The sequence below is a fragment of the Saccharopolyspora indica genome (genome assembly GCF_027853965.1).
Taxonomy (GTDB): domain Bacteria; phylum Actinomycetota; class Actinomycetes; order Mycobacteriales; family Pseudonocardiaceae; genus Saccharopolyspora; species Saccharopolyspora indica.
This window is the reverse complement of the sequence record NZ_JAQGLB010000018.1, coordinates 1-57,671: the sequence shown is the minus strand read 5'-3', so window position 1 is coordinate 57,671 and position 57,671 is coordinate 1. Positions and strand designations below refer to the sequence as shown.

The window sequence follows — 57,671 nt, the reverse complement described above, 5'->3', positions numbered from 1 at the left end:
CCCGGCGACGAACACCGATGCCGGGGTGTCGTAGACCTCCGACGGCGTCCCGGCCTGCTCCAGGCGCCCCTTGTCGAGCACCGCGATCCGGGTGGCCATCGTCATCGCCTCCACCTGGTCGTGCGTGACGTAGAGGAAGGTCGACCCGAGCTGCCGGTGCAGCGCGGTGAGCTCGGTGCGGGTGGCGGTGCGCAGCTTCGCGTCCAGGTTGGACAGCGGCTCGTCCATCAGGAAGGCGCCCGGATCGCGCACCAGGGCGCGGCCCAGCGCCACCCGCTGCCGCTGGCCGCCGGAGAGCTCCTTGGGGCGGCGCTTGAGCAGCTCTTCGAGCCCGAGCACCGAGGCGACCTCGGTGACCTTGCGGTCGATGGCCGCGCGGGACCAGCCCCGGGTGCGCAGCGGGAAGCCCAGGTTCCGCGCGACGGGCAGGTGCGGGTAGAGCGCGTAGCTCTGGAACACCATCGCCAGGTCGCGGTCCTTCGGCGGGACGTGCGTGATGTCGCGGTCGTCCAGCAGGAGGCGCCCGGCGCTCGGCGGGAGGAGCCCGGCGATCATCCGCAGCAGCGTCGACTTCCCGCACCCGCTCGGTCCCAGCAGCACCACGAACTCGCCGTGGCTGATGTCGAGCGAGACCGAGTCCACCGCGGCGGTGCTGCCGCGCCGGGCATTTCCGAACCTCTTGGTCAGTCCCTCAAGTCGGATTCGGCTCACTGGTGGTCCTATTCCTCCGGTGGTGGATCGGGGTGCGGCACATCGCCGTGCCGTTTTGGGAAGCCCCGGTGGTGTCGCGAATGTCGCCGTCCCGCGCGGTTCGCCGCCGACGGGAAGGGCGACGGGGCAATTGGAGCATGGCCGGGTGGCTTTCCGGTGAACGCCCGGAAAGCCGTGAATTTCCCCGGGCTTCCCGGTGGCCGGTGTCGTTGTCGCTGGCCAGGGGCGATTGGCGGGAGTGCACGACCGATTCGGAACTGCCGCGGTGGTGCGGGATCGGCGTGGGCGAGCATGCGATTGGCGATTCCAATCGCCTGAGACGAGAATCGTTCTTGACACCTCTCCTGGTGGAGTCGGCTATCGGCCGATAGTGGAAATCAATTCGGTAAACCGGGGGAGGTGCTTGTCGCTCCTGGGGGTTTGCGGAAAAATCCGCTAAATCGCCGTTGCGCGGCAACGGGCCGGGATTCTCAGGAGGAAAACAGGATGTGGCTCACCGTGCTGGGTTGCCGGGCGGGAATGCCTGCCGATGGTCAGGCGAGTTCGGGTTATCTGCTGGAGACCGGGACCAGCCGCCTGCTGCTGGACTGCGGGCCTGGCATCGCCACCGCGCTCAGCTCGGTCGTCCGGCCCGCGGGCCTGGACGCCATCGTGATCAGCCACTTCCACTCCGATCACTGCTACGACCTGCTGCCCATCGGCAAGGCGCTGCTCAGCGACTTCGCGCACGAGCCGGGCGCCTGCGTCGAGCGGCTGGCGGAATCCGGTTTCGCCCCCGTCCAGCTGTTCGTGCCGCGCGGATCGGGTGATCTCCTCGCGCGCTGGGCCGGGCTGTTCCCGGTGCGGACCTTCCCGATGCTGGACAAGGCCTTCGAGCTCGCCTTCGACGTGCACGAGTACGCGCCGGGCGAGGTGCACTCCGTCGGGGACGCCGAGCTGACGATGCACGAGATGCGGCACGCGATTCCGACCTGCGGCGTCCGCGTCGAATCCCCGACGGGGACCTTCGCCTACACCGGGGACACCGGGATGACCCCCGCGCTCTACGACCTGGCCGCCGACGTGGACGTGCTGCTCGCCGAGGCGACGCTGGCGGAGCCGGAGACCGGCGACCACGGGCACCTGTCCGGCGCGGACACCGGTGTGGTGGCGGCGAAGGCCGGGGTCGGGCGGCTGGTGCTGACCCACTTCGCCTCGGCCGACGAGGACGACCTGGAGGGCCTGCGCTCCGGCGCGGCGGAGTCCTTCGACGGACCGATCCAGCTCGCCGAGCCCGGCGCGCGCATCGGCGTCGGCGGGTAGGGCGCGCGGGTCGGCGCCGAGGGGCGCGGGCTTCTCGGCGTCAGGCCTGGCCGGGCGCACCTTGAGGGCTGTGTGTCGAACGTCACAGCATCTTGCACGCTGCGGTTTCGGCTTCCCGGAGCGGCCATGATCGACCACTGGCGGCCAGCGGTTCACCAGGTGTTCCCCGGAGCTGGATACCGTCCCGCGGTGCAGGAAGCTGTCCGACACCGCGGCCCCGGGGGGCAACGTGGAATTCAGGCACCTCGAATCCTTTCTAGCGATCGCCGAAGAACTTCACTTCGGGCGGGCGGCGGCCAGGCTGCACCTCGCCCAGCCCTCGCTGAGCCAGCAACTGCAACGACTGGAGCGCAGCGTGGGCACCGAACTGGTCGCCCGCACGTCGCACGAAGTGCGGCTGACCCCGGCGGGCAAGGTCTTCCGGGAGCAGGCCCGCGCGATCGTGGCGCAGGCGCACAAGGCCGCGCAGACGGCGCGTGAAGCGGCGGCCGGGCGCTCCGGGACCATCAACGTCGGCTACAACTTCGCCGCCGGGCAGCACGTCCTGCCCGCCGTGCTGTCGAAGATGTACGCCGAGCACCCGAACGTGGGCGTCATGCTGCACGAGATGCGCACCGGCCCCCAGCTGCAGGCGCTGCGGGCGGGTGAGGTGGACGTCGCCATGGTCTACGGGCGCGCGGTCGGCGCCGAGTTCGAGTGCCGTCCGCTGTCGCGGTTCCCGCTCGTCGCGGTGGTCGGGCCGAACCACAAGTGGGCCGACCGGCCGGGCGCGTCGTTCAGCGAGCTCGCGCACGAGCCCTGCATCCTCTTCCGGCGGGACCAGTGCCCGGCGATGTACGACGCGATCCACGGTGCGGCCTCCAGCAGCGACATCACGCTGAACGTCGAGTACGAGATCGACGACCCGGGCGCGGTGGCGATCGTGGCATCGGTCAAGCCGGTCATCGGCTTCGCCTCCGCGGTGCGCGGCAGGCAGATCGGTGGGAGCGTGCGGACGGTGCCGGTGCGGCTCTACGACCCGGTGCCGACGATCGACCTCTACGTGGTGTGGAAGCGCGGGCGGGCGAATCCGCTGATCGAGCTGTTCCTGGACTGCGTCGAATCGCGGGCCGCGGTGCCCGGTGAGGAGCCGGTGCAGGTGTAGCTGCCGCGGCCGCAGCGGTGGCATCCGGCAATAGGCCGGAACAATCGCCCGATGCCGGTCCGCGGACGCTGTTGACGATTTCCGGTGCACCGCAGAAGTATTCGCCCTGACGACGTTCGGATATTCACGCGCACCCGGAGGACGGCACACGTGGGGCAGCAGTTGAAACAGGACGTGTTCGAGGGATTCGCGCCCTACGCGGGCTCGCCGGACGGCACCGGCCCGGACTACCGGAAGATGTGCGAGCACGCGAACACGATGGTGCCGTTCAGCAATCACGTGGGCACCCGCATGGTCGAGATCGGCCCGGAGCGGGGCGTGGTCGAGATCCCGGCGGACGAGCGGATGAACAACCACATGGGCAGCGTGCACGCGGGCGCGCAGTTCCTCGCGGCCGAACTGGCCGGGGCGATGGCCTTCGGCGGGGCCTTCGCCCCGGTGATCACGCGGGTGAAGCTGTTCATCCTGCGCGACAGCACCTCGAAGTTCCTCAAGCCCGGGTTCGGCCGCCTCCGCGCGATCGCGACCCTGGATCCGAGAACCGTCGCGGACGTGCTGGCGGGCCGCGTCTCCGGGAAGTTCGACCTGGACGGCAAGGCGTGGCTGCACGACGACGATGACGTCGCCGTGGCGAAGTTCTCCCTCGACTACGTCGTCGACATCCCGGCGGCCTGAGCACCGGGCGAAACGTTCACCACACCGTAGGGATGGTTGTCATGGCACAGGAATCGGCAAGCCTGTTCGGGCCGCTGGCGCAGTACGGCACCGGCACTCCGGACTACGAGAAGCTGCGCGAGATCACCGACCGGATGGTGCCCTTCAGCGTGCACGTCGGCGTCGGCATCACCGAGCTCGGGCCGGAGCGCGCCGTCGTCGAGATCCCCGCCCGGGAGGAGATGAACAACCACATGGGCAGCGTGCACGCGGGCGCGCTGTTCCTGGCCGCCGACATCGCCAGCGCCTCGGCGTTCGTGGGCAGGATGGCGCCGCGGCTGGCCGGTGTGACCCGGTTCGTCGTCCGCGATTCCCGCAGCACCTTCCTCAAGCCGGCGATCGGCCGCATCCGCGCCGTCGCCACCGTGGACGAGCGCGTGGCCGCCGGCGTGCTCAGCCGCAACGACACCGAGAAGTTCGACATCGACACCAAGGCGCTGTGCTACGACGACAACGACGTCCTCGTCGCGAGGTTCTCCTTCGACTGCGTCTGCAACATCACCGCGGACTGACGTTTCCGGCACCGCACCAAGGAGTTCTCATGTCCGACCCCGCACGGCAGGCGCCTTCCACGGGCTTCCAGGCGCTCGAAGCCATCGAGGTGGCGCCCGAGGACGGCGTCCGGTTCGTGGTCCGCGTCCGGGCGCAGGAGGATCCCGGCGCCCCGGTCGTCCTGGTCCTGCCCGCCATGGCGATGAAGGCGAAGTTCTACTACCCGCTGGTGAAGGCGCTGCACGCGCAGGGCCTGTCGGTGGCCACGACCGATCTGCGCGCGCAGGGGGAGAGCACGCCGCCGCTGGAGGAGAGCCCGAACTTCGGGTACCGCGAGATCGTGGAGACCGATCTGCCCGCGATCGTCGGGGCCGTCGCCGAGCGCTTCCCCGGGGCGCCGCTGTACCTCTTCGGCCACAGCCTGGGCGGGCAGACCGCGCTGCTGTACGCCGCTGCGAACCCCGAGCACGTCACCGGCTTGTGCCTGTTCGCCGCGGGAAGCGTCTACTGGCGGGCGTTCCCGGCCGAGCGGCGGCTGGGCGTCCTGCTCAACGGGCGCGTCATCGGGCTGGTGTCCAAGCTGCGCGGTCGCTGGCCGGGCGGCATGTTCGTGCCCGCCCCGGTGGCCGGGCGCGTGATGACGGACTGGTGCCACCAGAACCTGACCGGCCGGTACCGGCTGGGCGGTTCGAAGCGGGACTACGCCCCGCTGCTCCGGCAGCTCTCCGCTCCGGTGCTGGCGATCTCCCTGGAGCACGACGAGCTCGGCCCGCGGTCGAACGTCGACTTCCTGCGCACCCGGATCCCCGGCGCGAAGGTGACCCGGTGGCACTGGGACGAGACCTCCGGCGTGGTCGACAACCTGGACCACTTCGCCTGGATCAAGGACAGCGGCGCGGTGGCGGACAACATCGGCCGGTGGATCAGGAGCGAGGCCGCCCGCCGCTAGCACCGGAGCCGATCGAGGCGCACCGCGCGAACCGTCGCGCGGTGCGCCTCGTGCTTTCCGGCCGGACCGCAATAGGACATGCCAACCGCGCGTTAGGGAGAGCGTGATTGCCCTGGCACCGCAGGGAAACGACAATAGGATCACGATCGGCACGATGGTGTGTCCCAGCAGGGAAGAGTCGCCGCGTGACGACGGCCTGAGCTCCGTGCGCGTCCGCACGTCCACCGCGCACCCGCACGTCGAGCGGCGATCCCGGCAGCCGGAAGGGCTGCAGCACAACGGCTTTATCACGCGCACGTGCGGTGTCCGACGAAGACGGTGAAGGTGATCAGTGGTGCGGGAAAGCAGCGGTGCCCGGGGCCTGGAACTGCCCGGTGATCAAGGGCTCTCCTACGTCGTGGCGGAAGGCGCCCGGCTGCGGCCGGACCTGCCTCTGCTCAGCAGGCAGGTGGACGGGCAGTGGCAGGACATCACCTGCCGCGAGTTCGCCGAGGACGTGCGGCGCGTGGGCCGCGGCCTGATCGGTGCTGGAGTGCGGCGCGGGGACCGGGTCGCGGTGCTGGGGAGCACCCGGTACGAGTGGGTCCTGGCGGACCTGGCCACGTTGAGCGTGGGTGCGATCACGGTGCCGATCTACCCCACGGCTTCCGCCGAGCAGGTCCGGCACATCGTCACCGACTCCGGTGCCGCGTGGTGCTTCGCCGAAACCGAGCAGCAGCAACGGGAACTGGCCGGCATCGGCGGAGGAGACCTGCGGGTGTGGGGCTTCGCCGAGCTCGACCGCTGGCGCGAAGAAGCGGTGACCACCGCTGACGGCGCGCTCTTCGAGGAACGGCGCGCGCAGGTGCGGGCGGACCACCTGGCGACCATCGTCTACACCAGCGGCACGACCGGCATGCCCAAGGGGTGCATGCTCACCCACCGCAACATGTTCGCCGCCTCCGCCGCCAGCGTGGAGCACCTCGGCCAGACGTGGCGGACCAGCGGCGGCGAGCAGGCCGCGACGCTGCTCGTGCTGCCGCTGTCGCACATCTTCGGCCGGACCATCCTGGTCGCCTGCCTCTACGCGGGAACGCGAACCGGTCTGCTGTCGGGGTTCCCGGAGCTGCTCGGCGCGTTCGGCACGTTCCGCCCCAGCCTGATGGGGCTCGTGCCCTACGCGCTGGAGAAGATCCGCAAGGCGGCCCGCGGGATGGGGCTGGATCCCACCGCGGAGCAGGTCGCGATCGCGGCCGGGCGGGCGCGCTTCGCCGGTGCGGAGATCCCCGCGGAGATCAGCGACGAGTTCGCCGAACTGGACGCCACGCTGTTCGCCGAGCTGCGCGAATCTCTCGGCGGGCGGTGGCGGCACGTGATCTCCGGAGGCGCTTCGCTGGACGAGACGACGGCGATGTTCTTCCGGGGGATCGGCGTGCACGTCCTGGGGGCGTACGGGCTGACCGAGGCGGCGACCGCGGTGACCATCAACCCGCTGGAGGACAACCGGCTCAACAGCGGTGGATTCCCGGTTCCCGGTGTTTCCGTCGCGCTGTCCGAAGAGGACGAAGTCCTGGTGCGCGGGCTGAACGTGACGCCCGGCTACTGGCCCGGTGCCGCTGAGGGCGACCCCACGGCGACCTACGCCCAGACCTCGGACTGGCTGCCCACCGGTGACCTCGGCCGCCTCGACGAGGACGGGTACCTCTACATCACCGGGCGCCGCAAGGAAATCCTGGTCACCAGCACGGGCAAGAACATCGCGCCCGCCCAGCTGGAGGACCGGGTCCGGCTGCACCCGCTGGTGAGCAACTGCATGGTCGTCGGTGACGACCGGCCGTTCGCCACCGCGCTGATCACCGTGGACCCGGTCGCGATCGCGGCGTGGGCCGGTGCGCGCGGGGTGGACCTGGAAACCCCGGGATGGGGCCGCGACGCGGGCCTGGTGGCGGAGCTGCGGTCGGCCGTGGAGGAGGCGAACGGGCTCGTCTCGCGGCCGGAGTCGATCCGCGAGTTCCGCGTGCTGGAGACCGATTTCGCGCTCGCCGCCGGTCAGCTGACCCCGTCGATGAAGCTGCGCCGCAAGGTGATCGAACGGGATCACGCCGAAGTGATCGACTCGATGTACGCGAAGTGATTCCGGATAGCCGTAAATTGGCCTGGTGGCACGAAGATGTGCGCACTCAGGTGAACGCGATGACAATTCCGCGGTAAATCGTCCGGGCGGGCAGGCCTTGATATCGGTCGCGCCGATTGCCCCGGGCTATCGCGCGATGCGCGCGGACCGCAGCTGTTGACCGGATTTGTGCCGAGGCAAGAGGATTCGAGTGCGGCTGCCGGAATGGGCCGCCGAGTTCCCCGCCCGGTTGATGACGGGAGTTCCCACATGTACGACGTTATCGTTGTTGGTGCGCGCTGCGCGGGATCCCCGCTGGCGATGCTGCTCGCCAGGAAGGGCCACCGGGTCCTGGTCGTGGACCGGGCCACCTTTCCCAGCGACACGATTTCGACCCACTACATCCAGCAGTCCGGGTTGTCCCTGCTGAAGAGCTGGGGCCTGCTCGACCGCCTGGTGGCCACCGGGGTGCCGCCGATCCGCCGGCTCAACTTCTCCTACGCCGGTATCGAGCTGGGCGGTTTCGCCGATCCCGTCGACGGGATCACCGAGGTCTACGCCCCGCGGCGCACGGTGCTGGACAAGATCCTCGTCGACGCCGCGCGCGAGGCCGGTGCCGAGGTGATCGAGGACTTCACCGTCGAGGAACTGGTCTTCGACGAGCACGGCCGCGCCACCGGAATCCGCGGCCGGTCCGGTGACGATTCGGGGCTGACGGAATTCCGCGGTTCGTTCGTGGTCGGTGCCGACGGCCGCAACTCCAAGGTCGCCGAACTCGTGAACGCGGACTTCTACGACGTCGTGCCCGCCGCCTGCTTCATCTACTACAGCTACTTCAGCGGCGTCGAGTGGGGCTTCTACCACCAGACCGACACCCAGCACCAGCAGATCGGCACCTGGCCCACCAACGACGGCATGGTGATGTGCGCGGTCATGCAGCGGCGGGACCGCTTCCGCGAGTTCCGCACCAACGCCGAGGAGAACTTCCACGCGGTCTACGACGCCATCGTCCCCGAACTCGGCCAGCGGCTCCGGGACAGCGGCAAGCGCGAGGAGCAGCTGCGCCCGATGCTGTACCCGGACAACTACCGGCGGCGTTCCAGCGGCCCCGGCTGGGCGCTGGTCGGTGACGCCGGTTACCACCGGGACCCGTTCACCGGCCTGGGCATCACCGACGCGATGAAGTACGGGCAGCTGCTCGCCGAGCGGCTGCACGAGGGCCTGTCCGGGCAGCGCCCGATCGACGAGGCGGTGGCCGAGTACGTCAAGCTCCGCGACGAGGACAGCCAGGGCTCCTACGCGATGACCTGCAGCATCTCCACGCTGGAGCTCACGCCGTACTTCGACGCGGTGTTCCGCGCGACCAGCATGAGCGAGGGCTTCAAGCGCCGGTTCTTCAACATGCTCGCCGGTGGCATCCACGGCGACGAGTTCTTCGCGGTGGACCAGCTGCAGAAGCTCTACGACGAGGTGGACTTCCCGGTGGAGAAGCGAATCCTGTCGCCCCGCTGAGGACTCGTGGCGAAGAGAGCGAAGGAGCACACATGCCGGCATTCCGAATGGCAGCGCTGGGGGACAGCTTCGTCGAGGGCCGCGGTGACCCCGACCTCGACGGCCCGTTCCACGGCTGGGTGCCCCGGCTGGCCGACCGGCTCGGCATCGCGCACCGGGGCGTGCTCAACCTCGGCAAGCACCAGGCCACCACCCAGGACGTCGTCGACGGGCAGCTGCCCGCCGTGCTGGCGAGCAAACCCCCGATGATCGGCGTGATCGTCGGGGTCAACGACCTCGTCAGCGACTACGACCCGGAGCGGTTCCGGCGCAACCTGGGCACCATCTACGCCAGCCTCCGCGGCGTGGACACCACGGTGTTCACCGCGGCCTACCCCGACATCCCGAAGAACCTGGCGGTTCCCGAGGTCTTCCGGAACCTGCTGCGGGAGCGGTTCACCGAGGCCAACTCCGTCCTGCGGGAGATCACCGCCGCGACCGGCACGCTCTGCCTGGACGTGACCGCGATCCCGGAGTGGTCCGAGGCGCGGATGTGGGCGCCGGACGGGCTGCACCCGAGCGTCGCAGGGCACCAGCTCTTCGCCGACCAGCTGACGGAGTTCGTCGCCGGCGCGACCGGTCTGGTGCCGCCCGCGCTGCTGGTGGGTGGCTGACCGATCCGCACTCCCGCGACCGAGCCGACGACGTCGTCGGTGGCCCGCACCCAGATCCCGCCCGGCGGCGGTGGCCGCCCACCGCACGGCACGACCTTGGAGAGGAAGAACGTGAGCGAGGGTACGAAACCGATGGATGGGGACCGGACCGGCCGCCGGCTGGCGGACAACCCCATCGCGATCGTCGGCATGGCGGGCCTGTTCCCGATGGCGCGCAACTACCGCGAGTTCTGGCAGAACGTCGTCGACGGCGCGGACTGCACCGAGGAGGTGCCGGAATCCCGCTGGCGCCTGGAGGACTACTACGACGCCGACCCGTCGGCACCGGACAAGACCTACTCGAACCGCGGCGGCTTCGTCCCGGACGTGGACTTCAGCCCGCTGGAGTGGGGCCTGCCGCCCAAGCAGCTCGACCTCACCAGCACGATGCAGCTGCTGAGCCTCGGCGTGGCCCGCGACGTCCTGCGGGACAGCGGCGCGGTGGGCGCGCAGTGGTACGACGCGGCCACCACCGGCTGCGTCCTGGGCACGACCGGCCCGGTGCCGCTGACGCACCCGCTGGCCGCCCGGCTGTCCACCCCCGTGCTCAAGGAGGTCGTGCGCAGCTGCGGGCTGACCACCGAGGACGCCGAGCAGATCGCGGCGAAGTACGCCGAGGCGTTCACGCCGTGGGAGGAGAGCACCTTCCCCGGGCTGCTCGCCAACGTCGTCGCCGGGCGCGTCGCGAACCGCCTCGGCCTGGGCGGCATGAACTCCACTGTGGACGCCGCGTGCGCCGCGTCGCTGTCGGCGATCCGGGTGGCCATCGCCGAGCTGGTCGACGGCCGCGCGGACATGATGATCACCGGCGGGGTGGACACCGAGAACTCGATCTTCGGGTTCATGTGCTTCAGCAAGACCCAGGCCCTCTCGCGCAGCAGCCGGATCAGCCCGTTCTCCGACGCCGCGGACGGGACGCTGCTCGGTGAGGGCGTGGGCATGCTCGCGCTGCGGCGGCTCTCCGACGCCGAGCGGGACGGGAACCGGGTCTACGCGGTGATCCGCGGCCTCGGCTCCTCCAGCGACGGCCGGTCGAACAGCATCTACGCCCCGCTGGCGAAGGGACAGCGGCTGGCGCTGGACCGCGCTTACGCCGACGCCGACTGCGCGCCGGACTCGGTCGAGCTCTTCGAGGCGCATGCCACCGGCACCCCGGTCGGCGACCGGACCGAGCTGACCGCGCTGGGCGGGCTGCTGCGCGAGTCCTCGGACGAGCCGCACTTCGCCGCGCTGGGCAGCGTCAAGTCCCAGATCGGCCACACCAAGGGCGCGGCGGGCACCGCGAGCCTGATGAAGCTCGCGATGAGCCTCTACACCAAGACCCTGCCGCCCACGATCAACGTCGAGCGCACCAACCCGGCGGTCGACTTCTCGGACGCCCCGTTCTACGTCAACGTCAAGACCCGCCCGTGGATCCGCGATCCGCACCGCCCGGTGCGCCGCGCGGCGGCCTCGGCGATGGGCTTCGGCGGCACCAACTTCCACTTCGTGCTGGAGGAGCACGAGCAGGACCGCGCTGGGATCGAGACCCTGCACCGCGCCGCGCGCGCCCACCTCTGGCACGCCGGGACCCCGCAGGAGCTGCTGGAGCTGCTCCGCTCGGACGTCGCTTCGCAGGACGGCGAGGACGTCCCGGCGGCTCACGCCCGGATCGGGTTCGTCGCCTCCGACGAGGCGACCGCGCAGGAGCTGCGGAAACTGGCCGCCGAACAGCTCGCGGGCGCGCTGGAGGCCGAGCACTGGACGCATCCGCGCGGCGTCTTCTACCGCCAGCGGGCGCTGCCGGACCTCAAGATCGGTGCCCTGTTCGCGGGCCAGGGCAGCCAGTACCTCGACATGGGCCTGGAAGCCGCGCTGAGCAACCCGGCGGTGGGCGCGGCCTTCGACGCCGCGAACGCCTCCTTCGACGGGGCGAGCACGCGGCTGGCACAAGTCGTCTACCCGCCCACGCTGCTGGACCCCGAGCTGCGGCAGGAGCAGGAAGCCGCGCTGCGCAAGACCGAGTACGCCCAGCCGGCGATCGGTGCGCTCTCGGTCGGCCAGTTCCGCCACCTGTCCTCGCTGGGCCTGGAGTGCGCCGGGTTCCTGGGGCACAGCTTCGGCGAGCTGACCGCGCTGTGGGCGTCGGGCGCGATCGCCGACGCCGACTTCTTCCGGCTCGCCAGGGCGCGCGGCGAGTCGATGGCCCCGCCCGCCGCCGACGCCGACTCCGGCGCGATGGCCGCGGTGCAGGCCGGCCGGGCGCAGGTCGGCGAACTGCTGGCGGACTTCCCGGGCGTCGTGGTGTGCAACATCAACGCGCCGGACCAGGTGGTCGTGGGCGGCCCCACTGCGCAGGTGGAGGCGTTCGTCGTCGCTTCCGCCAAGCAGGGGATGCCGTCCCGGCTGCTGTCGGTGGCCGCGGCCTTCCACACCTCGCACGTCGCGCACGCCGTCGAGAAGTTCCGGCCGGCCGTCGAATCCGTCCGGATCGGTGAGCCCGCCGCCCCGGTCTACGCCAACAGCCCGGGCGCGAAGTACGGCGCCGATGCCGACAGCAACGCCGCGACGCTGGTGCGGCAGCTGCTCGAACCCGTCGAGTTCGCCGAAGCCGTGCAGGCGATGCACGCCGACGGCTGCACGGTGTTCGTCGAGTTCGGGCCGAAGCAGGTGCTGACCCAGCTGGTGCAGCGCACGCTCGCCGACCAGCAGGTCATCGCGATCCCGACCGACGGCGGGCCGTTGGGCGACAGCGACGTCGCGCTGACGCAGGCAGCCGTGCGGCTGGCAGTGCTGGGCGCGCCGCTGAAGGGCATCAACGACCGGCTCGCCGCGGACTTCGACGAGGTCGAGCCGACCGGGATGACCGTGCCGATCTCCGCCGCCGAACACGTGCCCGCCGAGCGCCGCGCCGCCTACCAGGCCGGGTTGACCGATGGTTTCCGGGTTTCCGCGCTCGACCACGCCACCACCGACGACCAGCACGAAGTCCACGAGAGGGAGCAGATGAACGAGCAGGCGGCCTTCGCCCAGCCCCACCACGTCCCCGCCCGGCCGAGCCTCCCGGACGGTGACGGCGCGGTGCACCAGCACGTCGCGCTGCACACCCAGTACCTGGACGGGCAGCTCCAGATCGCCGAGGCCCTGACCGGCCTGCTGCGCGACCACCAGCAGTGGGACCGGCACGACTCGCGGCTGCCGGAGGTCGTGGAGAGCGTGAAGAACCAGAGCGTCGCGATCTCGCAGGCGCACGCCCGGGCCAACGAGGTGCTGGCCGAGCTCACCGTCCTCGAACTCGGCGGGCAGCGCCCGGAGAACCGGACGACGGTGTTCGCCGAGGCCACCACGGTGGAGGCCCCCGAGCAGCGGGCGCTGACCGCGCCGGAGCAGCTCCCGACTACGCCCGCACCGCAGCCGGTCGCCCCGGCTCCCGCGCCCGAACCCGTTGCGGTGCAGGAGGAACCGGTTGCGGAGAGCCCGGCTTCGGGCGGCGCCGACGCGGCGTCGGTGCGCACGGCACTGCTCGAAGTGGTGTCGGAGAAGACGGGCTACCCGGTGGAGATGGTGGACCCGGCGATGGACCTGGAGTCGGACCTGGGCGTGGACTCGATCAAGCGGGTGCAGATCCTCGGGGTCCTGCAGGAGCGGTTCCCCGAGCTGCCCGCGGTGGGCCCGGAGCAGCTGGGCGAGCTGCGCACGCTGGACCAGATCTCCGGCTTCCTGGTGGCCGACGCGGGTGATGCGGACCCAAAAGCGCAGGTCGGCTGAGTGACGGGGCCGCAGGCGACGGCCCGACTCCTCGGCACCAGGTCGAACTGGTCGCGCTGCCCGGCCGCGATCGTCTCGGCGATGCCTACGCCGCCGATCCGGTGGCCGTGGTGGCCGACCGCGGCGGTGCCGACGCCGATGCGGTCGTCGGCGGGCTCCGGGAGCACGGCTGGACGGTGCGCCGCGTGGACCTCAGCGGTTCCCCGGCCGTGTTCGACGGCGACACCGCGGACTTGGAAGAGCGTTTGGCGCAACACTTTCACGGCCGCGTGGACCTGTGCGTGAACCTGCTGGACGGCGGCACGTGGGACGCCGGCGTCCGGCAGGTCGCGGAGACCGTCCTGGTCGCCAAGCACGCGCACGCCGCGCTCACCGGCACCGCTGCCGCGGGGTCGCGGGCCGCCTTCGTCACGGTGACCCGGCTCGACGGCGGACTGGGCCTCCGCGGCGGCCGACCCGCCGAGGAAGCGCTGGCCGGTGGCGTCGGTGGCGTGGTCAAAACGCTGGCCTGCGAGGCACCCGGCGTGTTCTGCCGGGCGCTGGACATCGCCCCGGAGGTGGAACGCGACGAGTTCGTGGCCGAGCTGCTCGGGGAGATCGCCGACGCCGCGACCGACGCGGTCGAAGTCGGCATCGACGGGGCGGGAGCCCGGTGGACCGTCGTGCCCGGTGGATTCCGGTACGCCGTCGCGCAGCGCGACGAGATCGGCGGCGAGGTCACCGACCTCGGCGTCGGCACCGGTGACACCCTGGTCGTCACCGGAGGAGCCAGGGGAGTCACGGCGCTGTGCGTCCGAGCGCTGGCGCAGCGCACGGGGGCGTCGTTCGTCCTGCTGGGCCGCACGGAACTCGCCGACGAACCGGCCTGGGCCCGCGGCGTCGCCGACGACGGGCTCAAGGCCGCGGCGATCGAGGCCATCAAGGCCGCCGGTGAGCGCCCGACACCTCGCGAGGTCGAGCGGGGCTACCGGGACCAGATCGCTCAACGGGAGATCCGCGCGACGATCGAAGCCGTGGGCCAGGCAGGTGCGCAGGTGCGCTACCTCGCGGTCGACGTCACCGATCCCGAGGCCGTCCGCGCCGCGCTGGCTCCGCTGCGGAGCCAGATCACCGGCGTGGTGCACGGTGCCGGAGTGCTCGCCGACGCGCACCTGGCGGACAAGACCGGCGAGGAGATCCACCGCGTGTTCTCCACCAAGCTGACCGGTCTGCGCGCGGTCCTCGACGCGCTCGACGCCGATTCGCTGCACCACCTGGTGCTGTTCACCTCCGTCGCCGGGTTGCTCGGCAACGCGGGTCAGGCGGACTACGCGGCGGCGAACGAAGCGCTGTGCCGGTTCGCGGCGAGCTGGAAGCGGCAGCGGCCCGACTGCCACGTCACCGCGATCGACTGGGGTGCGTGGGACGGCGGGATGGTCACGCCGGAACTCCGCGACCTCTTCCACGCCCGCGGTGTGCGGTTGCTGCCGCCCGAGGCCGGAGCCCGGGCGTTCGTCGAGCAGTTCGGCGAGGAGCACGCCGACGACGTGTGCGTGCTGGTGGGCGAGCACAAGTCGCTCACGGCGGGCGAACCGGTCGCGGCGAGCTCGTTCACCGCGCACCGCGACATCGCCGCGCTGGCCGGTGATCCGGTGCTCGAAGCGCACGTCGTCGGTGCGCACGCGGTGCTGCCCGCCACGTTCGGCCTCGGCTGGATGGTCCACGTCGTGGAACGGGCCAACCCGGGGAGGCGGGTCGTCGAGGTCCGCGATTTCCAGGTGTACAAGGGAATCGTGTTCGACGGCACCCTGCCGGAAGGTCAGCAGGTCGTCGTGGAAGCGGTCGGCGGCGAGCTGGTGAAGGTGTCGGTGCGCACCGGCGCGGTGCTGCACTACGCCGCGACGCTCGTGCTGTCGGAGTCCCTTGTGGACGCTCCATCGACCGCCTCCTGGACGCTGGGCGGCGGACCGGAGGACGGGCTCGGCATCTACCGCGACGCGATCCTGTTCCACGGCCCGCAACTGCAGGGACTGCGGCGGGTTCTCGACCACTCCGACGAGCGCCTGGTGCTGGAGTGCCGGTTGCCCGCTACCGCGGTCGGTTCCGGCGCCTACCGGGGCGAGCTGCACGATCCGGTGCTCGCCGACCTGCTGCTGCAGGCCGCGTCGGTGCACGGCAACCGGCTGCTCGGGCAGGCGAGCCTGCCGCTGGGCGTCGGGCGGGCCGAGTGCTTCGTGCCGCTTCCCGGCGACGAACCGTTCGTGCTGGTCGTCGATGACGTGCGGCGGGCCGCGGCGGCCATCGCGGTCACCGTCACGGCGTGCGACCCGCGGGGACGTGTGCTGCAGCGGTGGCACGACGTCCAGCTGGTGGCGACGCCGGGAATGGCGGAGAAGTTCCGCGAGGGCACCCGGCGGTGGCTGGCACACCCGGAGGAGAAGCGATGAACGACGAACTGGGCTTCGAAGGCGAGCCGTTCGACCCCCTCGCCGAGGACGAGCCGCAGCGGACACCGGAACCGGCGACCGTCCGGCCCGCGGGAACCGGCACCGCTGTCGTGGCGCGGGAAGTGCGCAGCGCGGTCGCCACGGCGCACCGCAACGCGCTGAACGCGCAGGTGCTGTTGCAGGCCCGGACGCTGCGCCGGGCGGGCGTGGCCCTCGCGGCATCGCGGTTCGTCGACGCCGTCGACGGGCGAATCCGCCCGATCAGCGCCCTGTCGCCCGCCCCTGCCGTGCCGTTCGTGACCACCGAAGGCCGCTTCAAGCCGCTGGCCCGCACCGACAAGGCGGAACTCGGCCGCGACGACCTCCGTCGGCTGACCGGAGGGGACATCGCCGGAGTCTTCGGCCCGGCCTACTCCCAGCCCGGCTGCAACCCGTCGGTCAAGCTCGCGGCCGACGCGGCCCTGCTGCTGAGCGAAGTCACCCGGATCGAGCTGCGCGGCGGAAGCAGCGGACGCGGCCTGCTGGTCGCCTCCGCTGGCCCGCTCGACGGCACACCCGAGTCGCTGCTGGCCTCGGCGACTCAGGCGGCCGAGGTGCTCGCACTGCACCTGGGACTGCACCTCTGCCTCGCCGACGCGGTCTTCGCGCCCGGCGACGGCAGCGGCCGGGCGGCCCGCTGCGAGATCGACCTCGTCCGGCCCGGCCCGCTGGCCGCCGCGCAGATCCGGCTCGACGTCACCGACGTCGACCTGGTGCCCCGGCCGCACCTGCGCGCCGACGTGGAGTTCCGCTCCGGCGGTGCGGTGACCGGGCGGGTGGCCGGGCTCTCCCTGGCACTGGTGGAGAAACCCGGCGTCCCGGTCGGCCCGGCCCGCGGCGGCGTCCCCCCGGCGTTCCTCGGCCGGTACTCCGCGGCCGGTGAGCCGACGGTGCTCAGCGAGTTCCACATCGCGCACTTCGCCCGCGGCAGCCACGGAACCGCCTTCGGCCCGGAGTTCGAGCACTACTCCGACCGCCGGGCGACCCGGGTGCCCGACCGGGGGCTGACGCTGATGGACCGGCTGGTCACCCTCGACGGCGAGCGCGGCGCGCTCGACGGCGCGAAGTACGAGACCGAGTACGACTCGCCCGCCGATTCCTGGTACTACGCCGACACCGCCAACGCCTCCATGCCGAACATGATCTACATGGAGACCTCGCTGCAGTCGGCGCTGTCCATCGGCTACTTCCTCGGGCCGACGCTGGCCGATCCGGACGCGCCGGTCAGCCTGCGCAACCTCGGCGGCACCGCCACCGTGCTGCGCGAGGTGGACCTGCGGGACAAGACGATCCGCCAGCGCTCCGAGCTGCTGTCGACCACGCTCAACAACGGCGCGTCGCTGCAGAGCTTCACCTACACGATGCACGCCGACGGCGAGCCGTTCTACACCGGCGAGACCATGTTCGGCTACTTCAGCGAAGCGGCGATGGCCAACCAGACCGGTCTCGACGCGGGCCGCAGCGTGCCGACCTGGCTGGAGCAGCAGAACCCGCTCCCGGCGACCCGCACCATCGACGTGGCCGCCCGCCGCGCCGATCCGGCCGCCCCGCTGTGCGCCCGCGACCACCTCGCGCTGCTCGACGAGGTCCAGGTGGTCGACGGGGGTGGCGAGCACGGGAAAGGCTACCTCCGCGCGGTCCGCCGGATCGACCCGGCCGACTGGTTCTTCGCCCGGCACTTCCCCCGCGACCCGGTGATCCCCGGTTCGCTGGGCGTGGAGACGGTCATCCAGGCGATGCAGGAATGGGTGCTGGACGCGGGATGGGACGAGGGCATGACCGAACCGGGGTTCATCCTCCCGGTCGGCGCGCCCTTCACCTGGAAGTACCGCGGCCAGTTCCTGCCCACCGACGGTGCGGCGACCCTCGAAGTGCACATCAAGGACGTCCGGCGCGGGCCGGGCCGGGTGCGGGTGACCGGCGACGCCAGCGTGTGGAAGCCGGGCCTGCGGATCTACGAACTCACCGACATCGCGGTCGAACTGCGCGAGGAAGGAGCACAGCCATGGTGACGCCGACCGGCGCGGTAGCCCGCCTCGGGCGCGACGCGAGTTCGGTGCACGCGCATCTGTTGCGCCTGGACCAGCCGTTCTACCTGGTCAGGGACGCCCAGGGCAGTGCGGTCAGCGAGCAGCGGGTGCCGGGCGCGCAGGTGCTCGCGGCCGTGCCGCCGCTGCCGCCGTCGACGCTGGGGGACAAGCGGTTCCTCGCCGCCCACGGCGTCCGGCAGCCGTACATGGCCGGTTCGATGGCCAACGGGATCGCCTCGGCGGAGCTGGTGATCGCCCTGGCCGAGCAGGGCTTCCTGGCCTCCTACGGGGCGGCCGGAGTCGTCGCGCGGCGCGTCGACGAGGACCTGGCGCGGATCCGGGGCGGCCTGCGCGGTCTGCCCTTCGCGTGCAACCTCATCCACAGCCCGAACGAGCCCGCCATGGAGCGCTCCACCGTGGACCTCTGCCTCGAGCACGAGGTCCGCACCGTCGAAGCGTCGGCGTTCCTGGACCTGACGCCGCAGATCGTGCGGTACCGGCTGGCGGGCCTGACCCGCGGCGCCGACGGGACGGTCGTCGCGCACAACAAGGTCATCGCCAAGGTCTCCCGCACGGAGGTCGCCGAGAAGTTCCTGCGCCCCGCGCCGGAAGGGCTGGTGCGGGACCTGGTGGCCGCGGGCGAGATCAGCGCCGAGAAGGCCGAGTGGTCGCGCCAGGTCCCGATGGCCGACGACATCACCGCCGAGGCCGACTCCGGCGGGCACACCGACCGCAGGCCGCTGGTCGTGCTGCTGCCGGAGATCATCGCGGTGCGCGACCGCGTGCAGCGCGAACTCGGCTACCGCCAGCAGGTCCGGGTCGGGGCGGCCGGGGGCATCGGCACCCCGGAGGCCGCGGCCGCCGCGTTCGCCCTGGGTGCGGCCTACGTGGTGACCGGCTCGATCAACCAGGCCGCGGTGGAGGCCGGGCAGTCCTGGGAGACCAAGCGGCTGTTGGCCGGTGCGGACGTGACCGACTGCGACATGGCGCCCTCGGCCGACATGTTCGAGATGGGCGTGGAGGTGCAGGTCCTCAAGCGCGGCACCATGTTCGCGACCAAGGCCAAGCGCCTCTACGAGGTCTACCGGGCCCACGACGGGATCGACTCGATCGCCGCCGCGGAGCGCACCGGTCTGGAGGAGCGGATCTTCCAGCGACCGCTGGAGGAGGTGTGGCAGGACTGCGTGCGGTTCTTCCAGGAGCGCGATCCCGAGCAGATCGACCGGGCCGCGGACAACCCGAAGCGCCGGATGGCGCTGATCTTCCGCTGGTACCTGGGGCTGTCCTCGGGCTGGAGCATCTCCGGCACCGAGGGCAGGGTGGCCGACTACCAGGTCTGGTGCGGTCCCGCGATGGGCGCGTTCAACAACTGGGTCAGCGGGACCTACCTGGCCGCCGTCGAGAACCGCCACGCGGCGGAGCTGGCCGCGCACGTCATGCGCGGTGCCGCGTTCGCGAGCCGGGTGACCCAGCTGCGCCTCGCCGGGGCCCGGCTGCCCGCCGGCGCCTGCTCGTACGTGCCCGCACCGCAGACCGGGAGGGACCATGGGTGACGCGGTCGCAGTGGAGTCCGAAGTGGACACATCCTGGCTGGTGTGCCCGGGATGTTCGGCCATGGTCTACGGCAAGCGGTTCGCGCGCGCCCACCAGGTGTGCCCGGAGTGCGGCAGGCACGCGCCGCTGACCGCCCGGCAGCGGATCGACCTGCTGCTGGACGCGGACTCGGTGGAACTGCTGGACTTCTCGCCCGCCGACACCGATCCGCTCGACTTCACCGACACCAAGCCCTACGCCGAGCGCCTGCGGGAGGCCCGCGCGCGCACCGGTCTCGACGAGGCGATCCTGTGCGCCCGCGGCCGCGTCGACGGCAACCCGCTGATCACCGCGGTGATGGACTTCCGCTTCATGGGCGGAAGTCTGGGCTCGGCCGTCGGCGAAGCGGTGACCCGGGCCTGCGAGACCGCGCTGCGCGAGCGGACGCCGCTGCTGCTGGTGACGGCCTCCGGCGGGGCCCGGATGCAGGAGGGCGTCCTGTCGCTGATGCAGATGGCGAAGACCAGCGCGGCGCTGGGACAGCTCGACGAAGCGGGCATCCTCACCGTGTCGCTGATCACCGACCCGACCTTCGGCGGGGTGGCGGCGTCCTTCGCGACGCTGCCCGACGTCATCATCGCCGAGCCCGGCTCGCGCCTCGGCTTCGCCGGCCGGCGGGTGATCGAGCAGACCCTCCGGCAGCAGCTGCCCGCGGACTTCCAGACCGCGGAGTTCCTGTCGCAGCACGGCGTGATCGACATGATCCGCCCCCGCGACGAGCTCCGGCCGGCGCTGGCCAAGCTGCTGTCGGTCGCGAGCCGGCGGGCCGACGGCACCGGCCGCCCGCGGCGCGCCCCGGCCACGACGCTGGTCCGCGACCCGGGGCGGCTGCCGGAGAACGACGCGTGGGACAGCGTCCGCGCGGCCCGGCGGCTCGGCCGCCCCACCACCGCGGACTACGTCGCGGGGCTGGTGGAGGACTTCTCCGAGCTGCGCGGCGACCGGATGTCCTCGGACTGCCCCGCGATGCTGGCCGGCATCGGGCGGCTGGAGGGGACTCCGGTGGCGGTCATCGGCACGCAGAAGGGGCACACCGCCGAGGAGCTCGCCGCGAGCAACTACGGCATGCCCAGCCCGGCCGGGTACCGCAAGGCGGCCCGGGTGATGCGGCTGGCGGGCAAGCTCGGACTGCCCGTGATCACCCTGGTGGACACCGCCGGTGCCTTCCCGGGGGTCGAGGCCGAGGAGAACGCGCAGGCGTCGGCCATCGCCGAGAACCTGCGCCTGATGGCGAGCCTGCCGGTGCCGGTGATCAGCGTGATCACCGGGGAGGGCGGCAGCGGCGGGGCGCTGGCCCTGGCCGTCGCCGACCGCGTGCTCATGTGCGCCAACGCGGTGTACTCGGTGATCAGCGCCGAGGGCTGCGCGGCGATTCTCTGGAAGGACCCCGCCGCCGCGCCCGAAGCCGCCAACGCCCTGCGGGTGACCGCGCGCGAACTGCTGCGGCTCGGGGTGATCGACGGCGTCGTGCCCGAACCGGCGGGCGGCGCCGACACCGACCACCTGGCGACCACCGAAGCGCTGCGGGACGCACTGGTCGCCAACCTCGCCGAACTGGCCCCGCTGGACCAGATGAACCTCGTGACGCAACGGCACGCCCGGTTCCGGCAGTTCGGCGCGGACGAGCCGATGCCGTTCGCGCCCGGCGAAGCCGGTGCTCCCACCGACGACGAGAAGGAAAGTGCCTCATGAGCGTGACATCCGTCAACGGCAACCAGAACCGGATCAACGGGATCGCCGACCTCGACGAGGTCGCAGGCGTCCTCCGCCAGCACGTGCACGCGCTCGCCGAGCGCTCCTCGCGGGCACCCGCTTCGGTGCGGCTGTCCGCCCGGGGCGTCGAGCTGGAGATCAGCTGGCCGGACTCGGCGCAGCCCGCCGCCGGGCCGCCCGTGCCCGTCCCCGCCGTCGAGCTGCCGAGCACCACCGAGACCAGCGCTGCGAGCACGTTCCCGCTGTGCGCGGCCACCGTGGGCGTCTTCTACCGCGCACCCGAGCCGGGCGCGAAGCCCTTCGTCAGCGAGGGCGACACGATCCGCCCGGGCCAGCAGGTCGCGATCATCGAGGCGATGAAGCTGATGATCCCCGTCGAGGCCGACCGCGCGGGCACCGTGCTGGAGGTGCTGGTCGCCGACGGCGAGTCCGTCGAGCACGGGCAGCCGCTGCTGACCCTCGGCCCGGCCGAGGGAGCCGCGCGATGATCAGCAAGGTGCTCATCGCCAACCGGGGCGAGATCGCGCTCCGCATCGCCCGCACCTGCCGGGAGGCCGGTGTGGCCACCGTCGCGGCGCACTCGGCGGAGGACCGCGACTCGGCGGTCGTGCGCTTCGCCGACGAGAGCGTGCAGATCGGCCCCGGCCCGGCGAAGTCGAGCTACCTCAGCATCCCGGCGGTCGTCGAGGCCGCCCGGGCCCGCGGTGCCGACGCGATCCACCCCGGGTACGGGTTCCTGTCCGAGAACGCCGACTTCGCCGAGGTGTGCGAGGCCGAGGGGCTCACCTTCATCGGCCCGTCGGCGCGGGTGATGAACCTGCTGGGCGACAAGTCCAGCGCGCGGGCGATCATGCTCGACGCCGGGCTGCCGCTGCTGCCGGGCAGCCGCGACGCGCTGACCAGCGCGCAGGAGGCCAAGGAGCTCGCCGACGAGATCGGCTACCCGGTGATCATCAAGGCGGTGGCCGGCGGCGGCGGACGCGGGATGGCGGTCGTCCGCGACCCCGCCGATTTCGACCGCGCGTACGCCACGACCAGGGCCAACGCCCAGGCCGTGTTCCGGGACGGGCGGCTCTACGTCGAGCGCTACCTGGACAGCGCCCGGCACGTGGAGATCCAGGTGCTGGGCGACGGCCACGGCGACGTCGTGCACCTGGGCGCACGGGACTGCTCCCTGCAGCGGCGGCACCAGAAGCTCGTCGAGGAATCGCCCGCACCGCGTCTCGATCCGCGGATCGTCGCGGAGATGGGGGAGGCGGCGGTGCGCGGCGCACGCGCGGTGGGCTACACCGGCGCGGGCACCTTCGAGTTCCTCGTGGACGGGGCAGGACGGTTCTACTTCATGGAGGTCAACTGCCGGCTCCAGGTGGAGCACCCGGTGACCGAGATGGTCACCGGGATCGACCTGGTGCGCGAGCAGCTCCGGGTGGCCGCCGGGGAGCCGCTCGGGTTCACCCAGGACGAGGTGCGGCACCGGGGCGTGGCGATCGAGTGCCGGGTCAACGCCGAAGACCCGGCGCGCGACTTCGCCCCCACCCCCGGCACCCTCACCCGGTGCGTCCTGCCGGGCGGTGCGTTCGTGCGCGTCGACACCCACGTCGAGCACGGCTACCGGATCCCGGCGCTGTACGACTCGCTGCTGGCCAAGCTCATCGTGTGGGCTCCCGACCGCGACGCCGCGATCGCGAAGATGCGGCGCGTCCTGGCGGAGACGGAGATCCGCGGGGCGGGCGTGAGCACGACGGCGGAGTTCCTCGCCGGACTGCTCGACCACCCGCGCTTCCGCGCCGCCGAGCACGACACGGCGCTGATCGGCTCGCTCACCGTCCCCGCGTGACCGCCGTGGCACGGGCCCGGTCCCGTGCCACGGCCACCACCCTTCGTCGTGATCCTGGAGGACACCCACAGTGCCCGAGAAGCAAGCGGCCGCGCAGACCCTGCGGGTGCGCGTGGCCGAGACCGAACTCGAAGCCGAGGACACCAGGTCGTTCGTGCTCGTCGGGGAATCCGGCGCGGACCTGCCGGAGTGGACTCCCGGCGCGCACGTGGACCTGCACCTGCCCGGAGGCATGATCCGGCAGTACTCGCTGTGCGGTGATCCCGCCGAGCGCGGGCGGTGGCGGGTCGGCGTCCTGCGCGAACCCGGTGGCCGGGGCGGCTCGGCCCACCTGCACGACGAGGTCCGCGCCGGAGCCGTGCTGGAGGCTTCCGCACCGCGCAACAACTTCCCGCTCCGCAGCGCCGAGCGCTACGTGTTCGTCGCGGGCGGGATCGGCATCACCCCGCTGCTGCCGATGATCCGGCGAGCCGAGGACAGCGGAGCGCGGTGGCGGCTGCACTACGGCGGCCGAAACCGCTCCCGGATGGCCTTCCTCGGCGAGCTGGCGCGCTACGGGGACAAGGTGGTCCTGCACCCCGAGGACGAGTCGGGACTGCTGCCGCTGACCGAGATCGTGCGGTCCGCGGGCGACGACGCGCTGGTCTACTGCTGCGGTCCGGAGGCACTGCTGACGGCGATCGAGAACGCCTGGCGGGGAAGGGATTCCGACCGGTTGCGCGTCGAGCGCTTCCACCCCCGCGAGGTCGCCGGTGACCCGGCCGCGGATCAGCCGTTCGAGGTGCTGATCCAGAGCAGCGGCCGCAGCGTCCGGGTCGGTGCCGATCAGTCCGTTCTGGACGCTCTGGGCCGGGCCGGGCTGGACGTCCCGTCCTCGTGCCGCGAGGGCACCTGCGCGACGTGCGAGACGACCGTGCTCGGCGGCGAGGTCGACCACCGCGACTCGATCCTCTCCGACGAGGAGAAGGAATCCGGCAAGACCATGATGATCTGCGTGTCCCGCTCCCGGTCGAGCCGGCTCACCCTGGACCTGTGAAAGCGAGAATCCCCGCGGAGCAGGTTCTCCGCGGGGATTCTCGCTGCTCAGGCGACCGGCGCGGGCGCCCAGACGTCGTAACCGGATTCCAGGTAGCGCTGCTTCGCGGCGCTGCGCATGATCTTCCCGCTGCTGGTCTTCTGGAGCTGACCCGGCAGGACCAGCACCACCTCGCCGGGGGAGAGCTCGTGCTCCCGCACGATCGCCTGCCGGACCGAGGCGGCGACCTCCGCCGCGTCCTCGCCCAGCCGATCGCGCCGGACCTCCTGCACGACGACCAGCTTCTCGCCGCCGGAACCGGGAACCGCGAACGCCGCGCCCGCGGTGGGCTGCAACGCCGGATGCGCCGACTGCACCGTGTGCTCGATGTCGTGCGGGTAGTGGTTCCGGCCCCGGATGATGATCACGTCCTTCAGCCTGCCCACCACGTACAGCTCGTCGTCGATCAGCACGCCGAGGTCGCCGGAACGCAGGTAGCTGCCGCCGGTTTCGCCCGCGCACCGCGCCCGGAGGGTCGCCGCGCTCTGCTCGGGACGCCGCCAGTAGCCGGTGGCGACGTGGTCCCCGGCGATCCAGATCTCGCCGATCCGGCCCGGCGGGCAGGGCAGCGCGGTCTCCGGGTCCACGATCCGCAGCTCACCGCCCGGCACGGCCCGCCCGGACCCCACGAGCGGCTGGCCGCCGGCGGCCTCGACGACGCGCTGCCCTCCGAGCGCCTCGGCATCCACCTCCACGGTGCGCGGTCCCTCGCCCTTCGTGCTGCCGGAGGCCAGCAGGGTCGCCTCGGCCGCGCCGTAGCAGGTGTAGTGCGCATTCCCGCTGAACCCGAACGGGGCGAAGGTCTCGGTGAACCGGCGCAACGTCTCGTGCCGGATGGGCTCGGCGCCGTTGAAGGCGACCTGCCAGCAGCTCAGGTCCAGGTCCGGGACACCGCTCCTGGCGGCGTGCGCGACGCAGGCGTCGAAGGCGAAGTTCGGTCCGCCGCTGGTGTGCGCGCGGTACCGGGAGATCGCCGCCAGCCAGCTCAGCGGGCGCCGGATGAACGCCTCGGGTGCCATCAGGTGGCTGGTCACGCCGAGGTACATCGGCTGCAGGACGTTCCCGATCAGCCCCATGTCGTGGTACATCGGCGTCCAGCCGACGAACGTCGAGCGCTCGTCGTGGCCGAACGCGCGCCGGATCATCTCCTGGTTCGCCGAGAGGTTCCGGTGCGACACCATGACGCCCTTCGGGGCTGCGGTGGAACCCGAGGTGTACTGGAGGAACGCCAGCGAGTCCGGTGCGCAGGGCTCGGGCCGGAAATCGGTGTAGGCGCTGAGCTTCAGCTGGTCGAGGGGGAGCCAGGGCGCGGCCTCGCAGAGCGCCCCCAGCTCGGGCTCCACGGCTTCCATCATGGTGGTGACGGTGAGCACCGCGGCGGGCTCGCTGTCCCGGATGATGCTCCGCGTCGCCTCCTGCACCCGCCTCGCGCGCGGCGGGCTCACCGGCACCGCGACGACGTGCGCGTACAGGCAGGCGAAGTAGGCGACGATGAAGTCCAGCCCCGGCGGGAACAGCAGCAGCGCCCGGTCACCGGGCCGGCAGTGCCTGCGCAGCCGCCCGGCGACGCCGAGAGCCCGCTCGTGCAGGTCGCGATAGGTCAGGACCGACGTCTCCTGCCCGTGCTCGTCGAGGAACGCGTACGCCCGCCGGTCGGCTTCGAAGGCGGCGCGGTGCTGCAGGATCTCGGGAAGCGGTGGTGGTGTGTGCGGCACGTCTTCCTTCTCTCTCCCGGCGCGTCCTCCGCCGTCGTACTCGCCGGTGCGCGGCGTTCTCACCCGCGCACCGAGACCGGGAGCCGCTTCAGCCCCCGGACGATGAAGCTGTGGTCGTGCCATTCGAGCTCGGCCGCGTCCGGTTCCAGGAACTCCGGGCGCCGGTACAGGCACCCGAACGCGACTTCGGCCTGCAGTTCGGCCAGCAGCCCGCCCAGGCACCCGTGCATGCCGTGGCCGAAGGCCAGGTGGCCGCGCGCGTCGCGGGTGATGTCGAACTCCTCCGGCCGGTCGAAGCGCGCGGGATCGCGGTTCGCGGCACCGAGGCACAGCAGGACCTGGTCACCCGCGGGAACCCGCTCGCCGCCGATCTCGACGTCCCGCGTCGCCACGCGCTTGGTCTGCTGGAGCGGGCTGTCGTAGCGCAACGCCTCGGCGACGGCGTCCTGGGCGCGTTCCGGTTCGCGGCGCAGCAGAGCGTCCTGCTCCGGGTGCTGGAGCAGGGCCAGAAGCGCGTTGCCGATCAGGGATTTCGTGGTTTCGCTGCCCGCGACGAAGCACATCATGCAGGTGAAGACGACTTCCTCGTCGGCGAGCCGGTCGCCGCCGCCCGTCCGCACCGCCAGCAACTCGCTGATCAGGTCCTCGCCCGGCCTGCACCGCCGGTGGGCGACCACCGCCGCGAGCTCACCGGCGAAGGCCTCGACCACCTCGTGCACGCGCGCGAAGTCCGCGGCGGTCATCAGCCCCGGTTCGAGCAGGAACCGGATGTCGTGCGTCCACCGGCCGACCTGCCCGCGCAGGTGAGCGGGCAGCGCCATCCAGCCGGACAGGACCGCGTTCGGCAGCGGTGCGGCGAAGTCGGCGATGGCGTCCATGCCGCCGTCGTCCCACGCCTCGCGCACCAGCCGCTCCGCGGCGTCGGTGACCAGCGGGCGGAGCCCGGCGATCGCGGGCCCGGTGAACACCCGGTTCACCAGCCCGCGCAGCCGCGCGTGGTCGGGATTGTCGGTGAACACCAGGGACTTGCGGGCCAGCCGCCGGATCCGCGCCAGGTCGTGCCTGCCGAGGCGGCTCGCCTGCCGGTCGATCAGCTCCGGGATGAGCCCGGCGCTGAAGGTCCGGTCGCGCAGCACGGCCTGCACCTCGGCGTGGCGCGTCAGCACCCACATGCCCATCGTCCGGTGCACCGGTTGGGCCTCGCGGAGCCGCCGGTAGACGGGGTACGGATCGCGCCGGAACCCGGCGCTGAAGGGGTTGAACCGGACCGGCGGGGCAGTGGCCTCGCCGGTCCGGCCGGGTCGCGCCGTCACCGGGCCGACCGGAAGTAGCTCGTGCGGTAGGGCCGGAGCACGAGCCGCAGCAGGCAGATCTTGCCCATCCGGAAGCCGAGCGCGGACAGCTTCAGGTAGCGCTCGTAGCGGGCGGTGACCTCGGGCCCGACCAGCTCGACCGCTTCGGCGCGGCGCTGCCGGAGCCGGTGCGCCCACTGCTCGCACGTCCAGGCGTAGTCGAGCCTGCCGTTGCTCACCGACTGCACCTCGAAGACGCCGTCGGCGGCGGCGGTGATCTCGGCGAGCGTCGGCAGGTCCGCGTCCGGGAAGATCGACTGCTGGATGAACTCGCTGGCCTGGTCGCGGGACATGTTGGCGTAGGCGATGGTCTGCAGCGACAGCGCGCCGTCGTCGCTGAGCCAGTCCCGGCACCGCGTGAAGAACTCGCGGTACAGGCCGATCTTCTCGGCAGCGGACTCCTCCGGCGTGGCGAAGTGCTCGAAGGCCCCGATGGAGATGATCCCGTCGAATCGGGTGCCCGGTTCGAAGTGCGTCCAGTTCTGCGTGTGCACCTCGACACCAAGGTGGTGCTTGCTCCGGATGAAGGCGGCCTGCTCGTCGCTCAGGGTGAGGCCGACGGACCGCTGGACCCCGCGCGTCCCGGACAGCAGGCCGAGGACCGAACCCCAGCCGCAGCCGATGTCCAGGACGCTGGTGGCGTCGTCCGCGCGGATCGCGTCGAGGTGGTAGCGCAGCTTCTGCTGCTGTGCGACCTCCAGGGTGTCCTCCGGCGCGTGCCGCAGGGCGCACGAGTAGGTCAGCGAAGGATCCAGCCACAGGCCGAAGAAGTCGTTGCCCACGTCGTAGTGGTGCCGGATGGCGGCTGCCGCCTGGGTCGCGCGGACGTCCGGGGCCGCCATGATCACGCCACGGAGTTCTGCGTGTGCGCCAGCAGGTACGCCGCGACCGCGTTGATGGTCGGGTTGTCGAACAGCTCCTCGGGCGGCAGGTCGATGCCGTACTCGTGCTCGATCTCGATCAGCAGGGAGACGGCGAGCGCCGAATCCAGCCCGAGGCGGTCGAAGTCGGCCTCCGGGTCGATCTCGGCGGGCGGCACGTCGAGCAGCTGCGCGACGTAGTGCTGGCACCACTGGACGATGGATTCCTGGGCAGGCATTGAACTCTCGTCTCCCTATGCCGCTGCGCCGGCCGCGGGCCGGTCGTTCCTGGTGATCCGCTTGGCCTCGCGCCTGCTCTCCGACGGGACCTTCAGGTCCCAGACCAGGCCGGTGGCCTGAAGTCCCTTGACCAGCCAGTACCCGGGGTCGAGCCGGTACCAGTCCAGTCCGAAGGACGGTGATTCGGGGAACGCGTGGTGGTTGTTGTGCCAGGCCTCGCCGAAGGTGATCAGCGCGAAGATCCCGCCGTTGCCGCTGCGCTCCCTGGACTCGTAGGGGCGCGTGCCGAACATGTGCAGGAACGAGTTGATCGCCCACACGATGTGCTCCAGCACGAAGATGCGCACGAGACCGCCCCAGAACAGGCCGCTCACCGCACCGGTCCAGCTCTGGTACACCAGACCGCCGATGACCGCCGGGATCAGCAGCCCGAGCACGATCCAGTAGTAGTACAGACGGGCGACCCGGACCAGCGAGCGGTTCTTGAGCAGATCGGGCGCGTAGTGCACGACGTTCGGGTACTCGTGGCGGCGCATCCACAGGAAGTGCGAGTGCATCAGGCCGCGAAGACGCCCCTTCCAGCCCTCGCCGGCCAGGTTCGGCGAGTGCGGGTCGCCCTCGCGGTCGCTGCACTCGTGGTGGCGCCGGTGCAGCGCGACCCAGGACACCACGCCGCCCTGACCGGCCATCGACCCGGCCACCGCGAGCGCGGTGGACACCGCCGGCGACGCCTTGAAGGAGCGGTGCGTGAACAGGCGGTGGTAGCCGACGCTGATGCCGAGTCCGGTGACGATCCACATCGACAGCAGCAGCACCAGCTCGGTCACGCCGAACGGGTGGACCCAGAGGAATGCGATTGCGGCAGCGGTGCCGAAGATCGGCAGCACGTCGAACAGCAGGAAGTGGCGCCGCTGCAATCGGTGCACGTAGGCGTTGCTGATGGTCTTCCGGCGCGGTTCCCGTGCTTGAGCGCCGGATTCAGGTTCGATTGGTTCCGCGGTGGGCTCGGATTCTCTTCCAGCCATCTCAACCCCGAAGGTAGTGGCGAGCACGTGTGCGCCACAAAGCTAGGTGATCGGTTCCGCCTTGTCACAAGCGGTGAAGAATGCCAATCGCACGATTGCCGAATCCGCTGGAACCCCTTTCAGGACTTCGCCGGTTTCCCGACCGGCATGATGGTGGCCAGCATGGTGGCGACGTGCTTCTCCCGGTCGCCGGTGGCGGTGAAGACATCGGCCGCGGCGATCACCAACCGCGCCGAAGCCTTGATCACCCGACCGCGCCCGATCAGCTTCTCCCCGACGGCGGGCGCCAGCAGGTGGAGCTTGTACTCGGTGGTGACGACGTCGCCGACGGCCGAAGCCGCGGCCCACGCGCACGCGTTGTCGGCCACGCAGCCGACGATCGCCCCGTGCGCGAACCCGTGGTGCTGGGTCAGCTCCTTGCGGATCGGCACCACCAGTTCGGCCGCGCCGTCCGCGCACGAAATGACCTCGGTGCGGAGGAAGGAGGTGAAAGGTGAATTCGGGATGACCTGCTCCCGCATCATCTCGAGAGTGGCCACCGCGCGGTCTTCGATCTGTTCCACGAAGTTCTCCTCCTGGAAAGGTGCCGGACTCCGGCACGAAAGCGGAAAAACGCCGACCGGTGCGATCCGGTCGGCGGTTCCGCGAAGCGTAGCACCGCGGCCCGTGGCCCGAATCGCACCGGTCGGCGCTATTCCGGCACATCCGCCCGGGCCGTCAGAAATGCGAATCCCGCGATTGCGCATTCCTATCGGCGGTACCGCTCTTTCGTCACCCGCAATTCCGGGCGTCGCCCGGTCGGGAGGCAGAGCTCCGGCAAAGTCGTCCCGGGCGGGGTCGTGCGGCAGTTGTGCCTGAAACTGACCGGACGTTCCGGTGCGGGGCGTCAGTTTCCGGCACAACTGCCGCCCCGCACCGGCCCGACCGGACTTCGCCGAAAGCCTGCGTTCAGGAGGCCGGGAAGGCTATCGCGGTGAGGATGAGGTCGTTGGCTACCAGCCAGCGGCCGGTGAACGCGGTCAGCGGACGGCCCGCCTGGTCCGCTCCGGTCTTGATGAGGCCGGCCGTGAAGGTGCCGTCCGGGCGGAGCTCCAGGCGGGCGTCCTCGAAGCCCAGCCACTCCCGGGTGATCGGGTACCAGGTCTTGTAGACCGTTTCCTTGCAGCTGAACAGGATCCGGTCCCAGTGGCGGGTGGGGTCCGCTGTGGACAGTTCGGTGAGGTGGGTGCGCTCGGTCGGCAGCGACACCGCGTCGAGCACGCCGTCGGGCAGCGCTTCGTGCGGTTCGGCGTCGATGCCGAGCGACTGCACCTTCTCCTGGTGGGCGACGACGGCGGCCCGGTAGCCCGCGCAGTGCGTGATGCTGCCGACGACCCCCGCAGGCCACTGCGGCGCGCCGCGCTCACCGGGCAGCAGCGGCACCGGCGCGACGCCGATGCGGTCCAGCGCCTGGCGCGCGCACCAGCGGGCGGTGCTGAACTCCCGGCGGCGCTTGCCCACCGCGCGGGCGATGATCTCCTCCTCCTCCGGGAAGAGGTCCACCTCCGGCGGGTCGGTGACGGTCTCCGCGCAGCTGACCTCGGCGGGCAGCAGTTCCTCGATCACGCTCGACCACCCGCCGCGCTCAGCCGAACGTCGAGGTCAGCGGGGTGCACGTGCCGCATCGGTACTCCCAATCCGCGAAGTCGGTCCACCGGCTGCTGCCCGGTCGAGGGCAGCGGCGTGATCCGGACGGTGTCCGGACGACACGAGATTACGTCGACTTCGCGCGCGTGTCCTCGACCCTCCGCCGGCGGAGGTTGTGCGCGCGGTGGTCGGTGGGGTTACCTCGGTGCACAGGCGCGAGGAAGGACGCAGATGACCCAGCACGACGCTTTCCACCCGGACCTGTCCACGCCGGTGCCCGAGGCGCAGCGCGCCGCGCTGCGCACCCGGCTGCACCACGTCCGGGCCGCCGACCTGGACAAGAACACCGCGCAGACGGAGGGCATGCGGCGGCTGGCCGCGATCAGCGGTGACCTGGTCGGCTCGGAGCGGATCTGGATGGGCGAGACCCACGTGGCCCCGTCGACGGCCTCGGACAACCACCACCACGGCGAGTCGGAAACGGCGATCCACGTGGTCGGCGGCAACCCGGAGTTCGTCTTCCACGACGGTGCCGAGGAGGTCCGCATCAAGACCGGGCCGGGCGACTACATCTTCGTCCCGCCCTTCGTCCCGCACCGCGAGGAGAACCCGGACCCGGACAACCCGGCGGTGGTGGTGATCGCCCGCAGCACCCAGGAAGCGGTCGTGGTCAACCTCCCCGAGCTCTACCACCTCGACCCGGAGAGCTGAGCGCCGCCGCCCGGGCACTCCTCCGGACGCACTGGTGGTCCTCCGATCGGGGCCAGGTGCGGCTGCCCAGGAATGGCGGTGGCCGGAGGTGCGTTGCCGGTGGACATGTCAGACGTTGAGTTCAGCCCCACCGACTGGGTGCAGGAGCAGACCAAGCGGGTCCTGGAGACCGGGACCACCGAGGGCATCGAGATCCAGGGCTCGCCGATCGTGCTGATGACGCTGCGCGGCGCGAAGAGCGGCAAGCTGCGCTACACCCCGGTGATGCGGGTGGAGCACGGCGGCCGCTACGCGGTCGTGGCCTCCAAGGGCGGCGCACCGGAGCACCCCACCTGGTACTACAACATCAAGGCGCACCCGGAGTTCCGCCTGCAGGACGGGACCGTGACCAAGGACTTCGTCGCACGAGAGGTCGACGGCGAGGAACGCGCCGAGTGGTGGGAGCGAGCGGTCGCCGCCTACCCGGCCTACGCCGAGTACCAGCAGAAGACCGACCGCCAGATCCCGGTCTTCGTCCTCGAACCCAAGTGAGCCCCAGCGGTGGAGGACGCCGTCAAGACGTCCTCCACCGTTCTCGGTTCGTGCTCAGGGGTCGGTGCCGACGGGTGCGGGGTCTCACGCAGGCACGAGCCCGGCGGTCGGGATGGGACGTGCGGCCCCGCCGCTGTCAGGCGTCGGGGCCTTCGAGCGTGGGTTTCGTCCCCGCGGCGGCGAAGAGCGCTTCCACCTCGCGGCCCCAGGCAGGATCTGTCTCGACCTTCCGCGCGTAGATCGCGTAGATCTTCTGCGACAGCTCGGGGTCCAGGTCGTCGGACAGGCGCACTGCGGACTGCTTGGCCAATCGCGGCAGGATGTACTCGTCGCCCTTCACGTGCACCGGATCGTGCATGTACCGCTCAAGCGCGGCCAGGTCGGGGATCGCCGTCACGGAGGCATGGGTGAAGCCCTCCGCCGGGTCCCCGAGGTCTCGACCGACCGTGGAGAACACCGTCGACTCGACCGACGCGGTGCGCCGCATGGCGGCCAGCGCCTCCGCCTTCTCCTCCTCGGTGACGTCGGGCTTGAAGCTGAACCGCAGCAGGCTGATGATCATCGGCTCCCCCTGACCCAAAATTGCACTGATGAGTGCAATATAACGTACGGGCGAGTGCGGAAGCTATGGTTGTCCCGTGCGTGGAACGAGGCCGGGCAGCCGCACGGGGCGGATCGACAAGCGGCAAGCAATCCTGGACGCCGCGTTCACCATCTTCTCCAGGGACGGGTACCACCTGGCGGGCGTCGACGCGATCGCCACCGAGGCGGGGGTCGCCAAGCACACGATCTACAACCACTTCGGCGACAAGGAGAGCCTCTTCCGGGAAGTGATCGCCGCCCTGTCCGACCAGGCGCTGGCCCGCAACCTCGCTGCGGTCGAGCTCCTCGACGGCAGCGGCGATCTCGCCGCGATGCTGACCGAGACCGGCCTCAGGCTCGCCGAGTGCTACTGCGATGAGCGATCCGAGGCACTGCGGCGACTGCTGCGCTCGGCGAGCCGGCCGGAGCTGCTCGACATCGTCCGGGAGAGGGCCGCCGATCGCGTCAACGACGCGTTGGCCGCTCGACTGGCCAAGCTGGCCTTGGCCGGCAGGCTGGTGCTCGACGGCGACCCGGCGATCGCCGCCGAGCAATTCGGCGCCCTGCTCACTGGCGCGCTGGAGAACCGCGCCCGGCTGGGAACGCGGAAGATCCCCCAAGCCGAGCAGCGCGAAGTCACCGTCAACGCGGTCGAGACCTTCCTGCGAGCCTTCGGCAACCACCAGTAGCTCAGTTCCGATGTCCACTTGGACGGACGGCGCGCATCGGAACTGAGAGCGGGACATCAGCTCTGAGGTCCTGCAACGAGCCAGCTGGTGGCGCTGGTGGGTGTGTCGATCCAGGTCGTGTGGTCACCTTCGGGGGAGATCGTGAGGCCGAAGCGCTGTGGCCCGGGGCGGCCTGCGGTCAGCCACCAGTCGTATGCCGCGTCGGCTTCGTTCCACAGTCGGCGGGGGCCGAATTGGAGGACGTCGGACTTCTCCGCACCGCGGGTCAGGTCCACCCGGGCCCAGGAGTTCGAGGTGGTGTCGTGGAGTTCGATGCGTCGGTGGTCCGGGGTCAGCTCTTCCGCGGTGCGGTAACAGCGGGGTACCCGGAGACCGATCGCGAAGGCCGCACGCGAGTACGCGATCATCTCGTACAGCTCCGCGATGCTGCGCGTCGTCGTGCTCCGCTGCGCTGAACGGAGCTCGGCAGGGCTCGGTTCGAGGTAGTTCCGGCGTTGTTCCCGGACTCGCATGAACGCCAGGTTCATCCCGCACCGGCCGGATGCGGAACCGTCCTCGCCGACTTCCAGGCGCAGCAGCGTTCCGTTGCAGTAGTCAGTTCCCCACGGCACGACCAGGACGCCGCCGACGCGAGTCTGTTCGAGCCAGGCGCGGGGGACCGCTCGGACGGATGCGGTGGCGATGACGCGGTCGTAGGGGGCAGCGGGCAGGTATCCGTCCATCCCGTCCGCCGTGATGACCGTGACGGAGCAGCCCGCTCGCCGCAGCGCGCCGCGTGCTCGCTCGGCGATCCGGGGGTCGACTTCCACCGAGACGACCTCGCCGTGCTCGCCGACGCGGCTGCGCAACTCCGCAGCGCACCACCCGGTGCCGGTGCCGATCTCCAGCACCTTGTGGCCCGCACCTGCGCCGAGTGCGTCGAGCATGGCCGCGACGAGCGATGGTTGGCTGCACGAGCTGGACGGTTGAAGCCCGATGCCGCCAGGTGGCGTTCGCCCGTCGTCGACCTGGGTGATGATCGGCTCATCGGCGTCGACCAGTGCGCGCCAACGCGTTTCGTCCGAGGACTTCGAGACCGCGGCGAAACCGCCCGTGGCGGGGTCGTCGACCCACACCACGGGCGGGATGAACTGTTCGCGCGGCGTGGTGAGCCGTTCGCGCCAGCCGCTCATCAGCTCTCGTGCTTGTTGCCGTCGTCCTTCGAGCCCCAGGTCTCCCACTTCTCCGGCTGGGGATCGCCCTGCCCATCGCGGTCGGCGTCGCCCTTGCCCATGGAATCCTCCTTCGTCGGAAGCACTTCCGGCAATCAACCACGCAACATCGTTCACCGGCAAGGAAAAGATGTCGATGACGCCTGTTCGTGCGCGCTGGTCACCCGTCGCGGCGATACGTCCGGGGAATCACGCGAAAGGCTATCTCGCGGTGCGGGCTGGGACTGTTGCGGCGAGGAGCTCGTAGGCCTCGTGCTCGGTGTCGAGGACTTCCCGGGTGCGGGGGTTGCGGTGCCGGGGCTCCCCGTCGGCGACCGCGTGGGCGTTGCGGAGCGCGAAAACAGCGTGCACGAGCCGGGTTCTGGATTCGGCCACAGTGGACTCGTCGGATTCGCCGAGCTCGTGCTGGGCTTCGCGGCACTCGGCGAGGGCCGCGTTCAGCCGGCGCGCGGACTGCCGGTTGATCAGGACCAGGCTCACCGCCGCGGCGATCAGCGCGCCCAGGACGGTCGTGGCGATGCGCTCGACGATCATCTCGTCGTGCGCCGCCGGATTGCTCAGCGAAGCCAGCCCGAGGGCCAGCGGCGTGACGAACACCAGGCCCAGCGCGTAGTTGGCCTGGACGAACAGCTCGGCGATCAGCTGGCAGACCACCACCAGCACCAGGATGGCCAGCGGGCTCGGCTGGAAGCCGAACATCGCGAACGCCAGCACCGCTCCGGCGAGCGTTCCGGTCATGCGCTGCACCGTGCGGTGCCAGGTGTCCGTGGCGTTGGTCGACTGCAGGGCCGCGCTGGCCGACACCACCGCCCAGTAGGCGTGGTCCAGCCCGACCGCGAGGGTGATCAGCCCGGCGAGCAGGCACGAGAGCAGCATCCGGCCCGCGTTCGGCAGGAACGGCGAGATCCGCGCCGACCACGGTGCTCCGGCGTGCCGGAAGTTCCGCGGGAGCTGGGGTGCGGAGGCCGGGCGCGGGATGCGGCCGCGGCGGAGCTTGCGGGCGAGGTCGCGCAGGTGCTCCGCATCGGCGGGGTGGTGGAGCAGGTGTTCGGCGTCGGCCAGGTGGGCGCGGAGGGCGGTGACGGTGCGGCCGTTGCCGCGCAATGTCGCCGAGGCCCGGTGCGCCGCGAGGTGCGCGCGGTGGCGAGTGGCGGGGTTCGGCGCGTCGAGGTGATCGGCGATCGCCACCAGCGCGCGAGCGGTGGCGACGCGGTGCGGGCCGGTCGGGTGCAGGAGGTTGCCGAGCAGGCTCAGCGCCATCGACAGCGCTGCGGAGGCCACCATGATCCCGAGGTGCGCGCCCACGCCCGACCAGTCGTGCGCGGCGTAGGCGGCGGCCCCGGCGGCGAAGACGAACATCAGGCCGCCGGGCGGGCCGAACTCCAGCACGTCGGAGGCCAGCTTGCCCAGCGTCGCGATCGCGGTGAGCACCAGGACCCCGATGAGCGCGTTGCCGGTGGCGGCGGCGATCATCGTTGCCGTGGCCACGCTCACGACCAGCCCCAGCGCGATGAGCGGGAGCAGGCGTGCGCGGCGGGACCAGGTGTCGACCCGGCAGTACAGCGAGGTGAACGCGCCGAACGCCGCGAAGGGCACCAGTTCCGGGTGGCCGATCGCCACCAGCACCGCGATCGGGGCGCCGAACGACACGCCGACCCGCAGCGCGGGAGCCACGACACCTCCGACCGTCGGCGTGTACCGGAGCGCTTCGCGGATGCGCAGCGCCCGGCGCAGGCGGGTCAGGGCGGACTGGGGCTCGGTGCGGTCGGCAGGAACGTTCACTAGTAAAATATTACCAGATGATTTACTCGTGAAGGAGTGCGCCGTGGACGACGCAGTCGCACGGATCAGCGCGCAATGGCGCGAGCGGTGGCCGGACCTCGACATGTCCCCGATCGACGTGATCGGCCGGGTGCGGCGGCTCGCGGCGCTGATCAACCAGCTCGACGCCGCGGCGTTCGCCGAGACCGGTCTGTCGCGGATGGAGTTCGAGGTGCTCAGCGCGCTGCGGCGGGCCGACGGGGGACTGCGGCCCAGCCAGCTCACCAGGGAGACGCTGTCCTCCGGCGCGGCCACCACCAAGCGGCTCGCCCGGCTGGAGGCGGAAGGGCTGATCAACCGCACCGCCTCCCGCCGCGATCGCCGGGAGGTCGACGTGCACCTCACCGAGCGCGGGCGGGAGCTGATCGACCGGCTCTTCCCGGATCACCTCGACCGGGAGCGGCGGCTGCTCGACCCGCTGGAGGCCGACGAGCGCGACCAGCTGGGCGCGCTGCTGGCCAAGCTGCTGGGCTCGCTCGACGGAGCCGCCCGGTGACCCTGCGCTCTCGGCGAGCCGTGCGCTGGGGTGACGGTTCGATGCGATAAAGTTTTCCGGTTCTTCAACGAGAACTTCCCGCGACCAGGCGAGCGCGGCGTGATCGGACGGTCACGCACCGGTGATCCACGTCGGTCGCCTGATCGAGAGGACTCCAGTTTGGCCACGGTGCGGTTCAAATCCGGCCATCCTGCGCTCGACCTCGGCGAACTTCCGGACCGGCTGCGCGGTTTCGTGGTGCGGCGCTCGCGCGCCATCACGATCGCGTCGGTGCCGCTGCTGGGCCTCTCCTTCGTCCTGCTGCTCGTCATGCGGCGCGCCGGGCTCGACGACGGCTCGGCCATCGACTACCAGGTCTACCGCTGGGCCGTGCACACCTGGCTGGCCGGCGGCGACATCATGAACACCGCCCCGACGGTCAGCATCGGCCGCGTGCTGCCCTGGGTGTACCCGCCGTTCGCGCTGCTGCCGCTGCTGCCGTTCGCGCTGCTGCCGTTCGTCGCCGGGCTGGCCGCGCTCTACCTCGTCGACCTGCTCGCCATCGGTGCGGCGTTGTACCTGGTCACGCGGCACATGTGGGCGGCCGTCGGGCGGCGCGGCGCGCTGGCGGTGGCCATGGCGCTGCTGCCGTGGACGCTGTTCCTGGAGCCGGTCTACGCCTCCTTCGGCCTCGGCCAGATCAACATCGTGCTGATGGGGCTGGTCATCGTCGACTGCCTGGCGATCAACCCGCGCTGGCCGCGCGGCGTGCTGATCGGCATCGCCGCGGCGATCAAGCTCACACCCGCCGCCTTCCTGCTGTTCCTGCTGTTCCGCAAGGACTTCCGCGCCGCGGTGGTCGCCGTGCTGACCGGTGCCTTCGGCACGCTGGTCGGCTTCGCGCTGAACTACTCGGCCGCGGTGGAGTACTGGTTCGGCAAGGGACCGGCGAGCGGCGTGAGCGGATCGGCCTTCCACACCAACCAGTCGATCATGGGCGGGCTGGCGCGCTTGGAGCTCGCACCGTCGGTGCAGAACGGGCTGTGGGTGCTGCTCTCGCTGGCCTGCGTGGCCGTGGTGGCCTTCGCGGTGCGGCGCACCGAGCCGGTGCTGGGCGCGGTGGCCACCGGGCTGCTCGCGCTGCTGATCTCGCCGACGTCGTGGTCGGACCACTGGGTCTGGTGCGCCCCGGGACTGCTGGTGCTGCTGGGCTACTCCGTTCGGTTGCGCAGCCTGGGCTGGCTCGCCGTCACCGCGCTGACCTCGGCGACCGTGCTGGCGGCCGTGTTCAAATCGTTGCCCCCCGGTCCTCCGTGGACGCCGGTGCAGCACTTCTTCGGCAATCCGTACCTGCTGCTGGGCCTGCTGCTGCTGGCGCTGCTCGGACTTTTCGTCCGGAATCGGACGATTGCGAGTACTCCCGAGGACCCGTCGGTACTCGTGGACGACCGGGTCCAGCCCGAACCGCGCTGACCTCGCGGCCTCCGGGAGCGGTCGCTCCCGGAGGCGGAACCCGTTGGCGATCGGGTGATTTCTGCCCCGAGTGCTGCGAAAACGCCTGTTCTGAACCGAATCCGATGCTGCCCGGCAGGGCTTCGCCGTCACCGCAAGAAGATCGTGAACAACGCCACTCGATGCGCCCGGCAGTCGCGTATGGACGGTGTCGTGGTGCAGAATTCCCCGAGCTCGCAGGGATTGCGACAGCGCTGTCCCAACACCTGGGAGCCGGGTAACACTCGCTTAATTTGGTGTTACTTGACGGTAGCTATCCGGGCGCTCGATCTGTAGAGTGCCTCAAACTGACCGAGAGTGCAACGGCGCATCCTTTTGTCAGTGCCCCCAAAGGTTCTTGCGGCTCCGCCGTGGGTGAGTCATGCCCAGTTGCGGATCGCGGCCTGACGACGGGAGGTACGATGCCCCTTTCCCACCATGCAAGAAGCGTGGCGCAACGCAGCGCCGCGGCCGCCGGTCTCTACGACCCGGCCAATGAACACGACGCGTGCGGTGTCGCTTTCGTCGCCGACCTGCAGGGTCGGCAGAGCCACGAGCTGGTCGAGAAAGCTCTGACGGCACTGCGCAACCTGGAGCACCGCGGCGCCAAGGGCGCCGACCCCGACACCGGTGACGGGGTCGGGCTGCTCACCCAGGTCCCGGACGCGTTCTTCCGCGCGGAAGTTCCCTTCGCGCTGCCCGGACGCGGCGAGTACGCCGTGGGCACGGCCTTCCTGCCCGCCGATCCCGGTGCGGCGGCGCGGGCCGCGGAGATCATCGAGCGGATCGTGGCCGAGGAAGGCCTGCGGCTGCTCGGCTGGCGCGACCTGCCGGTCGCACCCGACTGCGCGGGCACTTCGGCGCGCGAGACGATGCCGGGCTTCCGCCAGCTCTTCCTCGATCACGAGGCCGGCGGGACACCGCTGGAACTGGAACGGCGCGCGTTCTGCGTCCGCAAGCGGGCCGAGCACGAAGCCGACGTGTACTTCCCGAGCCTGTCGGCGCGCACCATCGTGTACAAGGGAATGCTCACCGAGGCCCAGCTCGGCGCGTTCTACCCGGACCTCGGCGACGAGCGGTTCGCCAGCGCGATCGGCCTGGTGCACAGCCGGTTCTCCACCAACACGTTCCCGTCGTGGCCGCTGGCGCACCCGTACCGCTACATCGCGCACAACGGCGAGATCAACACGGTCAAGGGCAACCGCAACTGGATGCGGACCCGCGAGAGCATGCTCGCCACCGACCTGATCCCCGGTGACCTGCAGCGGCTGTTCCCGATCGCCAGCCCCGGCGCCAGCGACTCGGCGACCTTCGACGAGGTGCTGGAACTGCTGCACCTCGGCGGCCGTTCGCTGCCGCACGCGGTGCTGATGATGATCCCGGAGGCGTGGGAGAACCACGCCGAGATGGACCCGGCCCGCCGCGCGTTCTACGAGTTCCACAACTACCTGATGGAACCCTGGGACGGCCCGGCGCTGGTGGCCTTCACCGACGGTGCGCAGATCGGTGCGGTGCTCGACCGCAACGGCCTCCGTCCCGGGCGTTACTGGGTCACCGAGGACGGGCTCGTGGTGCTGGCCAGCGAGGTCGGCGTGCTGGAGGTCGAGCCGGACAAGATCGTCCGCAAGGGCCGCCTGCAACCGGGCCGGATGTTCCTGGTCGACACCGAAGCCGGCCGCATCATCGACGACGACGAGATCAAGGGCGAGCTCGCCGCCGAGCACCCGTACCAGGAGTGGCTGGACGCGGGCGTCGTGCGCCTGGCCGACCTGCCCGACCGCGAGCGGGAACTGCCCTCGCACGACTCGCTGGTGCACCGGCAGCAGGTCTTCGGCTACACGCAGGAAGAACTCGGCGTGCTGCTCAAGCCGATGGCCACCAGCGGCGCCGAACCGATCGGCTCGATGGGCAACGACGTGCCCTTCGCCGCCTTCTCCGAGCGCCCGCGGCAGCTGTTCGACTACTTCACCCAGCTGTTCGCGCAGGTCACCAACCCGCCGCTGGACGCCATCCGGGAAGAGCTGGTCACCTCGCTGGGCACCCACGTCGGGCCGGAGCACAACCTGCTCGACCACCACCCGGCGGCCTGCCGCAACCTGGCGCTGCCGTTCCCGGTGCTGGACAACGACCAGCTCGCCAAGATCGTGCACCTCAACGACGACGGCGACCGCCCAGGGCTCAAGCCCGCGGTCGTGTCGATGACCTACCACGTCGCGGGTGGCGGCGAAGCGCTGCGCAACCGGCTGGAGGAGATCTGCGAGGAGGTCTCGGCCGCCGTCGCCGACGGCGCGCACGTGCTGGTGCTCTCCGACCGCACGGCCGACGCCGAGCACGCGCCGATCCCGTCGCTGCTGGCGACCGGCGCCGTGCACCACCACCTGGTGCGCGAGAAGAAGCGCACCCAGGTGGGGCTGATCGTCGAAGCCGGCGACGTCCGGGAAGTGCACCATGTCGCTCTTCTCATCGGTTACGGCGCCGCTGCCGTTAACCCGTATGTGGCGATGGCCACTGTGGAAGACCTGGTGCTCACCGGCGTGATCCGGGACGTCGATGCCAAGCAGGCCACCGACAACCTCATCAAGGCGCTGGGCAAGGGCGTCCGCAAGACCATGTCCAAGATGGGCGTGTCCACTGTGGCCTCCTACACCGGTGCGCAGATCTTCGAGGCGATCGGGCTGGGCGAGGAGGTCGTGCAGCAGTGCTTCACCGGCACGACCTCGCGCCTCGGCGGCGTCGGGTTCGACGTGCTGGCGCGGGAAGTCGCCGAACGGCACCGGCGCGCCTACCCCGGCGACGGGGTGCAGGCACCGCACCGCAGGCTGGAGGTCGGCGGCGAGTACCAGTGGCGGCGCGAAGGCGAGCCGCACCTGTTCAACCCGCAGACGGTGTTCAAGCTCCAGCACTCCACCCGCAGCGGTCGCTACGAGGTGTTCAAGGAGTACACCCAGGCGGTCGACGAGCAGTCCCGCGAGCTGATGACCCTGCGCGGGCTGTTCAAGTTCCGCGAGGCGCGCAAGCCGGTGCCGATCGAGCAGGTCGAGCCGGTGTCGTCCATCGTCAAGCGCTTCGCCACCGGCGCGATCTCCTACGGGTCGATCTCCAAGGAGATGCACGAGGTCCTGGCCATCGCGATGAACCGGCTGGGCGGCAAGTCCAACACCGGTGAGGGCGGCGAGGACGCCGACCGGTTCACCCCGGACGCCAACGGCGACTCGCGGCGCTCGGCGATCAAGCAGGTCGCCTCCGGCCGCTTCGGCGTGACCAGCGAGTACCTGGTCAACTCCGATGACGTCCAGATCAAGATGGCGCAGGGCGCCAAGCCCGGCGAGGGCGGTCAGCTGCCCGGCCACAAGGTGTACCCGTGGGTGGCCAAGACGCGGCACTCCACGCCGGGCGTCGGGCTGATCTCGCCGCCGCCGCACCACGACATCTACTCGATCGAGGACCTGGCGCAGCTGATCCACGACCTCAAGAACGCCAACCCCCGGGCGCGGATCCACGTCAAGCTGGTGTCCGAAGTGGGCGTCGGCACGGTCGCGGCGGGTGTGTCCAAGGCGCACGCGGACGTGGTGCTGATCTCCGGCCACGACGGCGGCACCGGTGCCTCGCCGCTGTCGTCGATCAAGCACGCCGGCGGTCCCTGGGAGCTCGGGCTGGCCGAGACGCAGCAGACGCTGCTGGCCAACGACCTGCGCGACCGGATCGTGGTGCAGACCGACGGACAGCTCAAGACCGGCCGCGACGTGGTGATCGCGGCGCTGCTGGGCGCCGAGGAGTACGGCTTCGCCACCGCTCCGCTGGTGGTCTCGGGCTGCATCATGATGCGGGTCTGCCACCTCGACACCTGCCCGGTGGGCGTGGCCACCCAGAACCCGCTGCTGCGCGAGAAGTTCACCGGCAAGGCCGAGTACGTGGTGAACTTCTTCGAGTTCGTCGCCCAGGAGGTCCGGGAGTACCTGGCGCAGCTGGGTTTCCGCAGCCTCGACGAGGCGATCGGGCAGGCCGACCTGCTCGACACCTCCGAAGCGGTGCGGCACTGGAAGACCCGCGGCCTGGACCTCACGCCGATCACGCACGTGCCGGAACTGCCGCCGGGCACCGCGCGGCACCAGGTCGTCGAGCAGGACCACGGGCTGGAGAAGGCGCTGGACAACACGCTGATCCAGCTCTGCGAGGGCGGCCTGAAGGAAGGCCGGCCGGTTCGGCTGGACATCCCGGTGCGCAACGTCAACCGCACCGTCGGCACCATGCTCGGCTCCGAGCTGACCCGGCGGTGGGGCGGTGAAGGCCTGCCGGACGACACCATCGACGTGACCTTCACCGGCTCGGCCGGGCAGTCCTTCGGCGCGTTCGTGCCGCGCGGCATCACCCTGCGGCTGCTGGGCGATGCCAACGACTACGTCGGCAAGGGCCTGTCCGGCGGGCGGATCGTGGTGCGCCCGGACTCCTCGGCGCCGTTCGCGGCCGAGCACAACATCATCGCGGGCAACGTGCTGCTCTACGGCGCGACCAGCGGTGAGATGTTCGTGCGCGGCATGGTCGGCGAGCGCTTCGCCGTGCGCAACTCCGGTGCCACCGCGGTGGTGGAGGGCGTCGGCGACCACGGCTGCGAGTACATGACCGGTGGCCGGGTGGTGATCCTCGGGCGGACCGGCCGCAACTTCGCGGCGGGCATGTCCGGCGGCACCGCCTACCTGCTCGACCTCGACCCCGCGCGGATCAACCCGGAGATGGTCGACCTGGACCCGCTCGACGACGCGGACCGGGAGTTCCTGCACGACCGCGTCCGGCGGCACTTCGAGCAGACCGAATCGGCGGTGGCCCGCGAGCTGCTGGCCGACTGGGACACCTCGGTCGAGCGGTTCAGCAAGGTCATGCCGCGCGACTACAAGCGGGTGCTCGCGGCGCGCAGCGCTGCCGAACGCGACGGCCGCGACGTCAACGAGGCGATCATGGAGGCGGCTCATGGCTGACCCCAAGGGATTCCTGACCACGCCGCGGGAAACGCCGCAGCGCCGCCCGGTGGACGTGCGCATCAAGGACTGGCGCGAGGTCTACCTGGAGTTCGAGCAGCCCAAGCTGCAGAAGCAGGCCGGTCGCTGCATGGACTGCGGCATCCCGTTCTGCCACCAGGGCTGCCCGCTGGGCAACCTGATCCCGGAGTGGAACGACCTGGTCTGGCGCGACGACTGGGCGGAGGCGGCCGAGCGGCTGCACGCCACCAACAACTTCCCGGAGTTCACCGGGACGTTGTGCCCCGCCCCGTGCGAGGCGGCGTGCGTGGTCGGCATCAACGCCGATCCGGTGAGCATCAAGCAGGTCGAGATCAGCATCATCGACAAGGCCTGGGACTCCGGTCTGGTGCGCCCGCAGCTGCCGCGCGCCGCGACCGGCAAGAAGGTCGCCGTGATCGGTTCCGGCCCGGCCGGGCTGGCCGCCGCCCAGCAGCTGACGCGGGTGGGGCACGGCGTGGTGGTCTACGAGCGGGCCGACCGCATCGGCGGGCTGCTGCGCTACGGCATCCCCGAGTTCAAGATGGAGAAGCAGCGGCTGGACCGCCGCCTCGGCCAGATGCGCGCCGAGGGCACCGAGTTCCGCACGGGTGTGAACGTCGGCGTCGACGTCACGGTGGAGCAGCTGCGCGAGGACTACGACGCGGTGGTGCTCGCGGGCGGCTCGACGCTGGCCCGCGACCTGCCGGTCCCGGGGCGCGAGCTGGACGGCGTGCACCAGGCGATGGAGTACCTGCCGCTGGCCAACAAGGTGCAGGAGGGCGACCTGGCGCGGTCGCCGATCCACGCCGAGGACAAGCACGTGGTGGTCATCGGCGGCGGTGACACCGGGGCCGACTGCGTGGGCACCGCGCACCGCCAGGGTGCGGCATCGGTGACGCAGCTGGAGATCATGCCGATGCCACCGGAGTCCCGCCCGGAGGCCAACCCGTGGCCGACCTACCCGATGATCTACCGGGTCTCCTCGGCCCACGAGGAGGGCGGCGAACGCCTCTACTCGGTGAGCACCCAGGAGATGCTCGGCGACGAGTCGGGCAAGGTCCGCGCCCTGCGCCTGGTGGAGGTCCGCCGCACGGATGCGGGCTTCGAACCGGTCGAGGGCACGGAACGCGAGATCCCGGCCCAGCTGGTCCTGCTGGCCATGGGCTTCGTCGGCCCAGAACGAGAAGGCCTCATCGCCGACCTGGGCGTCGACCTCGACCCCCGGGGCAACGTGGCCCGTGACAAGACCTTCATGACCACGGTCGACGGAGTCTTCACCGCGGGCGACATGGGCCGCGGCCAATCCCTGATCGTCTGGGCGATCGCCGAAGGCCGCTCAGCAGCAGCCCACGTAGACACCTACCTCACCAACCGAACCATCCTCCCCACCCCCATCAACCCAACCGACCGCCCCCTCGCGTAGCACCCACCAGGTGAAGGGCACCTTTCGCCAACTATGTTGGTCAAAGGTGCCCTTCACCCACCACTCGATCGAGGCGTAGGTGCGCTTTCGAGGTGGCGTGAAGGGCACCTTTCGCCCGTTAAGTTGGTGAAAGGTGCCCTTCGGCTCATCTGGCACCGGATCGAACCGCGGTCACGGCAGGACGCGGTCGTTGGCACGCAAGTGCATAGGCTCCGCGGAGTTGTTGCAACACGCTGCCCGGATCTTCTCGCAGACTCGTCGGTAGTGTGTGGACCACGATGATCCCCTCGGCCGTCATGGCCGAATGCCGTTGCACCGTGACGTCGTAGCTCGTGGGGGACAGGTGGTAAGCACGTGAGTCGATCTGCCATGCGAGTCCGACTTCGTCGATCCAGCCGTCAGGAACACCGAGCAGTTGACCACGGCGGTCCAGCAGGCGCACGTTCCACTGCATCGGGGGCAGGCCGCTGCGTTCTGCCAGGCGATAAGCCCACCCCTCGGCGACGGAATGCACGTTGGCGAGCATTTCCTCGAGAACGACTCTGCACAATCTGCTTCCTCGGTCCGAACCCGCCTCCAGCTCTTCCCGCAGGGCTTCCGGCTGCACGATCCCGCGTTGGACTGCCTCCGAGAGCAGCGCCCGTACTTCATCGAGCTTGGTGAACCGCCGAGCAGCGTCGAGCACGCTGCGGGTCGGGGGAGCCACGAGGAGTCCTGCTTTCCGAACTGGATCTGGAAGGCGTGTGGTTCTCTCGACGATGACGAAGTTCGTGGAGAGACATCGTCTTCGATGAGGAATCAGGATGTGCACGTCGGTCGTTTCGGGAATCCGGCTGAGGCCGCCGAGCTTGGCCGCACTTATTCCAGTGAGCATCGAATCGGGTCCTGCGTAACGAAGAGCTGCATCGTGGCGTTGCGCGATCGTGAGGTGGCCGGTGGAAAGCTGGATCACGCCAGGCAGGACTCGCCTCCACGGCCCCCCTGGGTCGGTTCGCTTGGAGACCGTTTGTCGAGGCACTCCGAGCTGATCCAGCTCCCGGGCCGTGATGATTCCATTCCGCGCGACCGTGTCCACCGCATCCCAGTCAACGGGTGATCTTCTTGGCATGGTGTCCACCCTGACCACTATCGACGCGAAGGACCAGTAGGTCCCAGGAATCTGTGGAGTAGTGCCCCTTGTGTGGATAACTCGCGTCACTCGAACAGGTGTGAGGTGAAGGGCACCTTTCGCCAAATATGTTGGTGAAAGGTGCCCTTCACCGGGCATCGCCTTCGGTGGTGCGGGGGTGTCAGGTTGGGGTTTCGGCGGAGGTGATGAGGAAGTTGGGGAGGTGGGTGTAGCTTTCGAGGCCTGGGGTTGTGGTTCGGGCGGCCACCGTTGGGTCCAGGCCTGGCTCGGCGATTTCTCGGAGGTGGCCGCCGAGGGCGGTCAGTTCGTTGAGGTAGGCCGAGATCGGGCGGTGGAAGTCGGGTGCGACGGGGCCGGGGATCTCGTACTCCTGCAGGTACCGTCCGGTGCGGTACTCGCCGTGGGCTCGCCAGGTGGTCCAGAGCTGCTCGAACGCCGGGTGGACGATCGCGAACACGAAAAGGCCTCCTGGGCGCAATGATTCGACGCAGGCGCGCATCGCGGGCTTCCAGTCCGGGATCGCCATCAGGACCATGCTGCACACGACCGCGTCGAAGGGGCCGCCGAGATCCGGCAGGCGCGCCAGGTCCGCTTCCACGTAGGTGATGCCCTGCCGCAGGTCGGCTTCCTTGTCGCGGGCGTAGGTGACCATGCTGCTCGCGGGTTCGACGCCCGTGACGTGCGCTCCTCGTTCGGCGAGCATCCGGCTGAAGTAGCCGTTGCCGCACCCCGCGTCCATGATCCGTCGGCCGGACACCTCGCCCAGCAGGCGCAGCAGGACCGGGTTCACCAGGTGGCGCTTGGCGAAATCGCCTTCCTCGGCGGTGGAATCCATCGCCTCGCGCGTGGTGGACGCGTTCCACCGGCCGATCGCGGACTCGTTCGTCCATGCAGACGTCATTGGCCGGAGACTAGCCGCCGCCGAGCGCGTTCCCAAGGAGCCGGATGGCCGATCAGGCTGCGGGTGAGGTCGGTTGCGGGCTGGAGGTCGCCGGGGGCGGTGGTTCCGAGGTCGGTGGTTCCGACGTCGGGGGAGGCTCGCTCGTCGGCGGCTGCGAGGAGGACGGGGGTTCTGACGAGGGCGGTGGTTCCGACGGCGGCGGGGTCGAGCTGGGCGGTGGCGGCGGTGGCGTCGTGGTTCCGGGTGGCGGGGGAGCGGGTGGTCGGCCCGGTGCGGGTGCGGGACGGGGTGGCGGGCCTGCGGGAGGTGGTGCCGCAGCGGCTTGGGGGATGCCGGGCGGGGCTGCTGGCGGGAGCGGGTGGGCGAACGCGAGGAGTTCGGCGTTCGGCGGGATCGTCGTGTCGCCGGCCGTCGGCATGACGCCTCGGGCGTAGGCGTCCGCCCAGGCCAGGACGTTGCGGACGTAGGCCTGGGAGTGGTTGTAGCGGAACACCGCCGCCGCCAGCTGGGTCCGGTCGCGCAGGTCGCCGCCGCCGCTGCAGAGGTACCGGCCCGCGGCCAGGGCCGCGTCGAAGACGTTGTGCGGGTCGCGGATTCCGTCCGCGTTGCCGTCGGCGGCCTGGCTGCGCCAGGTCGACGGGATGAACTGCATCGGGCCGACCGCGCGGTCCCACACCGCATCGCCGTCCAGCGCCGCGCCGTCGGTGTCTCGGATCGCCGCTATCCCCGGGCCGCCGGACAGGCGCGGGCCGAGGATCGGCGAGAGGGTCCGGCCGTCGGCGTCGACCCGGCCGGAGCGCGCGTGGTGCGATTCGATGCGGCCGATCCCGGCCAGCACCGACCAGTGCAGCCCGCAGCCGGGCGTGGTGCCGGCCAAGGTGCGGTCGGCGCGCTGGTAGGCGGCCAGGACGGTGCCGGGGATGCCGAGCGGGCCGGGCGGCACCTGGTCGGCGGGCTCGGAGCGCTCGGACAGGTCCTCCCCGGTGCGCACCTCGTCCAGGAACTCGGGGCTGAGCTGTTCCTCGACGGGCAGCTCGCCGTTGATCGCCACGTCTGGCGGCGGCTGCGGCGCAGCGCGTTCGACGCTGCCCACCAGCGCGTCGCCGCCCAGCGCCAGCGCCGGGACCAGCGCGACCAGCAGGCCGGTCGTCACGGCGGTGAATCGCTCACCGCGGTTGAAATACCCCAAAATCCGCTCACCTCCACCCGGTTCGGCGCTCGACCTTGCCGCACCACCGGCGCGCTGTGAACCACCAGAAGCGGTCGACCGGGCGAACACCGGGCGGCCGGGAGGTTGTGCCGATGGGGCGAATCGACATCGGCCGATCGGCGCAGGAGCCGCTTTCTTCGCGCTGGTCGCGGCGTTGTGCCATCCGGATGACGATCTTTGCCGAGATCGCCGGACCCGCGTTGAATGCGGTGCCATCGCTGCTTTCCCCAGGAGGTGCGTGGTGGATCTGTCCCGGCGAGAGCTCTTCGCACACGGCGGCCGTGCCGCCGCTGGACTCGGTTCCGCGTGGATGTTGACCAGGTTGGCCGGTGAACCGGTCTCCTTCGCCGAGCCGGGAGCCGCGGGTACCCGGCAGGTGGTGATCCGGGAGGCCACCAATGCGGCTGCCGCGGTCTCGCCCGACGGGCGTGCGGTGGTGTTCGACCTGCTCAACATGCTGTGGGTGGTGCCGATGGCCGGTGGTGAGGCGGTCCGCATCACCGAGGTGGTGCAGGAGGCCGGTGAGCCCGACGTCGCACCCGACGGGCGGCGCGTCGTGTGCCAGTCCTACCAGGACGGTCAGTTCCACCTGGCGCTGCTGGGCCTCGACGGCTCCGGGCTCACCTGGCTGACCAGCGGTTCCAGCGATCACCGCGAACCGCGGTTCTCGCCGGACGGCACGCGGATCGCCTTCTCCGGCGAGACCGGCGGCCGGTACGGCATCCGGGTGCTGGATCCGACCACCGGCCGGATCACCGACTGGACCACCGGTGCCGACCAGGAGGCGCACCCGGTCTGGTTCCCCGACGGCTCGGCGATCGCCTTCACCAGGGGCGTGGACAACGCGCCGACGGCCATCGACGCGGTGGACTCGGCGGGCAACCGGCGCACCCTGGTCGAGGTCGCCGAAGGGCAGCTCGCCGGGCCGTCCTTCGCGCCCGACGGGCGGTTCGCATACGTGCACCTGACCACGGACCGGTCGGTGCTGGTGATCGACGGCCGCGAGGTGTCGGGCCCCGACGAGGACGTGTTCCCGTTCGCGCCGCGCTGGCTGTCGGCAGACGAGGTGCTCTACACCGCCGACGGGAAGATCCGCCGCCGCGACCTGTGCACCGGCCAGGTCCAGGACGTGCCCTTCGCCGCGGAGGTCTCGGTGCGGCCCGCGGTGGAGCGCGCGAGCACCCGCGACTTCGACAGCTCCGCACCGCGGCCGGTCAAGGGCCTGGTGGGGCCCGCGCTCTCCCCGGACGGGCAGCAGGTGGCCTGCCAGGCGCTCGGCGGCATCTGGTTGCTGCGGCGCGACGAGGAACCCGAGGAGGTCGTGGTCGACGGCAACTTCAACGGCGCACCGGCCTGGTCGCCGGACGGCCGGACGCTGGTGTTCACCAGCGACCGCAACGGCAGGCTCGACCTGTGGCTGCACGACCTCACCACCGGTGAGCAGCGGCAGCTGACCGATCTCGACGGGGACGAGCGGGCGCCCGCGTTCAGCCCGGACGGGCGCAGCGTCGCCTTCCTCTCCCAGAGCTGGGTGTGCACCGTGGAACTGGCGACCGGGGCGGTGCGCAAGATCATCGGTTCGCTCAACAGGCCCGGCAGGCCGTGCTTCAGCGCCGACGGCAGCAAGCTGGGGCTGGCCGGGTTCGTCCCGGTGACCAGGCGCTACCGGGAGGGCAGCAACCAGGTGCTGACGGTGGACGTGGCCACCGGCGCGGCGGAGTACACGCCGGCGCTGCCGGGCCGGTCGCTGGCCAACCGGATCGACGCGGGCCCGGTGTACTCGCCGGACGGGCGTAGCGCGGCTTTCGTGGTGTCCGGCACCGTCTGGGTGTCCGATGTGGATGATCAGGCGCGGCCGGTGGGCACGCCGCGGCGGATCAGCGAGGAGACCGGGGACTGCCCGAGCTGGGGCGGTGATTCCCGCACCCTGCTCTACCTGTCCAACGGGCGCATCCGGATCGCCGACGTGCGCAGCGGCGCGGTGCGGTCGATGCCCACGCGGCTGACCTGGCGGCCGCGGCGGCCGGACGGCGAGGTCGTGGTCCGGGCCGGAGCGCTGTGGGACGGCGAGCACCGGGAACTGCGCCGCGACGTGGACGTCCTGGTCCGCGGCAACCGGATCGCGGCGGTCGGCAGGGACCTCGCCGCACCGGAGGTGATCGACGCCCGGGACCTGACGGTGCTGCCGGGCCTGATCGCCGCGCACGAGCACCTGCCGTGGCAGGAGAGCAACCGGATCCCGCGGCTGTGGCTGTCCTTCGGCGTCACCTCGGTGCGCTCGCCCGGCTCGGGCCACTACCTCGCGGTGGAGGCCAAGGAGGCGCACGAGTCGGGGCGCAGGCTCGGGCCGCGGCTGTTCGCCGCCGGGGAGATCGTCGACGGCGGCCGGGTGTACTACGACAGCAACCGGCCCGTCACCGACGCCGACGAGCTGCGCCGGGAGCTGGAGCGGGTCGGCGAGCTCGGCCACGACATGGTCAAGACCTACGTCCGCCTGCCGTACTCCCGCCAGCGGGAGGCGATCGAGCAGGCGCACGCCAGCGGCGTGCCGGTGAGCTCGCACTACCTGTACGGACCGGCCGCGCTGGGCGCGGACGCGGTCGAGCACACCGGCGCCACCAGCCGCTACGGCCACCGGCACAAGGAGAGCCACACCGGCCGCGCCTACGCCGACGTGATCGACACCCTGGTGCGGGCGGGCATGACCTCGACGCCGACGCTGGGACTGGCCGGCGCAGCGACCCCGGCGGTCTACCACTACGCGGAGTGGGCGCTGGAGGACCCGCGGCTGAAGGCGTTGCTGCCCGAGGAGATGTACGAGGAGTTCCGCACCGAGGTGGAGGAAGCGGCGGGCCGCTACCCGGAGCTCGAGCTGAGGTACAACGCGCGGCAGGTGGACATCGTGCGCAGGATGGTGGCGGCGGGCGGGAACATCGCCGTCGGCACCGATTCACCTCTGGTGCCGCACGGGATCTTCTACCACCTGAACCTCGACACGATGGCGCGCAACGGGATCGACAACCACGACGTCCTGCGCGCGGCCACGTCGGGTGGTGCGCGAGTGCTCGGCATGAGCGAGCAGCTGGGCACGGTCGCCGCGGGCAAGCTCGCGGATCTCGCCTTCGTGCAGGGCGATCCGCTGGCCGACATCAACGCCGTCGCCCAGGTCCGCCAGGTGATGCTCGACGGGGTCCTGCACACCGTCGAGGAGCTGATCGGCGAGCCAGCCGCGAAGCCTCCGGCACGACCGGCGCACACCGTCCGAACCCTCCCGGAGCAGCAGGGGTACTGGTGGCACGGCGCGGAGTACACCTCCGGCCACGCCTGCTGCTGAGAGCGGCGCGTCCGCTCCACTCGTGCGCTGACATGACAGCGTTCGATGGGGCTCTTCTTGTGTTTCGTTCTGCGCAACAAGTTGGGAGGTGGTGGTTTTCGGTTCCCGCGGGTGTCCATAGTGGTGGGCTATCGGTGCGTTCGCGCGTTGCTCTTTGACGGTGTGATCCGGGTCTCGTTCAATGGGCGGGCAGTCGCCTCTCCCGGACTTTCCCGAAGGGACCGCGCATGTCCGTCGACAGAGTGCACGAAGCCCCGCCCGGTACCGCAGCGCCCGTCCAGCGGCCGGTGATGGCCTGGGTGATCACCGGCATGCTGGTGCTGTTCGTGGTGGTCAACTGGGCCGACAAGACGGTGTTCGGCATCGCCGCGCAGCCGTTGAAGGAGGAGCTCGGGCTGACCTCGGCGCAGGTCGGGTTCATCGGCAGCGCCTTCTTCTTCCTGTTCAGCATCGCCGGGCTGACCGTCGGCTTCATCGGCAACCGGGTCCGGACCAAGTGGGTGCTGTTCACGCTGGCCGCGCTGTGGTCGCTGACCATGGTGCCGGTGCTCGTCTCGGCCAGCTTCGCCACCTTGCTGATCAGCCGGATCGGGCTCGGCGCGGCGGAAGGGCCCTCGGGCGCGCTGGCCGCCGCCGGGGCCTTCGAGTGGTTCCCGAAGGAGAAGCGCAGCTTCCCGGCGGCGTGGCTGTCCTCCGGCGCGTCGATCGCCAAGATCGCCATCGCCCCGCTGCTGGCGCTGATCGTGGCGGTGTGGGGCTGGCGGGCGTCGTTCGTCACGCTGGCCGTGGCCGGGGTCGTGTGGGCGCTGGCCTGGGCGCTGATCGGGCGGCAGGGGCCGTACGCGGCGCCGCTGGGGCGCGCGGAATCGGCGCCGGTCGTGAACCGGGTGCCGTTCCGGCGGATCGCGCTGTCGCGCACCTTCCTCGGCTGCGTCGTCGGCACCTTCACCATGTACGGGCTGGTGTCGGTGATCCTGACCTGGCTGCCGTCCTACTTCGAGGTCGGGCTCGGCATCGACCGGTTGCAGGCCGGGGTGATGTTCGGCCTGCCGAGCATCTCGGGCATGACCGCGATGCTGGTGGTCTCCTGGTTCAGCGACCGCGCCGTGGCGCGCGGTTCGAGCGCCCGGGTGCAGCGCGGTCTGGTGCCCGCGGGCGGCCTGCTGGTCGGAGGTGCGCTGCTCGCGCTGCTGCCGTACCTGGTCTCACCGGTGCTGGCGATCATCGCGGTGGTGGTCGGCTACGGCATCGGGACGGTGGCGCTGCCGCTGGGGACGGCGGCGGTGTCCCAGATCTGCCCGCCCGCCCAGCAGTCCGGAACGCTGGGCGTCTTCCTGGCGCTGCAGTCGTCGTCGGGGCTGATCGCTCCGGCGCTGACCGGCTGGCTGGTGGACGTCGCGCCGACGCCGAGCGAGGGCTTCGCCCTGGCCTTCCAGGTCTTCGGCCTGGCGGCCGTGGTCGGCGGCCTGATCACCGCGCTGCTGGTCGACCCCGACCGCGACGCCCGCCGTATCCTCGGGGCGTGAGAGACGCGCTGTGATCGTCGTCGTCGAGGGCCCGAGCGCCGCGGGCAAGACCACGTGGTGCCGCCGCCACTTCCCCGGTCACGTCGTCGGCGAGTACCAACCGACCGGACGCGAGCCGGTCGGCGATCCGGCGGCGCAGGCGAGCTACTGGAGCGCGGTCAACGCCGGGCGGTGGGCAGCCGCGCTCGACCAGGAGCGGGCGACGGGCCTCGCGGTGTGCGACAGCGATCCGCTCAAGCTGCACTACAGCTGGTGCCTCGCCGCGATCGGCGAAGGCCCGGCCGCCCGGTTCGGAGCGGAGGCAGCGGCGGCCCGGGCAGCGGTGGCCGAGAAGCGGCTGGGGCTGGCCGATCTGGTCCTGGTGACGCTGCCGCCGCTGCCGGTGCTGCGGCGGCGGCGAGCCGGTGATCCCACCCGCCGGCGCCGTCACTTCGACCTCCACGCGCGGTTGTCGGAGCCCCTCGAACAGTGGTACCGCGCCTGGGCGGCGGTGAGCCCGGGCCGGGTCGTCTGGCAGCTGCCAGACGCCGAGCTCCCGCAGCCAGGTGCCCGGCCGGACCGCTACGACCTCGCGGCCTTCGACGGCCTGCTCGACGCGCTGCCGCCGCTCCCGTAGCGGTGCATAGGCGTGGCCTATCCGAGCGTTCTGGGTCTGATCTTTGCCCGGGGGCGGCCTCCGGTGGTTCATTCGAATCCTGGCCCGCCGGTTTCCGGACAGGAGATGCAGATGAGGGACGCAGTCATCGTCGAGGCCGTGCGCACGCCGGTCGGCAAGCGCAACGGTGCGCTGGCCGGGATCCATCCCGCGGACCTGTCCGCCCGGGTGCTCAACGCGCTGGTGGAGCGCGCCGGGATCGAACCGGCCGACGTCGACGACGTGGTGTGGGGCTGCGTGAGCCAGGCGGGGGAGCAGGCGGGCAACATCGCGCGGACCTCGGTGCTGGCCGCTGGCTGGCCCGAATCGGTGCCCGCCACCTCGGTGGACCGGCAGTGCGGCTCCAGCCAGCAGGCCGTGCACGCCGCCGCAGCCGGGGTCGTCGCGGGCTACTACGACATCGCCGTGGCGGGCGGCGTGGAGTCGATGAGCCGGGTGCCGATGGGATTCGCCCGCCAGGGCGTGGACAGGGTGCTGCCCGGCTCGGTGCTGGAGCGCTACGGCGTGCGGGGCTTCAACCAGGGCATCGGCGCGGAGATGGTGGCCGAGAAGTGGGGCTTCTCCCGGCAGCAGCTCGACGAGTACTCGCTGTCCTCGCACGCGAAGGCCGCCGCGGCCATCGACTCCGGCGCGTTCGACGGGCAGCTGGTGGAGCTGCCGGAGCTGCGCACCGACGAGGGCGTGCGGCGCGGCGGCAGCCTGGAGTCGCTGGGCAAGCTCAAGACGGCGTTCCGCGAGGACGGCGTCATCACCGCGGGCAACGCCTCGCAGATCTCCGACGGCAGCGGCGCACTGCTCATCACCACCAGCGACATCTCCCGCGAACGCGGCCTGCGGCCGATCGCGCGGGTGCACACCGCGGTGCTGGCCGGTGATGACCCGGTGATGATGCTGTCCGCGCCGTGGCCCGCCACGCACAAGGCGCTGCGCAAGGCCGGGCTCGGCATCGGCGACATCGGCGCGTTCGAGGTCAACGAGGCGTTCGCGCCGGTGCCGCTGGCCTGGCTGGCCGAGACCGGTGCGGACCCGGCCCGCCTCAACCCGCTCGGTGGCGCGATCGCCGTCGGTCACCCGCTGGGCGGCTCCGGCGCGGTCCTGATGACCCGCCTGGTGCACCACATGCGGGACAACGGCGTCCGCTACGGCCTCCAGACGATGTGCGAGGGCGGCGGCATGGCCAACGCCACCATCCTCGAACTCCTCTGAGACGAGCCGTGCCGGAGGCGGGGCGCGAGGGGTTGCCCGGCTGCCGGTCGGGTGGGTGGTCCGTGAGTGTTTTGGGGCGTCATAGCACCCCAAAACGCTCACGGACCCCCTGCCCAGCGGAACGGGGCGATCCCAGGCCGGGCACGCACGGAGCCGTGTTCACCGCAGGTGAGAGGAGTGGGAGGAACGGATGCGCAGCACTGCTTATGGGGCCGAGCACCAGGCGTTCCGGGAGGTGGTCCGGGAGTTCCTGGCCAAGGAGGTCGTGCCGCACTTCGCCGACTGGGAGAAGGCCGGGCTGGTGCCGCGGGAGCTGTTCCGCAAGGCCGGTGCGGTCGGGATGCTCGGGCTGCAGGTGCCCGAGGAGTACGGCGGCGGCGGGACGAGCAGCTTCAAGTTCAACGCCGTCATCACCGAGGAGACCGCTCGCGCCGGTGTTTCGCTGGGCGGGTCCAAAGTGCACACCGATGTGGTGGTGCCCTACTTCATCTCGCTGTGCGACGCCGAGCAGAAGCAGCGCTGGCTGCCGGGCCTGGCCAGCGGTGAGCTGATGAGCTCCATCGCCATGACCGAGCCCGGCACCGGATCGGACCTGGCGGGCATGGCCACCACCGCCACCCGCGACGGCGACCACTACGTGCTCAACGGCGCCAAGACGTTCATCACCGGTGGTCACAACGCGGACCTGGTGATCGTGGTGGCCCGCACCGGGCGGGGCGAAGATCGGCGCGACGGTCTGTCGCTGCTGGTCGTGGAGCGCGACATGCCCGGGTTCAGCCGGGGCCGCAACCTGGAGAAGCTCGGCCTCAAGGCGCAGGACACCGCGGAGCTGTTCTTCGACGAGGTGCGGGTCCCGGCGGCGAACCTGCTCGGGGAGGAGGGCCGCGCCTTCCAGCACCTGGGCGCGAACCTGCCCCAGGAGCGGCTGGGCATCGCGGTGTCCGGGCAGGCCGCGGCGGAAGCGGCGCTGCGCATGACGCTGGACTACGTGCGCGAGCGCGAGGTCTTCGGCAAGCCGGTGGGCAGCTTCCAGAACAGCAAGTTCGAGCTGGCCGGGTGCGCGGTGCAGATCGAGGCGGGGCGGGCGCTGCTGGACCGCGCGCTCGACGAGCACGACGCCGGGGAGCTCTCGGCGGCCGACGCGGCGAAGGTCAAGGTGTACTGCACCGAGCTCCAGTCCACAGTGGTCGACCGGTGCCTGCAGCTGCACGGCGGCTACGGCTACATCATGGAGTACCCGATCGCCCGCATGTACGCCGACGCGCGCGTCACCCGCATCTTCGGCGGCACGACCGAGGTGATGAAGACGATCATCGCCAAGGACCTCGGTCTCTGACGGACCCTCGGAGCGCCCCGAACCGGCTCGCGGGGCGCTCCGCGCGAGCGACTGGACCGGAAAATCCGTTCGTTCCGGGAGATTGACTCCGCAATGACGCGAACTTAGAGTCCTCAGCTGTGATCCCGGCCGATCAGGCGGTTCCGGGAACCGGCCCGTGCCAGGACGATCCGCGCCCTGGGCATTCTCGGCAGTGCGATGTGCTCGGAAACGCGGCGGGATCGGTGCGCCGGGATTCCGGGCTCCGCAGCGTGCGATCCGCGAACGGAGATGTAGGACTGTGAGTCGAATTCCGCGTTGGAGAACGTCATTCGCCCTGGTCGCCGTCGGCTCGGCGGCGATGGCCGGAATCGCCGCACCGGTGCAGGCGGCACCGCCGGAGGGGCCCGGGCAGTGCAAGACCTTCGACGATCCGCAGTGGAGCGGCTGGACCGATCACGCTGAGCTCGGGAAAGCGCTGCGGGACATCGAGAGCACCTCGGCAGGCCGGGTCCGCGTGCAGCAGGTCGGCGCCAGCAAGCAGGGCCGGGAGCTGTGGTCCGCGCGCGTCGGGACCGGCCCGCGAGTGCTGATGGTGCAGAGCGCGATCCACGGCAACGAGCGGACCGGCACCGAGGCGCTGCTCGGCATCCTGAAGGACCTCGGCACCAGCCGGGACGCCGCGACCGAGCAGCTGCTGTCGTCGATCACCCTGGTGGCGCTGCCGATGGTCAACCCCGACGGCGGCGAGCTGAACCGGCGCATGAACGTCGTGCCGTGGGACCAGGTGGTGGCCGACCACCCGCAGCTCGCCGGTGCCCCGACGGCCTGGTACCACAGCCCGAACGGCGACGGGATCGACCAGCCGGGCTTCGACCTGAACCGCGACTTCAACCCGGACCTGGACTACGTGCCGCGGCCCGAGGACCTGCCCGGCCGGCAGGTCGACGCGGGGTTCTTCCTGTCGCCGGAATCGCGGACCATCCGGGACACCTACCTGGCGCTGCGCGCGGAGTTCGGCGCGGTCGACGCGGTGGTGGACCTGCACCACATGGGGCCGTGCGGGCGCACCACGGGCGGGCCGCAGGACGGCAAGCTCATCTCGGTGGCGCTGGACTACCCGCCGCTCGGCGTCAACGACGGTGCGGCGTACCAGGAGCAGTACCCGCTGCTCGACCAGGACAAGTCCCGCCGCTACGCGCTGTCGGTGGCGCGCGGCATCCAGGCCGCCTACGGCTCGCAGTCGCCGCTGGTCGGGGTGGGCCGCTACCTGCACCCGCAGGAGCGCGAGTACGCGGGCCAGGGCCGGTCGGCGTTCGCGCTGAACGGATCGGCGACCGTGCTGTTCGAAGTCCGCGGTCAGCAGGACGACCTCGGGCAGAAGCAGAAGGGCATGCTCATCCAGTCGGTGCGGACCGGAGTCGAATCGCTGATCGCGGCGATGGCCTCCGGTGAGGTGGACCGCCTCAACGGCGACGAGTTCTTCGCGCTGCCGGACTACGGCTGGGACACCACCGCGACGGACTGATCCCGCGTGGAGGTCGTGAGCGCGCCTGCGTAGGGCGCACGCCCGGGGTGGGG

General features: G+C 71.1%; 43 protein-coding genes (1 of these 43 running past the window's edge). 29 read left to right on the top strand and 14 right to left on the bottom strand.

The annotated features are described in order from the left end of the window. On the bottom strand, positions 1-711 hold the 5' portion of the coding sequence (locus OU416_RS30330; RefSeq protein WP_270930472.1) for an ABC transporter ATP-binding protein. The gene continues 447 nt to the left of window position 1, outside the view; only the first 711 of its 1,158 coding nucleotides appear in the window; the start codon lies at positions 709-711; its stop codon lies off the left edge, out of view. 486 nt (positions 712-1,197) lie between these two features. Between OU416_RS30330 and OU416_RS30325 the strand changes: the two genes are divergently transcribed. The 16 genes from OU416_RS30325 to OU416_RS30250 all read left to right on the top strand — a co-directional run bounded on the left by OU416_RS30325 (position 1,198) and on the right by OU416_RS30250 (position 24,029). Next, positions 1,198-2,013: an MBL fold metallo-hydrolase gene (locus tag OU416_RS30325; RefSeq protein WP_270930471.1), complete on the top strand. Its 816-nt coding sequence runs from the start codon at positions 1,198-1,200 to the stop codon at positions 2,011-2,013. A gap of 229 nt (positions 2,014-2,242) precedes the next feature. Next, positions 2,243-3,157, top strand: a complete 915-nt coding sequence (locus tag OU416_RS30320; RefSeq protein ID WP_270930470.1) for a LysR family transcriptional regulator — start codon at positions 2,243-2,245, stop codon at positions 3,155-3,157. A gap of 150 nt (positions 3,158-3,307) precedes the next feature. Beyond that, positions 3,308-3,832, top strand: a complete 525-nt coding sequence (locus tag OU416_RS30315; protein WP_270930469.1) for a DUF4442 domain-containing protein — start codon at positions 3,308-3,310, stop codon at positions 3,830-3,832. Positions 3,833-3,873: 41 nt separating this feature from the next. Continuing rightward, on the top strand, positions 3,874-4,383 hold the full coding sequence (locus tag OU416_RS30310) for a PaaI family thioesterase (RefSeq protein ID WP_270930468.1): 510 nt from the start codon (positions 3,874-3,876) through the stop codon (positions 4,381-4,383). Positions 4,384-4,412: 29 nt separating this feature from the next. Then, positions 4,413-5,312, top strand: coding sequence for an alpha/beta hydrolase family protein (locus tag OU416_RS30305; protein ID WP_270930467.1), 900 nt, complete (start codon positions 4,413-4,415; stop codon positions 5,310-5,312). Positions 5,313-5,646: 334 nt separating this feature from the next. After that, positions 5,647-7,425, top strand: a complete 1,779-nt coding sequence (locus tag OU416_RS30300) for an AMP-dependent synthetase/ligase (RefSeq protein WP_270930466.1) — start codon at positions 5,647-5,649, stop codon at positions 7,423-7,425. A 249-nt stretch (positions 7,426-7,674) separates the two neighbouring features. Continuing rightward, positions 7,675-8,916: an NAD(P)/FAD-dependent oxidoreductase gene (locus OU416_RS30295; protein WP_270930465.1), complete on the top strand. Its 1,242-nt coding sequence runs from the start codon at positions 7,675-7,677 to the stop codon at positions 8,914-8,916. A gap of 32 nt (positions 8,917-8,948) precedes the next feature. Next, entirely contained in the window at positions 8,949-9,569 is a 621-nt protein-coding gene (locus OU416_RS30290; RefSeq protein WP_270930464.1) for an SGNH/GDSL hydrolase family protein, read from the top strand. A gap of 111 nt (positions 9,570-9,680) precedes the next feature. Then, positions 9,681-13,355 (top strand): beta-ketoacyl synthase N-terminal-like domain-containing protein, encoded by a 3,675-nt coding sequence (locus OU416_RS30285; protein WP_270930463.1) that lies wholly within the window; start codon positions 9,681-9,683, stop codon positions 13,353-13,355. Positions 13,356-13,465: 110 nt separating this feature from the next. Further along, the gene (locus OU416_RS30280; RefSeq protein ID WP_270930462.1) at positions 13,466-15,781 is read left to right on the top strand and encodes an SDR family NAD(P)-dependent oxidoreductase; all 2,316 of its coding nucleotides are present in this window, start codon (positions 13,466-13,468) and stop codon (positions 15,779-15,781) included. Beyond that, positions 15,778-17,832 (top strand): hotdog family protein, encoded by a 2,055-nt coding sequence (locus OU416_RS30275; protein WP_270930461.1) that lies wholly within the window; start codon positions 15,778-15,780, stop codon positions 17,830-17,832. Before OU416_RS30280 ends, OU416_RS30275 begins: the two co-directional genes overlap by 4 nt. Beyond that, entirely contained in the window at positions 17,826-19,403 is a 1,578-nt protein-coding gene (locus tag OU416_RS30270) for a PfaD family polyunsaturated fatty acid/polyketide biosynthesis protein (protein ID WP_270930460.1), read from the top strand. The genes OU416_RS30275 and OU416_RS30270 overlap by 7 nt, the downstream gene beginning before the upstream one ends. Then, a complete protein-coding gene (gene accD, locus OU416_RS30265; protein ID WP_270930459.1) occupies positions 19,396-21,135 on the top strand; it encodes an acetyl-CoA carboxylase, carboxyltransferase subunit beta in 1,740 nt (579 codons plus the stop codon). Before OU416_RS30270 ends, accD begins: the two co-directional genes overlap by 8 nt. Continuing rightward, on the top strand, positions 21,132-21,644 hold the full coding sequence (locus OU416_RS30260; RefSeq protein WP_270930458.1) for an acetyl-CoA carboxylase biotin carboxyl carrier protein: 513 nt from the start codon (positions 21,132-21,134) through the stop codon (positions 21,642-21,644). Before accD ends, OU416_RS30260 begins: the two co-directional genes overlap by 4 nt. Continuing rightward, on the top strand, positions 21,641-22,993 hold the full coding sequence (gene accC / locus OU416_RS30255) for an acetyl-CoA carboxylase biotin carboxylase subunit (protein WP_270930457.1): 1,353 nt from the start codon (positions 21,641-21,643) through the stop codon (positions 22,991-22,993). The genes OU416_RS30260 and accC overlap by 4 nt, the downstream gene beginning before the upstream one ends. Positions 22,994-23,063: 70 nt before the next feature. Then, entirely contained in the window at positions 23,064-24,029 is a 966-nt protein-coding gene (locus tag OU416_RS30250) for a PDR/VanB family oxidoreductase (protein WP_270930456.1), read from the top strand. Positions 24,030-24,076: 47 nt separating this feature from the next. On the opposite strand, the gene OU416_RS30245 is transcribed toward OU416_RS30250, so the two are convergent. The 7 genes from OU416_RS30245 to OU416_RS30215 all read right to left on the bottom strand — a co-directional run bounded on the left by OU416_RS30245 (position 24,077) and on the right by OU416_RS30215 (position 30,865). Continuing rightward, entirely contained in the window at positions 24,077-25,846 is a 1,770-nt protein-coding gene (locus OU416_RS30245) for a fatty acyl-AMP ligase (protein WP_270930455.1), read from the bottom strand. Further along, positions 25,843-27,096 (bottom strand): cytochrome P450, encoded by a 1,254-nt coding sequence (locus tag OU416_RS30240; protein ID WP_270930454.1) that lies wholly within the window; start codon positions 27,094-27,096, stop codon positions 25,843-25,845. The genes OU416_RS30245 and OU416_RS30240 overlap by 4 nt, the downstream gene beginning before the upstream one ends. Then, positions 27,093-27,977, bottom strand: a complete 885-nt coding sequence (locus OU416_RS30235; protein ID WP_270930453.1) for an SAM-dependent methyltransferase — start codon at positions 27,975-27,977, stop codon at positions 27,093-27,095. The genes OU416_RS30240 and OU416_RS30235 overlap by 4 nt, the downstream gene beginning before the upstream one ends. Positions 27,978-27,979: 2 nt before the next feature. After that, positions 27,980-28,234 carry an acyl carrier protein gene (locus OU416_RS30230; protein WP_270930452.1) on the bottom strand — a complete coding sequence of 85 codons (255 nt, stop codon included), beginning with the start codon at positions 28,232-28,234 and terminating at the stop codon, positions 27,980-27,982. A gap of 15 nt (positions 28,235-28,249) precedes the next feature. After that, on the bottom strand, positions 28,250-29,161 hold the full coding sequence (locus OU416_RS30225) for an acyl-CoA desaturase (RefSeq protein WP_270930451.1): 912 nt from the start codon (positions 29,159-29,161) through the stop codon (positions 28,250-28,252). 218 nt (positions 29,162-29,379) lie between these two features. Further along, the gene (locus tag OU416_RS30220; protein ID WP_270930450.1) at positions 29,380-29,823 is read right to left on the bottom strand and encodes a PaaI family thioesterase; all 444 of its coding nucleotides are present in this window, start codon (positions 29,821-29,823) and stop codon (positions 29,380-29,382) included. Positions 29,824-30,208: 385 nt separating this feature from the next. Next, positions 30,209-30,865, bottom strand: coding sequence for a 4'-phosphopantetheinyl transferase family protein (locus tag OU416_RS30215; protein ID WP_270930449.1), 657 nt, complete (start codon positions 30,863-30,865; stop codon positions 30,209-30,211). Between the two features lie 252 nt (positions 30,866-31,117). Here OU416_RS30215 and OU416_RS30210 point away from each other — a divergent pair, with 252 nt between their 5' ends. Together OU416_RS30210 and OU416_RS30205 are read left to right on the top strand one after the other, a co-directional pair. Continuing rightward, entirely contained in the window at positions 31,118-31,597 is a 480-nt protein-coding gene (locus tag OU416_RS30210) for a cupin domain-containing protein (protein ID WP_270930448.1), read from the top strand. Positions 31,598-31,702: 105 nt separating this feature from the next. Further along, positions 31,703-32,128 (top strand): nitroreductase family deazaflavin-dependent oxidoreductase, encoded by a 426-nt coding sequence (locus tag OU416_RS30205; protein ID WP_270930447.1) that lies wholly within the window; start codon positions 31,703-31,705, stop codon positions 32,126-32,128. 136 nt (positions 32,129-32,264) lie between these two features. Here OU416_RS30205 and OU416_RS30200 read toward each other — a convergent pair whose 3' ends face one another. Further along, positions 32,265-32,690 carry a Dabb family protein gene (locus OU416_RS30200; protein WP_270930446.1) on the bottom strand — a complete coding sequence of 142 codons (426 nt, stop codon included), beginning with the start codon at positions 32,688-32,690 and terminating at the stop codon, positions 32,265-32,267. 76 nt (positions 32,691-32,766) lie between these two features. Here OU416_RS30200 and OU416_RS30195 point away from each other — a divergent pair, with 76 nt between their 5' ends. Beyond that, complete coding sequence (locus OU416_RS30195) at positions 32,767-33,399, top strand: TetR/AcrR family transcriptional regulator (RefSeq protein WP_270930445.1); 633 nt, start codon at positions 32,767-32,769, stop codon at positions 33,397-33,399. Between the two features lie 56 nt (positions 33,400-33,455). On the opposite strand, the gene OU416_RS30190 is transcribed toward OU416_RS30195, so the two are convergent. Then, the gene (locus tag OU416_RS30190) at positions 33,456-34,571 is read right to left on the bottom strand and encodes a methyltransferase domain-containing protein (protein WP_270930444.1); all 1,116 of its coding nucleotides are present in this window, start codon (positions 34,569-34,571) and stop codon (positions 33,456-33,458) included. Positions 34,572-34,811: 240 nt separating this feature from the next. Then, a complete protein-coding gene (locus OU416_RS30185) occupies positions 34,812-36,392 on the bottom strand; it encodes an FUSC family protein (protein ID WP_270930443.1) in 1,581 nt (526 codons plus the stop codon). 43 nt (positions 36,393-36,435) lie between these two features. On the opposite strand from OU416_RS30185, the gene OU416_RS30180 reads away from it, so the two are divergent. The 4 genes from OU416_RS30180 (at position 36,436) to OU416_RS30165 (ending at position 44,814) form a co-directional block, all read left to right on the top strand. Next, entirely contained in the window at positions 36,436-36,927 is a 492-nt protein-coding gene (locus tag OU416_RS30180; RefSeq protein WP_270930442.1) for a MarR family winged helix-turn-helix transcriptional regulator, read from the top strand. A 168-nt stretch (positions 36,928-37,095) separates the two neighbouring features. Then, positions 37,096-38,379: a glycosyltransferase family 87 protein gene (locus tag OU416_RS30175; protein ID WP_270930441.1), complete on the top strand. Its 1,284-nt coding sequence runs from the start codon at positions 37,096-37,098 to the stop codon at positions 38,377-38,379. A gap of 440 nt (positions 38,380-38,819) precedes the next feature. Continuing rightward, positions 38,820-43,370 (top strand): glutamate synthase large subunit, encoded by a 4,551-nt coding sequence (gene gltB / locus OU416_RS30170; RefSeq protein ID WP_270930440.1) that lies wholly within the window; start codon positions 38,820-38,822, stop codon positions 43,368-43,370. Further along, complete coding sequence (locus OU416_RS30165; protein WP_270930439.1) at positions 43,363-44,814, top strand: glutamate synthase subunit beta; 1,452 nt, start codon at positions 43,363-43,365, stop codon at positions 44,812-44,814. Before gltB ends, OU416_RS30165 begins: the two co-directional genes overlap by 8 nt. 145 nt (positions 44,815-44,959) lie before the next feature. On the opposite strand, the gene OU416_RS30160 is transcribed toward OU416_RS30165, so the two are convergent. From OU416_RS30160 to OU416_RS30150, 3 genes are all read right to left on the bottom strand, one after another. Beyond that, complete coding sequence (locus tag OU416_RS30160; RefSeq protein ID WP_270930438.1) at positions 44,960-45,766, bottom strand: hypothetical protein; 807 nt, start codon at positions 45,764-45,766, stop codon at positions 44,960-44,962. 337 nt (positions 45,767-46,103) lie between these two features. Then, positions 46,104-46,844 carry a class I SAM-dependent methyltransferase gene (locus OU416_RS30155; protein ID WP_270930437.1) on the bottom strand — a complete coding sequence of 247 codons (741 nt, stop codon included), beginning with the start codon at positions 46,842-46,844 and terminating at the stop codon, positions 46,104-46,106. Between the two features lie 52 nt (positions 46,845-46,896). After that, positions 46,897-47,997 (bottom strand): lytic transglycosylase domain-containing protein, encoded by a 1,101-nt coding sequence (locus tag OU416_RS30150; protein WP_270930436.1) that lies wholly within the window; start codon positions 47,995-47,997, stop codon positions 46,897-46,899. A gap of 367 nt (positions 47,998-48,364) precedes the next feature. On the opposite strand from OU416_RS30150, the gene OU416_RS30145 reads away from it, so the two are divergent. The 6 genes from OU416_RS30145 (at position 48,365) to OU416_RS30120 (ending at position 57,618) form a co-directional block, all read left to right on the top strand. Continuing rightward, entirely contained in the window at positions 48,365-51,388 is a 3,024-nt protein-coding gene (locus OU416_RS30145; protein WP_270930435.1) for an amidohydrolase family protein, read from the top strand. Between the two features lie 227 nt (positions 51,389-51,615). Further along, positions 51,616-52,914: an MFS transporter gene (locus OU416_RS30140; RefSeq protein ID WP_270930434.1), complete on the top strand. Its 1,299-nt coding sequence runs from the start codon at positions 51,616-51,618 to the stop codon at positions 52,912-52,914. 10 nt (positions 52,915-52,924) lie between these two features. Next, on the top strand, positions 52,925-53,530 hold the full coding sequence (locus OU416_RS30135; RefSeq protein ID WP_270930433.1) for a hypothetical protein: 606 nt from the start codon (positions 52,925-52,927) through the stop codon (positions 53,528-53,530). Positions 53,531-53,641: 111 nt separating this feature from the next. Beyond that, positions 53,642-54,775: a thiolase family protein gene (locus OU416_RS30130; protein ID WP_270930432.1), complete on the top strand. Its 1,134-nt coding sequence runs from the start codon at positions 53,642-53,644 to the stop codon at positions 54,773-54,775. Between the two features lie 190 nt (positions 54,776-54,965). Next, positions 54,966-56,111, top strand: a complete 1,146-nt coding sequence (locus OU416_RS30125; RefSeq protein WP_270930431.1) for an acyl-CoA dehydrogenase family protein — start codon at positions 54,966-54,968, stop codon at positions 56,109-56,111. A gap of 280 nt (positions 56,112-56,391) precedes the next feature. Then, positions 56,392-57,618, top strand: coding sequence for a M14 family zinc carboxypeptidase (locus OU416_RS30120; RefSeq protein WP_270930430.1), 1,227 nt, complete (start codon positions 56,392-56,394; stop codon positions 57,616-57,618). The last annotated feature ends 53 nt before the right edge of the window (positions 57,619-57,671 follow it).

What these genes read in the sequence shown, in the direction of transcription:
- OU416_RS30325 (WP_270930471.1), top strand. Translation starts at nt 1,198, where the DNA reads ATGTGGCTCACCGTGCTGGGTTGCCGGGCGGGAATGCCTGCCGATGGT.
- OU416_RS30310 (WP_270930468.1), top strand. Translation starts at nt 3,874, where the DNA reads ATGGCACAGGAATCGGCAAGCCTGTTCGGGCCGCTGGCGCAGTACGGC.
- OU416_RS30305 (WP_270930467.1), top strand. Translation starts at nt 4,413, where the DNA reads ATGTCCGACCCCGCACGGCAGGCGCCTTCCACGGGCTTCCAGGCGCTC.
- OU416_RS30295 (WP_270930465.1), top strand. Translation starts at nt 7,675, where the DNA reads ATGTACGACGTTATCGTTGTTGGTGCGCGCTGCGCGGGATCCCCGCTG.
- OU416_RS30290 (WP_270930464.1), top strand. Translation starts at nt 8,949, where the DNA reads ATGCCGGCATTCCGAATGGCAGCGCTGGGGGACAGCTTCGTCGAGGGC.
- OU416_RS30275 (WP_270930461.1), top strand. Translation starts at nt 15,778, where the DNA reads ATGAACGACGAACTGGGCTTCGAAGGCGAGCCGTTCGACCCCCTCGCC.
- OU416_RS30270 (WP_270930460.1), top strand. Translation starts at nt 17,826, where the DNA reads ATGGTGACGCCGACCGGCGCGGTAGCCCGCCTCGGGCGCGACGCGAGT.
- accD (WP_270930459.1), top strand. Translation starts at nt 19,396, where the DNA reads ATGGGTGACGCGGTCGCAGTGGAGTCCGAAGTGGACACATCCTGGCTG.
- OU416_RS30260 (WP_270930458.1), top strand. Translation starts at nt 21,132, where the DNA reads ATGAGCGTGACATCCGTCAACGGCAACCAGAACCGGATCAACGGGATC.
- accC (WP_270930457.1), top strand. Translation starts at nt 21,641, where the DNA reads ATGATCAGCAAGGTGCTCATCGCCAACCGGGGCGAGATCGCGCTCCGC.
- OU416_RS30235 (WP_270930453.1), bottom strand. Translation starts at nt 27,977, where the DNA reads ATGGCGGCCCCGGACGTCCGCGCGACCCAGGCGGCAGCCGCCATCCGG.
- OU416_RS30230 (WP_270930452.1), bottom strand. Translation starts at nt 28,234, where the DNA reads ATGCCTGCCCAGGAATCCATCGTCCAGTGGTGCCAGCACTACGTCGCG.
- OU416_RS30210 (WP_270930448.1), top strand. Translation starts at nt 31,118, where the DNA reads ATGACCCAGCACGACGCTTTCCACCCGGACCTGTCCACGCCGGTGCCC.
- OU416_RS30205 (WP_270930447.1), top strand. Translation starts at nt 31,703, where the DNA reads ATGTCAGACGTTGAGTTCAGCCCCACCGACTGGGTGCAGGAGCAGACC.
- OU416_RS30200 (WP_270930446.1), bottom strand. Translation starts at nt 32,690, where the DNA reads ATGATCATCAGCCTGCTGCGGTTCAGCTTCAAGCCCGACGTCACCGAG.
- OU416_RS30190 (WP_270930444.1), bottom strand. Translation starts at nt 34,571, where the DNA reads ATGAGCGGCTGGCGCGAACGGCTCACCACGCCGCGCGAACAGTTCATC.
- gltB (WP_270930440.1), top strand. Translation starts at nt 38,820, where the DNA reads ATGCCCCTTTCCCACCATGCAAGAAGCGTGGCGCAACGCAGCGCCGCG.
- OU416_RS30165 (WP_270930439.1), top strand. Translation starts at nt 43,363, where the DNA reads ATGGCTGACCCCAAGGGATTCCTGACCACGCCGCGGGAAACGCCGCAG.
- OU416_RS30155 (WP_270930437.1), bottom strand. Translation starts at nt 46,844, where the DNA reads ATGACGTCTGCATGGACGAACGAGTCCGCGATCGGCCGGTGGAACGCG.
- OU416_RS30145 (WP_270930435.1), top strand. Translation starts at nt 48,365, where the DNA reads ATGTTGACCAGGTTGGCCGGTGAACCGGTCTCCTTCGCCGAGCCGGGA.
- OU416_RS30140 (WP_270930434.1), top strand. Translation starts at nt 51,616, where the DNA reads ATGTCCGTCGACAGAGTGCACGAAGCCCCGCCCGGTACCGCAGCGCCC.
- OU416_RS30130 (WP_270930432.1), top strand. Translation starts at nt 53,642, where the DNA reads ATGAGGGACGCAGTCATCGTCGAGGCCGTGCGCACGCCGGTCGGCAAG.
- OU416_RS30125 (WP_270930431.1), top strand. Translation starts at nt 54,966, where the DNA reads ATGCGCAGCACTGCTTATGGGGCCGAGCACCAGGCGTTCCGGGAGGTG.